Below are 57,671 nucleotides of genomic sequence, written 5' to 3' on the forward strand. Positions count from 1 at the left end.
CGGATTCCAAATCCGTCTTCCATCCGGTGGATTTAGGAGAGTTTATTAAGTTGTCCCAAGAAAAATTCTTTAACGAAGAGAGGTTGGAAATAATTCCTTCCAAGCCGGCATGAGCGATTTTTGCAACCTTGAAACAAACGGAAATAACGGCAAGTTTTTCAGCAACCTGACCATTATTCATTTATTTTATGCATGTTTTATCAATTTTTAAAACTATCTCATTTTAGTTATACACTTATTATTCACATTCTATTGACATTATTTTTTCTCTTCTACCCGAACCAACACTTATTTCCCCCTATGGCAAACCATGAATGAAAATAGAACAAGCATCCGGAAACGGTACAGAAAGGATACACTTTCACCACCTTAAATGGGGAGACTTTCAACTTGCCGGGAAAAACGATGGAACGTGGAATAGGAACCTTGTTTTTCCGGCGCCATCCGCTCTTTTCCGTCCTGGAACACCCTTTCAAAGGACTGGGAACTCTTGGAAGAGCTTGCTTCCTGAACCACTCCCCATGACGACCCGCTATCGCCATGCGTGCTACCAGCCAGTAGCCAGAAGCTCCCGGCCAAGGAAAGACAGCCTCCCTCAGCACCCTTGTTTCCGGGCTTGGCAAGCTTCCTCACCACGGAGTTTCCCCGGGCTTTCCCCGTTTTCCGGGCAATTCAAACAATTCCGCTAACGGATATGGAGAGGAAAGAGTTTCTCCCATCACTCGGGAATAGTCCAAGAGAACCGGGTTTACGCACCGTAACGGAGCATTCCCGGAGTACCCTTGAACAGGTGTTTCCGTGTGTTCTGTGACGAGGAAAGGAAAGGCAACACCCTCGTGCCGTTCCTTTTCCGTATCTCCACAGCCACCTCTCCAGTATACGCCTCTCCTTCTCCTTGAACATGGATTTTCCATTCCTTTCTGAAGAACAGGATGAGAGTAACCAGAGAGATTTCAAAAATGCATGCCTGTGAATGGCTGTTGCCGGAGGGAGCGTGACGCCAATTGTCCTTGTTCCAAACACGAACGAACGGTAGATTTTCCGCGCCGTATGACCAGAGCATCCAGAATCGAACGCCTTGATTATCTGAAAGACCAGTTACGCAAACGGATTGTCATCCTGGATGGCGCCATGGGCACCAATATCCAGAAGTTCAGGCTGGGAGAGGAGGATTACCGCGGCGAACGTTTTGCGGATGCTACACGCTATCCCAACGACCTGAAGAATAACAACGATGCACTGGTCCTGACCAGGCCGGACATCATTCTGAACATTCACCGCCGCTTTCTGGATGAGGGGCATGCGGATATTCTGGAAACCTGCACGTTCGGAGCCACCAGCATCGGCCAGCATGATTATTTCTGGCACCGTCCCGAAGAAGGACGGCACAAGGACCAGGGTTATTTTCAGGAGGTAGTGGACGCCCCGGAGCTGAAGGCCCTGGTCCGGGAATTGAATCTGGCCGCCTCCGCGCTCACCCGCCAGGCGTGTGACGAAGCGGAGGCCGCAGACGGAAAGCCGCGTTTGGTGGCCGGGTCCATCGGCCCCATGCCCGTCACCTGCTCCCTGTCTCCGGACGTAAACGATCCCGGATTCAGGGCCGTGAATTTCCGCCAGCTGAGGCAAGCCTACCGCGACCAGGTGCTGGCCCTGCTGGAAGGCGGCGTAGATATGCTGCTGGTGGAGACGATTTTCGATACATTGAACGCCAAGGCGGCCCTGTTCGCCATTGAAGAGATTTTTGAAGAACAGCCGGATGCCGCCGTTCCGGTCATGGTCTCCGTCACGCTGACGGACAAGGCGGGGCGCACGCTGTCCGGCCAGACGATTGAAGCGTTCTGGAATTCCATCCGCCACGTCCGCCCCTTTTCCGTGGGCATCAATTGCGCCCTGGGGCCGGACCTGATGCGCTCTTTTGCGGAGGAGCTTTCCGGCCTAGCGGACTGCTATGTCTCCATTTACGCCAACGCCGGATTGCCCAATCCGCTCAGCCCCACCGGCTACGACCTCCTTCCGGAGGACATGGCACGGTTCATGAAGGAATACGCATCCCTGGGCCTGCTGAACATCGTAGGCGGCTGCTGCGGCACCACGCCGGAACATATCGGCGCAATTGCGGCGGCCATGGAAGGGCAGCCTCCCCGCGTTCCGGTTTCCCAGAAGCCCGCTCTGCGGCTGTCCGGTTATGAAGCGTACAACCATACGCGGGAGAAGAATACCCTTTTTGTCGGGGAACGCTGCAACGTGGCGGGATCCCCCAAATTCGCGCGCCTGATCCGTGAAGGGAATTATGAGGAGGCCGTCTCCATTGCCCGCCAGCAGGTGGAAAACGGCGCCGTGGTGCTGGATTTCTGCTTTGACGACGGTCTGATTGACGGCCCGGAAGCCATGGTCCGTTTCCTGAATCTCGTTTCAGCGGAGCCGGATATCGCCCGCGTTCCCTTTATGGTGGATTCCTCCAAATGGGACGTGCTGGAGGCGGGCCTTCAATGTATGCAGGGCAAGGGAATCGTGAATTCCATTTCCCTGAAGGAGGGTAAAGAGGAGTTCTTGAAAAAGGCGGCCCTGATTAAAAAGTACGGCGCGGCGGCCGTGGTGATGGCTTTTGATGAAAACGGGCAGGCCTCCAATTACGATGACCGCGTCCGGATCGCCAAACGGGCTTACGACCTGCTGGTGGACCGGGTGCAGTTTCCGCCGGAGGATATTATTTTTGACCCGAACGTGCTGACCGTCGGCACCGGCATTGCGGAACACGCCAATTACGCCCTGGATTTTTTCAAGGCCGCCGGCTGGATTTCCAGCCATCTTCCCCTCACCCACATTTCCGGCGGCATTTCCAATGTCTCCTTTGCCTTCCGCGGCAACAATCCGGTGCGGGAGGCCATGCATTCCGCCTTCCTGTACCACGCCACGCAGCAGGGGCTGGACATGTGCATCGTGAACGCCGGCATGCTGGAAGTGTACGACAATATTCCCAAGGACAGGCTGGAATTGATTGAAGACGTTCTGCTGAACCGGAATCCGGACGCTACGGAACGCCTGACGGAGTATGCGGAAAAGCTGGCGGCGGAAAAGACGCAGGCCGGAACGGAGAAGAAGCCCGTGCAGGCGTGGCGGGAGCAGGACGTCGCCAAACGCCTGGAGTATTCCCTCATCAAGGGCATTACCGAGTTTGTGGATGCGGATACGGAAGAGGCGTTCCAGAAGCTGGGTTCCCCGCTGAATGTGATTGAAGGCCCGCTGATGGACGGCATGAAAGTCGTCGGGCAGCTGTTTGGAGACGGCAAGATGTTCCTGCCCCAGGTGGTGAAGAGCGCCCGGGTAATGAAGCAGGCCGTGGCATGGCTCACCCCGTACATTGAAGCGGACAGCAAGGGCTCCTCCAAGACGGGGAAGGCCGTGATCGCCACCGTGAAGGGGGACGTGCACGACATCGGCAAGAACATCGTGGGCGTGGTGCTGGGCTGCAACGGCTTTGAGATAATTGACCTGGGCGTGATGGTTCATTGCGATACCATTCTGGACCGGGCGGAAGCGGAACAGGCGGACCTGGTGATGCTTTCCGGCCTGATCACCCCTTCCCTGGAGGAAATGTCCCACGTGGCCGCAGAGATGGAGCGCCGGGGGATGACCATTCCCCTCATGGTGGGCGGCGCCACGACGTCCGCCCTGCATACGGCTCTGAAAATCGCTCCCCATTACAAAGGCCCCGTGGTGCATACGGTGGACGCCTCCCAGGTGGTGCCTGCCGCCGCCTCCCTGGTGAGCGAGAAGAAGGATTCCTATATTGCCGCCGTAAAGGCCCGGCAGGAAGAATTGCGCAACAGGCATGAAAACAAGCCCGTCCATGACCTCCTGTCCCTGGAGGAAGCCAGGGAACTGCGCTGGAAAGGGGCGGAGGAAGGTTATCTCCCCCCCGTGCCTGTCCGGCTGGGACCGGTCTCCATCGGCAGCCTGCACAGCTCCGTGAGCTGCGGCTGCTGCAGTGACGGCCCGCGCTATTACGTCACCGTTCAGGAGCTGATTGAACGCATTGACTGGACTCCCTTTTTCCATGCCTGGGAATTGCACGGTTCCTGGAACTGCGCCAGCCAGGAGTTCCGCACGAAGGATCCTTCCAAGGCGGAAGCAGCCGCAGCCCTGTACCAGGACGCCCGCGACCTGCTGGAGCAGGCCATTAAGGAGAACCGCTACCAAGCACGCGGCGTCATCGGTATTTTCCCGGCCAATTCCACGGCCAGCCATGACGACATTACCGTCTGGACGGATGAATCCCGAAGCGTTCCACAGGCCACCCTGCTGACCCAGCGCCAGCAGCTGAACAAGCAGGGGAAGACCCGGCTGGCTCTGGCGGATTTCATCGCTCCTGAAGGGGTGAAGGATTACATAGGGGCCATGGCAGTCAGCATTCACGGTGCCCGGCGCTGGGCGCAGGAGTGGGAGGACAGGAATGATTCCTACCGCGCCCTGCTGGTCAGTTCCCTGGCGGACCGCCTGGTGGAAGCCTTCGCCTCCATCGCCCATGAGAAGCTGCGCATCCTGTGGAATATTCCGGAAGGTTCCGGCGTACGCCCCGCCTGCGGCTATCCCAGCCAGCCGGACCACCAGGAAAAGGAAACGGTGTTCAGCCTGCTCCATGCACAGGAGGAAGCGGGCATGAGCCTGACGGAAACCTGGATGATGCAGCCTGTTTCTTCCGTTTGCGCCCTTGTGTTCTCCCACCCGGAAAGCACCTATTTTTCCGTGGGCGTCACCGGAGAAGACCAGCAGAAGGATTACGCCGCCAGAAGGCGGAATTCCCAACCCTGACAACCTCTCCCTTATTCCGCTTTTCCCTCTATGCAGCACACCGATCAAATACAGGCCCTGTCAGAGTTCCTGCTGGAATACGCCACCACGCTCATGGGGGCGGGAGTGCATACCAACCGCGCCGTGCGCAACATTTCCCGCATCGCCGCCGCATACGGGTACAGCGCGGATATGACCATCTTCCAGCGCAACATCACCATGAGCCTGATCTGCAAGGATGACGAGACGCTGCGCCGCACCTCCGTCCGGAAGCTGAAACCGCTGGCGTTCAACCTGAACCTGATCCAGCAGCTCAGCGAATTGAGCTGGCTTCCGGTGGATAACAACGTCAGCATCACTGAGATGGAACAGGCGTTCCATTCCATCGTGCGCACCAAGAGGTTTTCCCGCTGGACGGACCTGATTCTGGTCAGCATAGGCAACGCCGCCTTCTGCCGCCTGTTCAACGGGGACCTGTGGGCCATGCTCACCGTGTTCGCCGCCACCATGCTGGGCTTTCTGGTCAAACAACAGCTCTCCCGGATGAAATACAATCCGCTGGGCGTGATTATTATTTCCGCCTTCACCGCTTCCATGGCGGCCGCGTGCGCCGTCATTTTCCAGCTCGGCTCCACGCCGCAGATCGCCCTGGCCACCAGCGTGCTGTTCCTGGTTCCCGGCGTCCAGATGATCAACTCCATCATGGACCTGATGCACGGCCACATCCTGATGGGCATTTCCCGCGGCGTCCATTCCATCATGATGATTTCCTGCATCACCATCGGACTTTCCGCAACCATGCTTATCGTAGGAGTAAACAGCTTATGAGTCCGGATTTCCTTTCCTCCATCCTCCTGGACGGCCTGATGGCCGCCATCGCCGCCACGGGGTTTGCCGTCATTTCCAATCCGCCCAAGCGCGCCATTGCCGTCTCCGCCCTGCTGGCGGCCATCGGCCACGCCTTCCGCTTTTACATGCTCCATTCCTGGTCCATTGACATTTCCAGCGCTACGTTCATCGCCGCCTTCACCATAGGCATGCTGGGCGTCATGACGGCTAAACTCGTAAAATGCCCGGCGGAAATTTTCGCCTTCCCCTCCCTGCTGCCGATGATTCCGGGCGTATATGCCTACAAGACCATCCTGGCCCTGATGCAGTTCATGCAGGAGAACCAGGACACGGCCACCATGAACCGGCTGATCATAGACATCTGCAAGAACGGCATCACCGCCTTCTTCATCATCTTCTCCCTGGTGATCGGAGTTGCCATTCCCATGCTGATGTTCAAACGGTTGAGCTATACCCGCATCATCAAGCCGGAACATTGCCCCCCAAACCCCTGAATCAGGGCATTTTTCTCTTGCCAGACCACGCCCCGTGTGGTTTACTACGCCCCGCAACGGCAGCAATGCCAGTGCAGACAGCCCCATAGTGTAATTGGTAACACACCTGATTTTGGTTCAGTATTTCTAGGTTCGAGTCCTGGTGGGGCTGCCAATCCTCCTTCTTTTCAAGGAGGTTTTTTAATGGCCTTTTGTCCCCGGAACCGGGCCGTTCCCTATTTGCTTGAGTTCAGGAGGCATACCGCGGTAATTTGTTTGCATGTATATCAGTACCCTTGAAACCACTCCGGGCCATTCCATTGAACGGGTCCTGGGCTATGCCACCGGAAACGCCGTAAAGGCGCGCCATGTAGGTTCCGATGTAATGGCAAGCTTAAAGAGCATTGTAGGAGGAGAGATCAAACAATACTCCGACCTTATGAATGATACGCGTTCCCTGGCCGTCGAACGGCTGAAGGAAAACGCCCTGAAGATGGGAGCCAACGCCGTCATTGGCCTCCGCTTTGCCAGCAGCGAGATTTCCCCCGGACTCAGTGAACTGCTGGCTTACGGTACGGCAGTTGTTCTGGCGAACCCTTCATGAATCTGCGGGGACTGAATTTCCCGGGTTCCTGACTATCCAATCGCAAGGAGAGCCGCACCGCCGGGAATAAGGGGTTCCCGCCCCTTATAAAACCACGGCCAGCCCATAAAAAAGAGAAACTTCCCTTCCCCTGCGCTTCGGAAAGGGTTTCTGCCTGAAGGCCGGTAAACCGGACAAGCCCGGTTGGATGGCAAGCGTAGCGTGAAACCCGCAGGGTGAGTGAATCCACAGGATGAACGAATCAAACCTTCGTTCCCAGGTGACGGCGGTCAGGTCATCTCCGGGCATCAATGCTTCTCCCTTGTTTCCACATCCTCCGGACGGCGGCCATGCAACATTCCGGGACGGTAAAAGCTCTTGCGTTACAGGGATTTTTTTGCATAATCGCCCCGCAGGAATGACGGAAAAACCTATACAACTTGGGCTTGCAGGACTGGGAACGGTCGGTTCCGGCGTGTATGAAACGCTGTGCCGCAATCATGCCCTTCTGGAAGCCCGGAGCAAGATTCCTTTCAGGATCAAGCGCATTGCCGTCCGCAACGTGGAAAAACCCAGGGAGACCGCCGTTCCACGGGAATTGCTGACGGACGACTGGCATGACCTGGTGAATGATCCGGAAATAGACATCGTCATTGAACTGATCGGCGGCACGCGCCAGGCTTACGACCTGGTGACGCTGGCCCTCCACGCCGGGAAACCCGTCGTCACGGGAAACAAGGCGCTTCTGGCCGAATATGGGGCGGAGATTTTCAAGCTTTCCGCGGAAATGGGGACGCCCATTTATTTTGAAGCCTCCGCCGGAGGCGGCATCCCCATCATCCAGAGCTTGCAGAATTCCCTCATCTGCAACCATATCAACTCTATTGTAGGCATCATCAACGGAACGTCCAATTACATCCTTTCCGCCATGGGGGAACACGGAGCCGATTATGAGGACGCCCTGGTCCAGGCCCAGAAGCTGGGCTTTGCGGAAGAAGACCCTTCCCTGGACGTCAACGGCTGGGACGCCGCCCACAAGGCCCTCATCCTGGCAATGCTGGCGTATGGAACCACCATTTCCCCGGACAAGATCTACGTCAGCGGCATTGAAAACATCACCAGCAGGGATTTCGAGTTCGCCAAGAAGCTGGGATACACCATCAAGCTTCTCGTCGTCATCCGCTACCACGAAGGGCAGGAAGACGCCCTGGAACTGCGCGTCCAGCCCTGCTTTGTCCATGACTGGCACATCCTGGCCTCCGTCAATGGCGTGTTCAACGCCATCTCCGTCAATGGAGACATTGTAGGGGAAACGCTGTTCTACGGACGCGGGGCGGGCAAGAATCCAACGGCCTCCGCCGTCATCAGCGACGTCATCACCGCCATGCGCGAAAGCCGCTACCCGGAATACCACACGGGGTTCAATCCGTACGCCAAGTCCTGCGGAGTCATGCACATCAATGATACGGTCACTCCGTATTACGTCCGCTTCCAGGTGGCGGACCGGCCCGGCGTCATTGCGGAAATAGCCCGCATCCTCGCCACCTTCGGGATCGGCATTTCCGCTACTTCTTCCGCTCCCAGCCACATTGCTGAAGACGGAGCCCCCTGGAACGACCTCGTTTTCATCCTCCATTCCTGCCCGTGGGGCCAGCTCCAGAAGGCCCTGGAGGAAATTGCCCGGATTTCCTGCGTGGCGGCGGATCCCCGCGTACTCCGCATTGAACACCTTCTTCCTCAATCCTAACCCACATCATCCTGTTACATGGCTCTTATCGTCCAAAAATTCGGGGGCAGCTCCGTCGGCACCATTGACCGCATCCGCAATGTGGCACGCCGCATCCATGATACTGCCAGGGACGGCAACCAGGTGGTAGCCGTCGTTTCCGCCATGAGCGGCGTGACGGACAAGCTGATCGGCCTGGCCAAAGAACTGTCCGAAACCCCTTGCGAACGTGAACTGGACGTGCTGATGGCCACCGGCGAACAGCAGTCCATCGCCCTGCTCTGCATGGCCCTTCACGAGCTGGGGGAAAAAGCCATGTCCTTCACGGGGGCACAGGCGGGCATTACCACCTTCGGCTCCCATACGCGCGGCCGCATCCACAGCATTGCCCCCACGCTGATGAACAAGTACCTGATGGAAGGCAACATCCTCATCTGCGCCGGGTTCCAGGGGGCCACGGAAGAAGGAATGGTCCAGACGCTGGGCCGGGGGGGATCCGACCTTTCCGCCATCGCCATCGCGGCCGCGCTGAAAGCGGACGTGTGCCAGATTTTTACAGATGTGGACGGCGTATACACCTGCGATCCCCGCGTGGTGAAAGACGCCAAAAAAATACAAACCCTTTCATATGACGAGATGCTTGAAATGGCATCCAACGGTTCCAAGGTGATGCAGTCGCGCTCCGTGGAATTCGCCAAAAAATTCGGCGTCGTCTTTGAAGTTCGCAACTCCATGAACAACAACCCCGGTACAATCGTGCAAGAAGAAACTCCCTCCATGGAAGCCGTCGTCATCCGCGGCATTTCCATTGACCGCAACCAGGCCCGCGTCACCATCACCGGCATTCCGGACCAGATCGGCTACACGGCCCAGGTCCTGGGCGCCCTGGCTGAAGCGGAAATCAATCTGGACATGATTCTGGCCAATACGGCGCATGACGGCTACGTTCGCCAGTCCTTCACCATGCCCTCCAATGAACTGGGCCGCGCCCAGGCCGCCCTCAAGCCGGTCATGGCCGCCCTCGGCTCCACCGTGAAGGTGGAAACGGAAGCGGGCCTTGCCAAGCTTTCCCTGGTGGGCATCGGCATGCGTTCCCACTCCGGCGTAGGAGCTACCGCATTCAAGGCCCTGGCGGATGCCAACATCAAGACGGGCATGATTTCCACTTCGGAAATCAAGATTGCCGTGATGGTGGACGAGTCAGACATTGAGGAAGCGGCCCGGGTGGTGCATAAGGCATTTAACCTGGGGGCATAATTCCACCGCCCTACCTCCAGCCCTTTTTCAAAACCGGTTCACGTTTTCGTGGACCGTTTTTTTTAACGTGTTTTCCTGCGTCCGAACCAAACCGGGAAAAAGACGGAACAAAAGAAACCGGGGAATATCATCTCCCGCCATGCCCGTTCTTTTACAAGGGGCGGGCCCCCTTATTCCCTGCGTATGGATTCAAGCCGGATACGGAATCACCATTTTACCGCTGTCATAAGAATCAGGAGTGAGGGGGAACCGGATTAGGCACCTTGATGGGGGAGGAAGTGTACATGCCATGTCCCGGTGTTCCAACAGCGCCGGAGGTGGAAAACGTAGCCTTCACAAATACATGGGAATCACGGGAATAAATACGCCAGTCCGGACAGGAATACTTGATAAGAGCCGCCGTGCTTTCCCCCGGTTCCAGCGTCTCCTCAGGGAGGAAATCATCCCCGGCAGCAGACAAGTCCCAGGCAGAGGCAAAAGGTTCAAGGTGCACTTCACACAAGTTGTTGCATGTGAAACGGCCGTCACTGGAGAACCGGAGAATGACATTGCCCCATCCCTGTTCCAGCCTCACCGGTTTGCCGCTTGCGTTTTTCAGTGTTAAAATAAACTCCATATCTCCCGGAGCGGGACTTCCAAGGCTTTCCAGAGTAACGGATACGGCAGCCGTGGAATCTTCCCACGGTTCCGGATAAAGAAGAACGGCATTGTCTCCGCGGCTGAGCCATGCTTTTCCCTCCACGATGATGATGTCTTCCCCAAAACGCGTCCAGATCTGCCGGACCGTTTCACCTCCCAAAGAATTCACCACCTCAAAAGATGAGCACAATCTCATGGATTCTTTTTTCCCCACCTTGCCCGAATCTACCTGAACAAGATTTTCAAAGGAGCAGGCAGAGTCATAGCCCATGGGAACAGAAGAACTTTTTCCCGTCATAGGATCAAGTATCATCCAAACTCTTTTCCGTTCATCATCCCTGGTTACTCCCCGGAATTCCAGCAAGCCCTGATGATCCGGGAAAGGAGTCACTGACTCCAGCTTGTACCTGTCTTCCCCGTCCCAGGAAATGCGCTTCGCCTTTTCCTTCTTGTCCGGAAAGAAATAAATGCGTCCTTCCGCCTGCACCATTCCCAGAATTCTGTCAAACCGTCCCCAATAGGGAGTATAGGAGTCATTTCTAAGGGGAAGATACCGTTCCGAATCATTGGCCAGCATTCCATTTTTCATTCCATGCCCGGAAGGAAATGTCTTCATGACATCAAGAATTTTCTGCGGAGGCAGAAGGCGCACCAGGGAAAACGGATGCACGGGGTCTTTTTCCCGCTTGTACGCAAAAAAACCTTTTATAAACTGTTCACAGTAAGTGTCGTTATCATCTTGGCTGTGCAGGATGGAGTAAGCCACGTAATCGGGAGATTCCGGCGTCCATGCCCTGCTTTTCAGCAAAGCTCCGGTTTCTTCATCCACGGAATAAACGGCAATTTCCTTCCACGGGGGGGATTCCCGGACATCCGGGCACGGAAACGCATCACTGGCGGCCATAAAAGACGCCACGGCAAAAGGCAGAAAAAACAGGGCTTTCATACAGGGAGAGGGTTGTCTCTCCTATATCATGCCAAGGCGCTCCCGGACAATCCTTTTATTGCACCCGTATTGTCTGCTCAATCAGTTCGTTGAGGCGGGGAGCGGCAACGCCGCCAACCATTTCCTTCAACTTCATGCCTTCCAGGTACAGGACCGTTAGAGGAACGGCTTCCAGATGGTACTTGCGCGCTACATCCGGATAGGAGTCTGCATCAATCAACACGGCAAACGCCTTGCCGTCCTGCTTCTCGGCATAGGATTTAACCGCCTCAACGTAATCCATGGCCGGCCGGCTCCAGGGAGCGTAAAAGACAATCAGCACGTTGCGGCCGGAAAGCTCCGTCAGCTGCCGCATGTCCTCCCCCTTGTAATCCATCCACGCAGGAGCTTTCTTTTTAGGTTCTGCCGAAGGAAGGATTTTTTTTGGCGGATCAAACGTCCTTTCCAAAGGCCGCGGAGCGGGCTTCTTCTCCGCATAGCGGGCGCGGCGTTCGCCGGAATCGTCGCATCCGGTCAAACCGGCCATCAGCAAACCGCTGACCAAGATGAACAAGCCCTGTTTCATTCCACGGGCAAGTATGCCCGGAGAAGGCGAATTTGCAAGACTGAAACCCGTCCCTGCTTTTCACGTTGCCCCATCCCCACTTTCTCTGTTATGATGACCTTTAACATGAATGGCGTCCCTCCACTGGAATTTGCAGGGGTTTCCCACTGGGCGGCTTTGGCCGTTCTCCTGGCGGCGGGAATGTGCATCGTGGAACTGGGCCAGTCCTACAAGAAAACCGTCAGGAACCGCACTACGTTCTGGCTCGGCATCGCCTGCCTGTTCACCCTGGTTCCGGACCTGGCCGCCATGATGGCGGATGAACCGGAGAAGAGCTGGACATGGATGCTTCCCCTGCATTTCTGCTCCGTCATGCAGGTGCTCTGCGCCCTGAGCCTGTGGATTCCATCCCGCCTGCTGCGGTCCGTGGTATATTACTGCGTGCTGTGCGCCACCCTCCAGGGGCTGATAACCCCTTCCGTAGCCCATGACTTCCCGTCCTGGACGTATTTTGCCTTTTTCCTGTCCCACGGCGTGACCGTCATCACGGCCCTTTACCTGCCGCTGGCGCTGGAATGGAAGCCGGCGCGCTGGGATTTCCTGTGGGCTCTTCTGCTGGCCAACGTGTATCTGGCCGTCATTTACCCCGTCAACAAGCTCCTGGAAACCAATTACGGGTTTACCATGTCCACGCCCGAGGGCGGTTCCGTACTGGACCTGCTCGGGCCATGGCCATGGTACCTGCTGTGGATGCAAATTCCGGCGCTCGTGCTGATGTACCTGCTCACGCTTCCTTTCCGCCATTATCCCAGGGGCCGCGCAGGCAGCTCCCTGTTCCGTCATTGAGAAACCGTGCTTTCCGCAGCGGGCCGTTCCACCGGAACGGCAGTGGAAAACGAAAGGCGCAAACCTTCCCGTTCCGGTAAGGAAAACAGCCAGGCGTAACCTCCTATTTAACAACCGGCTTGAGAATGCCCAGGTAGGTGTCCGCCGTTCCGGTTCCGGGATAAATGGAATCTATCCTGATCTTGATGGTGCGGACAGGCTGCCTGTAGTACGGAGGCACGACGATCTGGGGCGTCCAGTCATCCCGCAGCGTGGCGTCAAAGGTATAATCCCCGTTCAACGTCACCTGGATGCCTTTGGGACGGCCGAACATGGAATAGGCAATGTTCGGGTGGCGCCGCGCTTCCGTATCCCTTTCCGGGTTGGTCACCGGAGAAATGCCGGTTTCCAGCATGATGCCCAGCAGCCGTCCCGGATTTTTAAGATTGATCTCCAGCGTTTCCCCCTGGCCGTCTCCGGAAACGCCTTCCGCCCAATATCCGGCCCCGTTCTTCAGGTTGTCCGGGGAACATGGGGCGCCATAAGGATCCTTGTCCAGGGTGGAACTGGCCTTGATATCGTATTGGTCCGTCAAGGTTCCCTTTTCACCGCGGATGGTCACCCGGCCGTCCTTGTCCAGCACCCAGCCGGGTCCGGGCGTCAGCACCACGGAAGGAGCATAGGGTCTGCCGTCCGCCCCCAGCAGGGACCAAGTATAAACGCCCTTGGGAGTAGTCACAATGGATTTGGCATCCGCAGAAGGGTCCAGCTTGACGGACTGGTTGGTCATTTCAGAGCTGTACACGTTCACCATGGCCTTGGGTGTGCCTCCCGTCCAGGTCATCACCGGAGACGTGAGAAGCGTCAGACGGGGTTCCCCCATCCTGACTTTCGGTTCGGGGGTGATGACCACGTCCTGTGTATAAGGAACGGCAAACTGGAAGGAAAGCACGTGGGTTCCCGCCTTGTTCGGCACCTGGGCTACCAGCCAGTGGGTGATTCCGGCAACGGAGGCCATGGTGGGGGCATCCGCCTGAAGGTGCCGCCCTTCCACCAGGGAAAAATCACACTTCAAATCGTCCACGGACGTCACCACGTCCTGCACCGCCTTCGTGAAGGGAAGGTTGCGAATGGGTTCCGTCCTGGCGGCATTGGCCTGTTCATCCGGAGGATCATACTGGAACGGCACGCCCACGGAGATCGTCTTGCCCTTCACGCCCTTGGGTATGTCCAGAGCGCAGGTGTAAATCAGAAAGGCCTGGTGCTGCTTCAGGGAAACGGTAACGTCCAGGGCGTCCAGACGGATTCCATCCGCCTGCGTTAAATCCATGGGCACCGGCAAGCCGGGCACCGGGGCAATGCATTGAAGAGAGACGTCGCGCGGCTGGGTCTGCTGCGCCTTTTCCGTCGTGGTCTGTTTATTATTCCCGGGGTCCACGGCCATGCCCGGCATGCAGCACACGGCTCCGGTCAGCCAGATCAGGGTAGCCAATCTCATGGCCGTTAAAATAACGCTTCGCCTTCCGTTCATCAAGGCTCATTTGAAGCACCGGGAAAAGGCCTCCCCTCCCTTCCGCCTCCCTGCTTGGAAAATAAAAAAGAGCCGCCTGATCCCACCGTCATAATCAGAAATTTCCCGGTCTTCCCTCCAGGAACGGCCGTTCATCCCTGGCAGGAAATTCATTTCTCCATTAGAACCTTTGCCGCATTTTTTGGAAAGTCCCCGTTCAATGCATGGCCCGGTAGCGCGATTTCAGCTTCCCTTCCGCAAAAAAGGAAACAGGCACCTGGAAGCCTTCCACGAATACGACAGGCTTTTCCGGCCGTAATTCCGTGCCGATCACCTCTTCCATGGTATAAAACCTTGTTTCTTCCCTCATTTCTTTCCGTACCGGGGCCTGTTCGCTATCACTGCAATCGGGAGAGAAGAGCACATACCTGATGAACAGGAATCCTATGTTTCTCCCGACTTCATCAAGGGAATGGAACGTTTTTCCACGGTAGTGGAAATTGTACATGGGCACTGATCCCTCCGGACAAACCGTTTTTACCATGACAAGCGTGTCTCCCAGGGCTTCCTCCAATCCGGAACGATCCACCGGGACCTTTCCCCGTCCGGAAAAGCAGGAAAAACCGCCATCAAGCATGCAGGGCACGCGCATCAAGCGTCCGGCTTCATACTTCCATTGATACAGGCTGTTTTCCTGAAACGGAGGCTGAAGCCACAGCTCATTACCCTGAACCTTCTCTTTTCCTTCCAGACAGATGCGGGGCATGGAAAAATCGTTCCAGATTCCGGGGAGACGGGTTCTGACCTCATCAGGATAAATTGGTTGAAGGTCCGGGTTGCCAGAAACATGGCGGCAGTCTGCCGCTTCATGCCGGGGAGAGCCGGAAAGGCCGGGGCCAACCAGGCAGAAAATCAGAAAGGGCAGTAGAGGGAGTTTCATGGCAGCTATCAATGTAGATCATTCATTTACAGAAATCAATAGGCATTTCCCATTACCGGAAGTATTCCCTGAAATATCCGCCATGTTCCGTTCTTCGGTCCCGTCAACTCCCTTTTGTTACCGGGAGTTTTCCACGAAAGAAATACTTCCAGGAGGGCCGCTGAACGTCCTGCAGGCAGAGGTGCGTCAAGTAAAAAAAAGGGGCCTCAAAACAGACAAAAAAAATTCACGCAAGACAGGAGCAAAATTTCTCGGAAACAAGCCCAAAACACAACATGTGGTATACATAAAAAAAGACTGTACAATATTTCCTTTTCATCTCGATTATTTTTCAGTAGATAATGCAAACGCTATGCGCCGCTCACCACTGCGGCGAAGCACCACTTCACGGGAGGCATCCCCAACGATTTCTATTTCGCAAGCCATGACTACTGACAACTCGCAAACTACTCTCAAACTACGCACCGGACAGGAAATCATCCTCCCCCAGAGGAAAGACCTGCTGGGCGGTTTGAAATTCACCAGAAGATTTTCCCACAATGAAGTCCATCCCTATGATGAAGTGGACTGGACGCGCCGCGACGTCCGCATCATGGATTGGAAAACCGGCAAGACCATTTATGAGCGCCTGGGTCTGGAAGCTCCCGCCCACTGGGATGACAACGCCGTCAAAATCACGGCGGACAAGTACCTCTTCGGCAGTGAACCGGGTTCCCTGGAATATGAAGACAGCTTCCGCAACATTTACGACCGCATTTCCAACACCTACACCGTATGGGGATGGGAGGAAGGCTACTTCGCCACGCTGGAGGACGCGGAGATTTTCAACGAGGAAATCAAGGCCATGCTCGTGCAGCAGATCTGGGCGCCGAATTCCCCCGTCTGGTTCAACATCGGCCACTGGGAACAGTGGCGCTGGGGCCGCCCGGACCTGCGGGAAAATTATACCGGCCACGGCAACAAGGCCTACCACACCAAGGGGACCAAGAACAACCTGAAAACCTTCACGGTCCAGTCCACTTATGAATATCCCCAGTGCTCCGCCTGTTTCCTGACGGAAGTGGGGGACAGCATGGAAGACATCCTGGACCACCTCACCACGGAAGGCCGCATCTTCGCGTCCGGTTCCGGCGTGGGCATCAACCTGTCCACCCTCCGGTCATCCCGGGAGCCCATCAGCGGCAAGGGCCGCTCCTCCGGCCCCATTTCCTTTGACCGCGGCTGGGACCGCATGGCCGGGGCCATCAAGTCCGGCGGCAAGACGCGCCGCGCCGCGCGCATGGTGCTGATGTTCAGCGACCACCCGGACATTTTTGAATTCATCAGCACGAAGAACCGCCAGGAAGACATCGCCAAGGTGATCCTGCGCGAACACAACGTGCATGTGGAACTCAAGCAGATTGCGGAAACCAAACTGGTGGCCGGAACCCCGGCGGAAAAAGCCGCCGCGCGCCTCATTCTTTCCCTGCCCCTGGCTACCCGGAACAGCTTTGACCCCCACATGGACGCCCTCCTGTACGGGGAAACGCTCTCCCACCAGAACGCGAACCATTCCGTCTCCCTGAAGGGGGATTTCTGGCAGGCGCTCGCCAACAACGGCAATACCTACACGCGCTGGGTCACGAACCCCGCCCACATTGAACAGACCTTCCGCGCCCAGGAACTGCTGGAAGCCATGGCAAAGTCCATCTGGGACAACGGGGAACCCGGCGTGCACAACAATGACGTGATCAACCTGTGGAACCCCGTCAAGTCCATCGGTTCCATCACCACGTCCAACCCCTGCTCCGAATACGTCTTTCTGAACAACACGAGCTGCAACCTTTCCTCCTTCAACGCCTACCGCTTCCTGACGGAGGGCGAAGACGGCAAGCCCGTCTTCGATGCGGACGCCCTGACCCACGCCGCCCGCCTGGCGATGGTCTGCGCAGACCTGAACGTGGAACGCGGCGGCTTCCCGATTGAAGAGATTGCGGAAGGCACCTACAAGTACCGCACCACCGGCATCGGCTTCGCCAACGTAGGCGGTTCCCTGATGGCCCTGGGCGTTCCGTACGATTCCGACGAAGGCCGCTGGATTGCCTCCCAGCTTTGCAGCGCCCTGACGGCGGCCTGCTGGACGGCTTCCGCGGAAATGGGAGCGGAACTGGGTTCCTACGTGGAATACCCCGCCAGCAAGAAAGACCTGCTGGCCGTGCTGCGCCTGCACCATGCAGCCCAGAAACTGGCTACCGCGCTGCCTGTCCAGAAAGACGCCAAAAGCCTGGACGACCTGATTGAAAATATCATTGCCAACGCCGGAGGAATACTGCCGGAAGCGCAGGGGCTGACCGCCTCCTACGCCCTGCACGCCTACCTGAAGAGCTTCAAAGCCCCCACCATGATGAACAAGGAGCGCATCGCCCCCGCCGCCAAGCTGGCGGAAGCCGCTTCCGGCATGTGGGCCAAGGTAGCCAAGGCCACCGCCCACCGCAACGCCTTTGTTTCCGTGATGGCCCCCACAGGCACCATTTCCGCCCCCCTGGGCTGCTACGATGAAGGCACCACCTCCATTGAACCGGACTATACGCTGGTGAAATGGAAGCAGCTTGCGGGCGGCGGCTCCCTGAAAATGTTCAACCGCCTGGCTCTGGAAGGACTCCGTTCCCTGGGCTATCCGGAAGACTTCGTCAATGAAGCAGCTCTGGAAGTGGCAGGCCTGGACGGCCTGATTTCCGCCTTCCAGGGGAACATGGATTCCGTGGTGAACCAGCTCATCGTGGATCCCTGCAATGACCAGGCCGGCCCCGTGCGCCTCGCGTGGCGCCGCCTGCTCTCCGGCACGGAGTCCCGCAGTGAAATTCAGGAAAAGGTGGCCTACATCAGCAATCCGGCCAACATGTCCGTGCTGACGGCGGACGAACTCACCGTCATCAACGGCGCCGCTCACATTGAATCCATTCCGTGGCTGGACAAGAAAGACCTGCCGGTCTTTGACTGCGCCGCCACCAACGGCAACGGCATCCGGGCCATCTCTCCCGCCGGCCACGTGCTGATGCTGGGCGCTCTGCAGCCCTTCATTTCCGGCGCGTGCTCCAAGACGGTGAACATGCCCGTCTCCGCCAGCGTGCAGGAAATCTACGACTCCCTGATCATGTCCCACGACCTGGGCGTGAAGTGCATCGCCATCTTCCGCGCCGGTTCCAAGGCGAACGCCGTTTACGTGGTGGACACGCCGGAAACCCGCATGTTCAAGGCCAACCACGTGTGGGAACAGCTGGTGAACGCCGGGTCGGACGCCATTGACGAGATCATTGCGGAAGCGTCCAAGCCGCGCCAGCGCAAGCTGCCCGGCCGCCGCCTGGGCCAGACCGTGAAATTCTCCGTGGGAGGCCAGCTGACGGGTTACCTGACGGTGGGCGTCTATGCGGACGGCACTTGCGGGGAAGTCTTCGGACGCCTGGGCCAGGTGGGTTCCTTCGCCTCCGGCATGTTTGAGGCGTACTGCAAGCTGCTTTCCACGGCCCTTCAGTTCGGCGTGCCGCTCAAGGAAGTGGTCAAGGGCTTCCGTAATTACTCCTTTGAACCCTCCGGCTTCTGCCGCGTGGGGGACGATACGGAGGCGGATACCTGCACGGAAATCCGCTCCTGCGCCTCCGTGGTGGACCTGATCGCCAAGATTCTGGCGTGGCTCTTCCCGGAAAGCAACGGCTACCGCCTGCGGGACGTGTTCTCCATTCCGAGCGTCAGCCTGCCCGGACAGGCGCCGGACACTACGGTGAGCGTGCTGCCGCCCCGCATCATCACTACTCCGGTCCAAGTGGAAACTCCCGCTCTGCCGGAAGTTCCCGCCGGGAAGGTTCCGGAAGGGACTATGCTTAACGGAGCCTCCCTCTGCCCCCAGTGCCATTCCCTGGCCTACGTCCAGGACGGCAAGTGCAAATCCTGCCGCTCCTGCGGCTATAAGGACGGCGGCTGCGGGGAATAAACGCTAAACGGATATTCCCGTACCCACTCTTTCCAGGCGGCACCCGGCCAGCTCCCGGGTGCCGCCTTGTTGATTAACGGAGAACCGCATTTCCCCGGTTACGGGAAAGTCTGGGGTAGCACTGCATGGCCGCTTTCCCGGCAGGCACCAGTCATTTTCCGCCCGCGGCGGCACCTCCAACTCATCAGAAACAATCAAATGGCAATGTGGAACCCATGGCGCGGATGCCACCGGTACAGCGACGGATGCAAATTCTGTTATATTCACCAAGCCGACAGACGGCGGGGAATGGATACGGACGAGATCGTGAAAACGGACACGTTCTACGCCCCCATTTTAAAGAATAAAAAGGGAGACTACAGAATGAAATCCGGCCAGACCGTGTATCTGGGATTCTCCACGGATTTCCTCATCCGGGAGGCGGACCCGTGGCGCGGCGAATGCTGGGGCATGATCAGAGAACGCCCGGACCTGAACTTTATTTTCCTGACCAAAAGAATCGAACGGTTCATGGAATGCATCCCCGGCGATTGGGAGGACGGCTACGACAACGTCATCGTAGGCTGTACGGTGGAAAACCAGGACAGGGCGGATTTCAGGCTGCCCATCTTCAACAGGCTTCCCATCAAGCATAAAAATATCATTTGCCAGCCGCTTCTTGAGCAGGTGGACCTGACTCCGTATCTGCAGCAGGTCGAACTGGTCGTCGCAGGAGGAGAATCCAACAGATATGCCAGGCCCCTGAATTACGAATGGGTCTTATCCATCCGGGAGCAATGCATCCGGAGCAGGGTCCGTTTCCAATTCAGGCAATGCGGAACAAACTTCATCAAAGACGGAAAAATGTACCGTCTTCACGTCAGGCAGCTATGCAGCCAGGCGAAGAAGGCCGGCATCGACTGCTAATCCCCCTTCCGGAGTGCGGCAAAAAAACAGCACAGCCCTCCCGCATTCCGGACCACGGGGCAAAAAACGCCCGCAAGAAGGAATGATAGGTGTTTGCCTTGAAATCCGGCGGAATTTCATTCATAGTACACCGTGAACGCCTGAGACTGTTCCTCTATCTTTCCATGAAACCCTACTATACCCTGGCCGATCTTCTGGATGAAGAACATCCGTTTGATGCCGGGGAGTCCGTTCCCGCCAGACTGGCCGTGATCGGCTTCCCCATCGCCCATTCCAAATCCCCCGCCATGCAGCAGGCTGCGCTGGACGCTGCGGGCATCCGTGCGCGCTACATCCGCATCCAGGCTTCTCCGGAAGAGTTCGCAGACGTGGTGCGCGTCATCCGCGAAAAGGGATTCCTGGGCGCCAACGTTACCGTTCCCCACAAGCAGGCGGCCTGTTCCCTGTGCAACGATACGGACGCCCTTTCCCGCGCTACCGGGTCCGTCAATACGCTCGTCTTTCAGCAAGACGGCTCCATTTCCGGCTTCAATACGGACGGCCCGGGCTTTACACGCGCCATCCGGGAGGAATTTTCCGTGGATCTGCGCGATTTGAAAGTGATGCTTCTGGGCGCCTGCGGAGGAGCCGGGCTGGCCCTGGCCTACACCTGCGCCATGCAACACTGCGAACGGCTGACGCTGGCCGGAAGATCGGAAGAAAAGCTTCAGGACCTCAAGAGCAGACTCAGTTCCTTTTTCATTGACGAACACAGGCTGGAAGGTTCTTCCGACCGCCTGGGGGCGCATCTGAACAACACGCCGCGCTTTAATGAAGCTCTGGCGGAGGCAGACCTGATTGTCAATGCCACTTCTCTGGGACTGAAGCCCACGGACCCTTCCCCCGTGCCGTCCGTCCTGCTTTCCGCCCACCACCTGGTGTACGATTTACAGACGCATGACGACGCTTTCCAGATGGAAGCCCGCTTCCAGGGCGCCCGGGTCGCCAACGGCCTCTCCATGCTGCTTCACCAGGGGGCTCTTTCCTTTGAACGCTGGTTCGGCATGAAACCGGACATTTCCGCCATGCGCCAAGCCCTTGAACAAAAGCATGCCTGACACCGCACCCGATTTTGACATCCAGGCGTTCCGGACCGCGCTGGTGGAGTGGTTCAGGCGCGAGGGAAAGGATTACCCCTGGCGCCGGACAACAAACCCGTGGCATATCCTGGTTTCCGAGCTGATGCTGCAGCAGACCACCATTCCCACCGTTCTGGGTAGGTATGAACGGTGGATGCGCCAGTTTCCCACTCCGGGACATCTGGCTTCCGCGGACGAGCAGACGGCCCTGCGCTCCTGGGAAGGGCTGGGTTATTACCGCCGCGTACGCTCCCTTCAGGCTATCGCCAGGGAAATCGTCCATGAATTCGGCGGACAGTTCCCGGACAATCCGGAAGGACTGAAACGCCTGCCGGGCATCGGCCCCTATACGTCGGGCGCACTCCTCTCCTTTGCCTTCAACAAGGCGGCCCCCATTGTGGACGCCAACGTGGCCCGCGTGCTGGCCCGCATTGACAATTATTCCGTGCCCGTGGATTCCACGGAAGGCCTGAAATACCTGTGGACCCGCGCGGAAAACCTGGTAGACCCGGACCATGCCCGCGAATTCAATTCCGCCATCATGGAGCTGGGACAAACCTATTGCAGGATCAGCGCACCGGACTGCCTTCTCTGCCCGGTCCGCCCCTTCTGTTCCGCGGAGCAGCCGGAAAGGCTTCCTGTCAAAAATCCAAAACCGGAGATCACCCGGGTGGAGCACCACGACATTCTCTACATCCGCAGCAAATCCATCCTGCTGGCCAAGTGCTCGGAAGGGAAACGCCATGCCGGCATGTACCGCTTCCCCCAGCGGGAGGATGACCACACCCTTTCCTTGCCCCATGTCCTGAAACAGACCTACAGCGTCACCCGCTACAAGGTAACCCGTTACATCCACCATGTGACGGAGCCTCCGGTCTTCCGGGAGGGAGAGGAACTGGTGCCGCTGGACAAGGTTCACGAGCTGCCCATGGCTTCCCCGGACCGCAAGGCCCTGAACTCCCCCGTTCTCGGCAAACTGCTGGACCAGATCAGATGAATCCCGGACTGGCACCTGAACTGGTTCTTTCCGCCTACTGCCAGGGGTGTTTCCCCATGGCGGACCCGGAAACGGGGGAAATCTCCTTTTATGAACCGGACCCCCGCGCCCTGATTCCGCTGGACAACCGCTTTCACATTCCTCACGGCCTCAAGCGGGTTCTGAATAAAAAACCTTTTGAAATCCGGATGGACACCGCTTTTCCGGAAGTAGTTCATGCCTGCGCCCGGACAGACCAGCCGGAGGAACAATGGATAGACGTCCAGATTGAGGCGGTCTACGGCAGGCTTCACGACATGGGGTTCGCCCATAGCGTGGAGTGCTGGGACGAAGAAGGATTGCAGGGTGGCCTGTACGGGGTTTCCCTGGGAAAGGCCTTCTTCGGGGAAAGCATGTTCCACCGGAAAACGGACGCCAGCAAGATTGCGCTGGTGGCTCTGGTACAGTACCTGAGGGCGCACCAGTTCCTTTTTCTGGATACCCAGTGGACTACGCCGCATTTGTTGAAATTTGGCACGTATGAGGTGCCGGCCCGGGAATACCGGAGGCTGTTGAAAAGAGCGCTGGAGGGGTGAGAATGGGTTCAGGTTTTTGTTTTTTAATGGACAAAATAGGGATAAATAGACAAAATAAACTTCATGGACAGAATGGACCATGGATTTATTCCCAGGTACGGAGGTTACAGAAATCTGGTAGTGTACCGGATTGCGGAGATTATTTATGATTTTACCTTCCGGTTCTGCAACAAGTATGTGAAGAAACAGGGAAGAACGCATGACCAGATGGTCCAGGCGGCCCGCTCCGGCATGCAGAATATCGCGGAAGGGAGCGTGGATTCAGACGTCAGCAAGGCGTCTGAATTGAAACTGACGGGAATCGCCAAGGGAAGCCTTCAGGAATTAAAGGAGGACTACCTTTCCTACCTGCGCCAGCGGGGATTGGAACAGTGGGAAAACAACAGCCCGTATGCACAGGAGCTGATTGAAGCCAGGTTTCCTTCCGCACAGGAGGTCATCCGGTGGGTAGGAAGGTACAAGGATTTCCAGCCGGACCATTTTGGCGCCAATGCGGCGATTATCCTCATTAACGTGGCTCTTGGACTTCTCACGAGGCTGATCCAAGCTCAGGAACGGGATTTCATGCAAAACGGCGGCATCCGTGAACGCATGACCCGAGCACGCCTGGAAAGGCGAAAATACCGGGACAAATAATCCTGTTGTTTAAAAATTTCGTCCATCCAGTCCGCTCTGTCCATTTAGTCCATTTTCCTCCCTCCTCTCTACAAAAAAAGCCCGTGGCTCCGAAGAACCACGGGCTGTCTATTAACCCTTAACAAAGAGGTTACGCCTGTTCCAGAGCTGCCTGCGCGGCGGCCAGACGGGCCGTCGGAACGCGGTAGGGGGAGCAGCTCACGTAGGTCAGACCCAGCGTGTTGCAGAACTTGACGGAGGCGGGATCGCCGCCGTGTTCGCCGCAGATGCCAAGTTTGATGTCCGGGCGGGTGGAGCGGCCCAGTTCCACGGCAATCTTCATCAGCTTGCCGACGCCATCCTGGTCAATGGAGGCGAAGACGTTCTTCTTGATGATTTCCAGTTCCTGGTACTGCGGCAGGAAGGAGCCGGAGTCGTCGCGGCTCATGCCCAGGCCCGTCTGGGTCAGGTCATTGGTGCCGAAGGAGAAGAACTGGGCGGTTTCCGCGATTTCGTCAGCCGTAACGGCGGCGCGCGGGATTTCAATCATGGTGCCTACCAGGTAGTCCACCTTGGCGCCCTTTTCTTCAAATACCTGCTGGGCCACCTTGTCGATGATGGCTTTCTGGATGTCCAGTTCCTTCTTGAAGGCCACCAGGGGAACCATGATTTCAGGCACTACGGCGAAGCCTTCTTCCTGGGAGACTTCCACAGCGGCTTCAAAGATGGCGCGGGCCTGCATTTCCGTGATTTCCGGATAGGCGATGCCGAGACGGCAGCCGCGGTGGCCGAGCATCGGGTTGAACTCGTGGAGTTCAGCCACGCGGCGCATGATGACTTCCACGGGCATGCCGATCTTCTGGGCCAGGTCAAGCTGCTGTTCCTTCGTCTGGGGCAGGAATTCGTGCAGGGGCGGGTCCAGCAGGCGGATGGTGCCCGGCAGTCCCTTGAGCGCCTTGAAGATGCCCTTGAAGTCGCCCTTCTGGTAGGGAAGGAGCTTGGAAACGGCCGCCACGCGGTCGCTCTTCTTGGTGGAGAGGATCATTTCACGAACGAAGTCGATGCGGTCCCCTTCAAAGAACATGTGCTCCGTGCGGCAGAGGCCGATGCCGGTAGCGCCGAAGGCGATGGCGGTTTCCGTCTGCTTGGGAGAGTCCGCGTTGGTGCGCACTTTCATCTTCGTGCAGTCGTCGCACCACTGCATCAGCCTGGCGAAGTTCTGGTAGGTGCGGCTGTCTTCCGGCTTCATGGTCTTGGAGATCAGAACCTGGATGATTTCAGAAGGAGAGGTTTCCACCTTGCCGGCGTACACCAGGCCGCTCGTTCCGTCGATGGACATGTAGTCGCCTTCATTGAAGGTCATGCCGCCAACGGTGACGGTGCGGTTGTTGTAGTCCACGATGACTTCATCAGCGCCGCAGACGCAGACCTTGCCCATCTGGCGGGCAACGAGGGCCGCGTGGGAGGAAACGCCGCCGCGGGCGGTCAGGATGCCTTCAGCGGCAATCATGCCGCGCAGGTCTTCCGGAGAGGTTTCCAGACGGACCAGAAGCACTTTTTCACCGTTGTCCGCAGCTTCCACGCAGCGTTCGGCGTTCAGGTAAATGCGGCCGGTAGCGGCGCCGGGGCCGGCGGGGAGGCCGCGGGTCAGCATCGTGGCTTTCTTGATGGCTTCACGGTCAAAGATGGGGGTCAGCAGCTGGTCCACCTGGTCCGCGGGAATGCGGCGCACGGCGGTCTTCCAGTCGATCAGGCCCTGCTCCACCATTTCACAGGCGATGCGGAAGGCGGCCACGCCGGTGCGTTTGCCGTTGCGGGTCTGGAGCATGTACACGGTGCGGTCCTGAATGGTGAATTCAAAGTCCTGCATGTCGTGGAAGTGGCTTTCCAGCACTTCGCGGATCCGCATCAGTTCATTGAAGGCGGCGGGCATCACGTCGTGAAGGGCTGCCACGGGAGCGGGCGTACGCACGCCGGCCACCACGTCTTCACCCTGCGCGTTCATCAGGAATTCACCGTAAAATTCATTTTCGCCGGAAGCGGGGTTGCGGGTGAACGCCACGCCGGAACCGGATTCTTCACCCGTGTTGCCGAACACCATGGCCTGCACGTTGACGGCGGTGCCCCATTCGGACGGGATGCCGTATTTCTGGCGGTACACGATGGCGCGGTCATTGTTCCAGGAACCGAATACGGCGCCGATAGCACCCTGAAGCTGTTCCCACGGGCATTCCGGGAATTCATGGCCGGTGCGTTCCAGCACCAGGGCCTTGAAGCGGGAGACCAGTTCCTTCAGGTCATCCGCGGAGAGCTTGGTGTCTTCCACGTCTGCGCTGCCGTAGCGTTCTTCCTTGATGGCGGCGATGGCGGCTTCAAAGGGTTCGTGGTCTTCGTCCGGGTTCTTCTGCACGCCCAGCACCACGTCGCCGTACATCTGGACGAAGCGGCGGTAGCAGTCCCATGCAAAGCGGGGATTGCCGGTGGCCTTCACCATGGCTTCCACGGATTTTTCATTCAGGCCAAGGTTCAGAATCGTGTCCATCATGCCGGGCATGGATTCGCGGGCGCCGGAGCGCACGGCCACCAGCATGGGCATGGCTTCCGTATCGCCGAACTTGCGGCCCAAGATTTGTTCCATCCTGGCAATACCTTCCTTGATTTGCGCGTCAAGCTGGGCGGGATAGGTGCAACCGTGATCGTAGTAGTAAGTGCAAACCTCCGTGGTGATCGTGAATCCGGGAGGGACAGGAAGGCCGATGCGGGCCATTTCCGCAAGGTTGGCGCCCTTGCCGCCCAGAAGATTTTTCATGCTGCCATTGCCGTCGGCGGACCCTCCGCCGAAGGAATAGACGAATTTGTCAGTAGATGCGCTGCATGCGCAGGAATTGGTGGACATATCGATTATTGTAGTCGAATTAATGATTCTGCCCAAACATCAACCACAGGAGCCAACAAAAGACCCGATAGCGAGTTAGGGTCGAGTAAAGATGCCTTTGGCCTACTGCTTTGTCAACTCGAAATTGTACGGAAAACGAAAATGTTTTTCAATGTTTTTGGGAAAAAGAACGTATTCCAAAAACCTCTTTTCAAGGCCTGAATTATTCCCCGTTCCGATCATCCCGCTTTCCGTTGTCCCACATGGTCGGGAACTCCCTCCGGCAAAAGCCATCCGCTTCATGATGGAGAAGATTCACCGGGTACACACAGCCGGCGCCTTCTGGCCGGCAAAGCCGCAGAACCGGGATACCGGGAAGTTCATCCAGCCCCTCCTTGCCATGGAAATGGTGTTCCCTCTACTGACCGGCTTTTCATCTTTCAACAAGAAAAAGTCTATCAAAAGGAGAGCGGACGCCTATCAGTCAGATAAGCGTCCGCCGGAAATAATAGGGCTTTACTCTTTTACGCCTTGCAGAAGGTGTCTTCATCCGCACAACAGGCCTGAACCCACTTGACGGAAGAATCACTGGAGGCGATGTGGACCAGGCAGTGGTACACGGCTTCCTGGTCCGCATCCAGCCGGGCAGCCACCTGGGCGGCGGTTTCCGGAGAGGTACCCAGAGCGGCCCTCACCTTGCCCAGCAGGGCCAGGAAGGTGCCCGCCGCCTTTTTGCCGGCTTCCACGCCGGGCTGGTGGTAGGCGTTGATGTTCACCAGGGACGCATAGAAGGAGACGGCGCGCTCAAACAAGGCGATCAGCATGCCGAGCGTTTTGGCGTTCACTTCCGGAATGGAAATGGTAATGGAGGAACGGCCGGATTCCGCCAGCGCCTGACGGGTGCCGCGCAGGAAGCCCTGGAGGAAGTCTCCGCAGGTGGCACCCGCTTCCACTTCCACCGCATCCGCGGAGCATTCGCGCACTTCAATGAAAGTGGCAAAGAAGTTGTTCACCCCGTCACGGAGCTGCTGCACATAGGCGTGCTGGTCCGTGGAACCCTTGTTGCCGTACACGGAAATGCCCTGGCAGACTTCATTGCCGTCCAGGTCCAGCCTCTTGCCGAGGGACTCCATGATGAGCTGCTGAAGGTATTTGGAGAAGAGCACCAGGGCGTCCTTGTAAGGAAGAACCACCATGTCCTTTTCCCCCTTGCCGTTGGTGGCCTTGTACCAGGCCAGCGCCAGCTTCATGGAGGCATTGCACTTCACGCAATCCCGGCGGGTCTTTTCATCCATCAGCCGGGCGCCTTCCAGCAGTTCGTCCACGTCCACTCCCTGAAGCACGGCGGGAACGAGGCCCACCACGGACATGACGGACGTGCGACCGCCCACCCAGTCTTCCATCGGGAAGCGTTTGAGCCAGCCTTCCGCTTCAGCCGTTTTGTCCAGTTTGGAGCCCACGCCCGTGACGGCCACCGCCTGGGGAGCGAATTCCAGCCCGTTCTTTTTAAAGAAGTCCTGCGCCACCATCATGCCATTGCGGGTTTCCGGCGTACCACCGGATTTGGAGATGACGACGACGAGCGTTTCTTCCAGAGGAAGGGATTCCAGCACCCTGTACATGCCGTCCGGGTCCGTGTTGTCCAGGAAGAACATGTCCAGCCCTGCCGCCGGGATGGCGTCCGCCACCAGTTCCGGACCAAGGGCGGACCCGCCGATGCCGATGACGAGGGCGGCGGAATACTGTTCCGCGCGGGGAGGCGTGATTTTACCTTCCAGAACGTTCTGGCCAAAGGCCTTGACGTCCGCCAGAGGCCCGTCAATGGCGGCTTTCAGCTCCAGCGTGGGAGCCAGGGAGGAGTTGCGCAGCCAGTAGTGGCCCACCATGCGGTTTTCATCCGGATTGGCGATGGCGCCGGATTCCAGCGCCTTCATGTCGGCAAACGCCTTGTCTACCCGGCCTTGCATGGAAGACAGGAAAGCGTCGTCCAGCGGGAGTTTGGAAAAGTCAAGGGAGATGCCCAGTTCAGGGTAGCGAACGAGTTGTTGTGCGTATAGGCTCATGATAGTAATGAATTGGAAAAAGAGTTACTGGAGTTTTTTCAGGATGCTTTTGGCCTGCACGTCATCCTGGTCCGCCGCTTTCTGGAACCACTCCCGGGCCTTGGCAAGATCCTTGGGAACGCCAAACCCCGTCTGGTACATCACGCCCAGGTTGTATTGTTCCGAGGCATAGCCTTCCGCCGCCGCCCGCTGGCGCATGCGGAATTGTTCCCGGGCTTCCGCGGCAGACAAACCCAGGGCCTGCGCCGCTTCCGGCCATGTGGCGCCGAATTTGGAGGCGGAGGGGGCATATCCGGCCGAGCCAGCCTTGCGGTGCATTTCCTCCGCTTTTTTCTTGTCCCGCTTTACTCCATACTTGCCCAGATCGTACAGGAATGCCATGCCCCAGTAGCCGCGTGGACTGCCCAATTCCGCCGCCTGCTGGAAGCATTCAAAGGCGTCCTCATATTTTTTGGAGCCCATGGAGCGCACGGCATCGGAAATGTGAAGCTCAGCTTCCTTCAATCCCGGAAATTCCGGAATGGCCGCCCATTCCCTTTTCAGTTCCTCCCTGTCCCTTTTGGATGCGGGAGGCATGCCGGACGGTCCGGAAAAGCGGAAGAGGGGGAAGTATCCTTCCATGGCCCCCATGTTGCCCAGGCCGGACATCAGGAAGACGCCGGGGGCTACCTTCCACATGTGCATGTACAGGATGCGTCCTTCCTGAAGGGATTCCTTGGCCACCCATTCCGGCATGTTCGCCGGTTCCCCGAATTTTTCCGTCAGGCCCACCAGAAGCGCCTTGTAGGCGGATTTCAGTTTGGTTTCATACTCGGAACTGCGGCATTTGTTCCGGGAGTAGAAGACCACGGCCCGCAGGCCGCCGGAACGGTCATAGTCAAAGTTCAGGGAAAAGGTCTGGCCGCCTATGGGCCGCCGGGTTTTAAAAACGCCATTGAGTCCGGTACGTGAAAGAAGGGCATCCGTGGGCGGTCCTTCCAGCTGCTTGCTCTGCCTCAGGGTTTTCAGAACCTGGTCCTTATCCATTCCCACCTCCAGGTTTTCATAGAGAGCGGCGAGCAAAGGGGTGCACGTAAGTGCAAAGAACCCCGCAACATAAGCTAGTTTTTTCATGAAAAAGTAATTGGGCGGTTTCCTATCAGACGGAGAAGGTTTTCAAAAGGATAAAATGCGTCAGCGACGGTGAGGAAATTTTTTCATAAAATATTCATTTCCAATCTATCCACAATCTTTTCAAATAATCCTCTCCGGTGAAATCCGGAGGCATGGGATCATGGGTCAGCCGGAAGCCGGGAACGGCCTCCGCCACCATCCTGCGAAAGTCCTCATGGCTCAGCTTGCGGCAGTTGCTGGTGCACAGCATCCAGCCGCCCGGTTCCAGGCATTCGCGCGCCTGGGCCACCAGTTCCCCGTAATGGGATTCCACACGGAACACCCGCCCCCGGTCATCCCGGGAAAACGTGGGAGGATCCAAGATAATGCCGTGGAAGGTCCGGCCCTGCCGGGCGAAACGTTCCAGCCAGTGCCGCACGTCGCCCTTGCAGAAATACTGGGTGGAAGGATCGATTCCGTTCAGATTGAGATTTTCCCTGGCCCAGTCCAGGCACGGCTGCGCCAGGTCCAGCGTAGTCGTCTGAGCCCCTCCCAGCGCGGCATAAACGGAAAAAGCCCCCGTATAGGCAAAGGTGTTCAGCACCCTCATGCCGGAACCGCTCCGTTCCCTGACCTGGCGGCGGTGGTCGCGCTGGTCCAGAAAGATTCCCTGAGAATAACCGGTGGACATGTCTATTTTGAAACGCACGCCCTGCTCCGTTACCGTAAATTGCAGGGGGAGTTCCGGTCCGGAGATTTGTACGGGAGCCTCTTTCTGGTTCTGTTCCAGCCTTTTGTGGAAGACGGGCACATCCATTTCCCGAAGTTCACGCTCCAAGTCCGCAGGGATGGGGCAATCGCGCGTGGAGACCAGAATGCGGTCTCCCATCTGGTCTGCAAATACGTCCGGGCGGCCATCCCCTGCCCCGTCAATTACCCGGAAGATATCCGTATCAGGGGGAATCAATCCCTTCTTGAAATCCAGGCAATGACGGTAGGTGCGGCTCACGGCGGGACGAGACTACGGAATTTGACCGCCAGGGGCAAGCAAAAGCAATAAAAGCGGAGCCGGGATAAAGCCGGAAGGATCCCCGCAGTCCGCTGCGGCAACCCGTCCCATTAATCCCTCTTCCGTGTTTTTCTTCATGGCCGCTCTACTGGGAACAAGGGGCTCCCGCCCCTTGTAAACGCTGAATGGAAAACAGGAAGAGAAATATTTCCCCTTCGTTACATTTGGGAACAGATTTATCTATGAAGGTCAGGGAAACCGGAAATACCCGGTTGAACGGAAAAGAAAGCTTGAAATCCGAAGTCTTGAAGAATGGGAAAACAGAGAAAATCAAACCTCTGCTTCCAGTCACAAGCAATGGAGCTGCGTCACCACATCGCGGATGACTGATTTCCGGGGAATTAGTTCCCATGACCAAGGGAGTGCCGCAGGCCACTGCAGCAGCTGAATGACCGGATGGCCCACAAGACATTTTTTCTCTTTAAAGCGTGTTTTCTAGGGTTTGCCTTGTTCCTGTTTTATTAGGAGATTACAAAGGGCGGGAGCCCCTTGTTCCCAGTAGAACGACCGTGAAAAAAACACGGAAGAAGGATAACGGGAGTGCTATATTCAAATACTCTGTTGACGACTGATGGCATGGGGCAACACCGCAAGCCCGGACGGCAACCAGAAACAACTTGAGCGGCAATCAAAATACTTTAAAAAAGAGGATGTTCCGGAAACATTGGCGGTTCAGTTGCCTCAACATTGGAGAGGCCTCAACAAGTCTGCCTGAAAAAGAGATTTTCTCTTGCAACACCGACGGAGTCATGAGATGAAGAAAGGTAACCCATTCTTATCCTGATATGAAAACATTATTATTGGCCGCTGCCCTGCTGGCCCCCTGCTCGTTCCCTTTTTCCCTGGCCGCAGAAGGTGATTTTACTGAACAGGGAGTGACCGTTTCCGAGAACCGGGAGACAAAAGCCTGGAAAGTGTCAGACGGAACCCGGTCATATGAATTCCAGATGCCGGTCAAGGGAAAGGTCTGCGCCGCGGTGGACGTTCCGGAATGGAATACCATCTTCATCGGCGTGCAGACAAGCCCTACCCGCTTCGATATTCTGGCCGTCTCCAAAAAGGACGGGAAAGTTTCCCTGGTAGAATTGGACCAGCATTATTATGCGGACGGCCACGCTTTTCCACTTTCCCCCGGAGATACCATTACACTGAAATCCCTGAAGATGGAAACAACACCAAACGGCAGGGCTCTTTTTACATACCCTGTCATCAAGTACAAGGGAGAGTATGAATCAGAAACAGGCCTGAGCATTAAACCTCTGGAAGATGGAACCTTTCAGGGCTGGGTCAACCGGTAAAGGACAAGAGTCCATTCCACAGTTGAGCCGGAATTAGGGCCTCCGGCCTCTGCGGTATCCCGTGCCATTGATCCTTTTTACGCGTTTTTTCATAGATGGCTTTTTATGAACGCGCTGCTGGGAGTAAGGGCCGCCCGGCCCTTATCAACTCCACACGGAAAACAGGAACAAAGCAAGCGCTGAAGACCACGTTTGAAAAAGAAAGGATGTCCTGCGACATCCGGTGATCCAGTCACCGCCAGGGCTTGCGGTGCTCCATAGGGAAAAGAACATCCGTTCAGAGAGCCCGGCTGAAACGGAGTTTACTAAAAAGGAGCCGGATCACATGATCCGGCTCCTTGACGATCGAGGATATTTTCCCAACGAAGGCCTTAGTCGGCGTACTGTTCGTTGAGGGCTTCCATGATTTCCTTGGAGGCTTCCGGAATGTTGGTGCCGGGGCCGAAGATGGCTACCGCGCCGTGTTCCTTCAGGAAGTCATAGTCCTGGGCGGGAATGACGCCGCCGCAGAAGACCAGGATGTCAGGACGGCCCTGCTTCTTGAGTTCTTCCACAAGGGTGGGCAGAAGCACCTTGTGGCCTGCGGCCAGGGAGCTCATGCCGATCATGTGCACGTCGTTTTCAATCGCCATCTTGGCGGTTTCCTCCGGCGTCTGGAAGAGCGGGCCTACGTCCACGTCAAAGCCGAGGTCGGCATAGGCGGAGGAGACCACCTTGGCGCCGCGGTCGTGGCCGTCCTGGCCCATCTTGGCGACGAGGATGCGGGGACGACGTCCCGTGCGTTCGGCGAAGTCGTCCGTCATCTTGCGGACTTCCTCCACCAGCGGATCTTGACCATAGGATTGAGCGTACACGCCGGTAATGAGTTTGATTGGTGCTTTATGGCGCCCGAAGTGTTTTTCCAGGGCGGAGGAAATTTCACCCAGGGAGGCGCGGGCCTTGGCCGCCTTGATGGCGAGGTCAAGGAGGTTGCCTTCACCCGTGCGGGCGCATTCGGACAGGGCTTCCAGAGCAGCTTCGCACGCGGCGGAGTCACGTTCCGCACGCAGCTTTTGCAGGCGGGCGATCTGGGCGTCCCGGACGGTGGTGTTGTCCACTTCCAGAATGTCGATCTTGGCTTCCTGTTCCAAACGGTACTTGTTGACGCCGATGATCGGCTCCTTGCCGGAGTCAATGGCAGCCTGGCGGCGTGCCGCGGCTTCTTCAATGCGCATCTTGGGCAGTCCTGTTTCAATGGCCTTTGCCATGCCGCCCAGTTTTTCCACTTCCTGAAGGTGGGCCCAGCCCTTGCGGATGAGCTCGTTGGTCAGGTATTCCACGTAGTAGGAACCGCCCCACGGGTCGATCACTTTACAAATGGTGGTTTCATCCTGCAGATGGAGCTGGGTGTTGCGGGCGATGCGGGCGGAGAAGTCCGTCGGCAGCGCGATCGCTTCGTCCAGGGAGTTCGTGTGTAGGGACTGCGTGTGGCCGCAGGCGGCGGCCAGGGCTTCAATGCAGGTGCGGGTCACGTTGTTGAACGGGTCCTGCTCCGTGAGGGACCAGCCGGAAGTCTGGGAGTGCGTGCGCAGGGCCAGGGACTTCGGGTTCTTGGGGTTGAACTGCTTGATGAGCTTGGCCCACAGCACGCGTGCGGCGCGCATCTTGGCCACTTCCATGAAGTAGTTCTTGCCCTGGGCCCAGAAGAAGGAAAGGCGCGGAGCGAAGGCGTCAATGTCAATGCCGGCCTTGATCCCGGTGCGCACATATTCCAGGCCGTCCGCAAGCGTGTACGCCATTTCCAGGTCCGCCGTGGCGCCGGCTTCCTGCATGTGGTAGCCGGAGATGGAAATGGAGTTGAACTTGGGCATGTACTTGGAGGTGAACTCAAAGATGTCCGCAATGATCTTCATGGAAGGATCCGGCGGATAAATGTAGGTGTTGCGCACCATGTATTCCTTGAGGATGTCATTCTGGATCGTGCCGGAGAGCTGGTCCAGCGTGCAGCCCTGTTCCTGGGCCGCCACGATGTAGAAGGCCAGCACGGGAAGCACGGCGCCGTTCATGGTCATGGAGACGGACATCTTGTCCAGCGGAATACCCTTGAAGAGGATTTCCATGTCCAGGATGGAGTCTACGGCCACGCCGGCCTTGCCCACGTCACCCACCACGCGGGGGTGGTCGGAGTCATAGCCGCGGTGCGTCGCCAGGTCAAAGGCGATGGAAAGCCCCTTCTGCCCGGCCGCCAGGTTGCGGCGGTAGAAGGCGTTGGATTCTTCCGCCGTGGAGAAGCCCGCGTACTGGCGCACCGTCCAGGGACGTGCGACGTACATGGTGGCGTACGGTCCGCGGAGGTTGGGGGCCACACCGGCCGTAAAGTCCAGGTGCAGGCAGTCGTCGTACACGTTTTCCGAGTAGGTGGGCGGTACGGGAATCTGTTCATTGGTCATCCAGGTTTCCGTTTCGGAAGCCGTGGTCTGGGCACCAGCCTTGATTTCAGGATAGGAGGCGGATGCAAAATCAGGAATATTGCTCATTGAATGAAATAGGTTGGTGGTTTTTAGAGGCCGATCTTGTTCTGGATAGCTTCAACGGTGTTGTAGCAGTTGGCCTTGACATGGATGAAGATATCCACGCCGGCTTCCTTGAACGCTTCCACATGGTCGGCCGGATAACCGGCGAGGGCCACCATCATGTCCGGTTTGATTTCGTTGAGCGCCTTGCAGAAGGCGGGAACGATTTCCGGATAGGTGTCGTCCGTGGAGCAGATTACGCACACGGCGCAGCCGCTTTCCGCGGCGCCTCTGGCCGCATCTTCCGGAGTCTGGAAGCCGGACGGGTAAACCACGTCCAGACCGCCGGCCCGCAGGAAGTCGCGGGAGAAGTCCGCACGGGCCTTGTGCTGGCGCAGCGGTCCCATGTTCGCAAAGAACACCATCGGGCGGGAGCCTTTTTCCTGCACCCAGGCGTCAGCCTTGGCAAGCAGGGATTCAAAGCGTTCCGCCAGGCGGCGCTTCGGCAGGGCTTCGATTTCCAGCGGCGCACCGCACTTGCAGTCGGCGCCGGCCACCAGGGCCTTGTTAATCAGACAGGTGGAGAAGCCTTCCCCGGCAGCCTTGCAGGCGGAATCCACGCTCATTTCCACGTTCGGAAGCTGTACGTCCGCATTCTTGCAGCAACCGTGCCCCTTGGAGGCGGAGCATCCGGCGCCTTCCGGCGTTTCCAGCTTTTTCTCCGTCAGGTTGACGTACTGGTTGACGCCCACGATGGACTGGCGGCGCTGGTCGGCCAGTTCATACCGCTTGGCGGCGGTGGCGTTCACGCTCTTCTGAATGGTACCGGCCTGGAGGGCCTTGATAACGCCGCCTTCCTTTTCAATACCCTGGAAGACGTTCCAGATGTTGCGGGAGGCTTCGTCCGTCAGGTTTTCCAGGTACCAGGAACCGCCGGCGGGGTCCACCACCTTGTCCAGGTTGCATTCGCCCAGCAGTATCAGCGGGCAGTTGCGGGCGATGCGGCGGGAGAATTCGTCCGGCATGCGCACGGCCGCGTCAAAGGGCAGCACGTCAATGCTGTCCACGCCGCCCATGATGGCGGAGAAGGCCTGGGCGGAACCGCGCAGAAGGTTGACCCAGGGATCCACCTTGGAAAGGGTCCAGAAGGAGGTGCGGGCATGAAGCTTGATTTTCGCGGCTTCTTCACTGCCGCCGCATTCCTTCACGATGATGGCCCAGAGTTCGCGCAGAGCGCGGATCTTGGCGATTTCCAGGAACAGGTTGGCGCCGACGGAAACCGTAAAGCGCATGTGCGCGGCGGTTTCATCCACGGAGATGCCGCGTTCCTCCATGGCGCGAAGGTAGGCCACGGCGGTCGCCAGCATGGCGCCCACTTCTTCAAAGGCGGAAGCGCCGGAGTCTGCGTAGGGCAGCCCGCTGACGCCGATGGTCTGGAAGGAGGGGGCATTGGCGATGGCCCACTTGGTCATCACGGCCATCTGGTCATAGTAGGCGCAGATGCCCTTCCCTCCGCAGAGGGAACCCTTCATCACGGCTTTCCCCACCGGGTCGTACAGAACGCCGCCCTTGAGGTCCGCCGTATTGAAGCCGGCGGCCTTGTACGTGTTCAGGAACATGGAGAGCGTACCCAAACCGCAGGAGCCGGGCGTGATATACACGGGCTGCTTGTCCAGCTGGACGCCCTTGAGGGCGGTATCCCAGTCAGCCTGCTTGCGCAGCTTCAGGCCGCACTTGCAGTTGAGCTGGACGTTCACGGCGGTCAGGCCGCGGTCCAGGTCATGCAGGAGCTTGCTGTTGAAATCTTCCGGAGTGGAGGCGGGAATGCTCTGGGCAATTTCGCAGGGCTTTTCCACATAGCCCAGGGCGCGCGTTCCGCGGCGGTACGGGAACTGCCCGGCAGGCATTACCGGAGCGTGTTCATCCCACTTGTTATAGATGGGATGCAGAGTGATTCCTTCCACAAGCTTGGTAAAAAGCTTCTTGTCAAAATCAGCCCCTTTCAAGGCAGCGACGGCTGCCTCACGCCATTCGGCGTAGGTGGCTGGTGCGAATTCTCCGAAGTCAACCTCCGGAGCCGTTGTTTTGTTTCCCTGTTGCATGGCGAAGTCAATGGGTAAGGCCTATATGTTGGTTTTTAGTCATGCGCAAATCAGGCCAGATTTTAAAGCGCGGCGTTATTTTAGGAAATCAAACTATAAAGTCCAGCGATAAAAACACTTCAGACCCAATGCAGGAGAATTTGCCCCATCACGCGCGGCAAGCTTGCAAAAACGATGTAAATGGCGTAGATACCGGGATTAAGCATGCCCCCGTCAACTACCGTCAAACTCCCTGTCCAGCTGGTCAGGCAGCTTCACTCCTTCCGCCGCCGCCTCAGAACGGTCAAGATGCTGGAAGCCGCATGTCTTGCAGGCATTGCCGTGATTCTTTCCTACGTCCTCCTGTTCCTCTCCGACAGATTGTGGGAAACGCCTTCCGCCGTGGGCTGGATTCTTTTCTTCACCGCCGTGGCCGGCGTGGCGTTTTTCATCCCGTGGTGGAGTTTCCGGTGGGTGTGGCAACGGCGCACGGAAGCCCAGCTGGCGCGCCTGATTTCCCGGACGGATGCGGCCCTGGGAGACCGTCTCCTGGGCGTCATTGAACTGGATTCTGAAAAACACGCATCCCATTACAGTTCTGAAAAGTTGAAGGTGGCCGCCATGGAACAGGTGGCCCGAGAGGTTTCCGCACGCGACCTGACGGTCAACATCCCCCGGCCCAGCCACAAGAAGTTGTTCATCCTGCTGGCCATCCTGGCTTTCTGCACCGCCGGCGTATGCCTGGTCACCCCGGAAGCGGCCGGGAACGCTCTGAAGCGCTGGCTCCGCCCGTTCAATCCTCCGGAACGCTATACGTTCACCCAGCTGGACCCCACGCCGGATTCCCTGGTCATCCCCCTGGGGGAAAGCTATCTGTATGAACTCAAACTGGCGGAGGCTACCAAGTCCCGCCCGGAAACCGGGGAATACTTCTTCCATAACAGGGTGCGCCAGCAGGCCCCCCTGACGGACGGCGCCTATAAAATCCATATTCCTCCCATGCAGCAGGCGGACAAGCTGGAGTTTTCTGCGGGAGACGTCGTGCGCCGCCTGAAAATCATTCCGAAGGCCCGCCCCTCCTTGCTGGGAGCTACGGCCACCGTGGCCTATCCCTCCTATATGGCACGTCCCGAAGGCCACGAAGCCATGCGCGCCGGCGTCATTTCATCCCCGGAAGGGTCCACGCTCACGCTGAAAGTAACCGCTTCCCAGCATTTGGCATCCGCATCCACCACGAAGGGCAAGCCGCTGCAAGTGGAAGGGAGCAGCGTCATCATTCCGGACATCCACCTGGAAAAGGACCCGGAGGAGATAGAGCTGACCTGGACGGACCGTGACGGGCTGGCGGCATCCCAGCCCGTCCGGATCCGCCTGGAACCCATTGAGGACAAGCAGCCGTCCATTTACCTGAGAGGCGGGGAGAATGACCGCCACGTCCTGGAAGACACCAGCATTGAACTGGAAGTGGAGGCGGCGGACGATTTCGGACTCCGGGAAATGGGGGTGGAATGGCAGGGGGAAAAATCCTTTTACGATGACGAACAGGACGGAGGAACGGCTCCGGACCCGGTCAAGGCGGAAAAACCCGTTCCCGGCCTGCGCGGGGAAAAGGTTCTGGCAAACGGCCATCCCACGCAGACCAGCTTGAAAGGGACGTACCTGTTCCAGGCCAGGGCGCTGAAACTCTCCCCCCAGCGCGTGGTCGTGCGCGGCTTCACGCAGGATTACAAGCCCGGAGGTAAGCGCGTTTATTCGGAACCCATGATCATTTTCGTCCTCTCCAAATCAGAGCACGCCCAGATGATCCGCAATGAACTGGAACGCATCACCAGCGAGCTGGAAGGCATGATCCGCCGCATGGACGCCATGGCGGACGAGGCGAAGCGCCTGAAAGGGATGGAAAACAACGAACTGAAAAATTCGCAGGTTCAGGAACGCCTGCACGCCCTGGCTGACGAAGAGCAGACCAACAGGCGAGAATTGAGCGAATTGCTCAACCGCTCGGAAAACCTGTTCAAGGAGGCCTCCCGCAATTCCCAGATCGACCCGGCCGGCATGAAGGAATTCATGAAGGGCATCTCCATGCTGAAACCCATCCCCAACGGTCCCATGAAGAAGGCGCAGACGCAGTTCCGGAATTCCGCCTCTGAAAACCGCTCTGCACAGGAAAGCCGGAAAGACCTGGATGACGGGGAGAATTCCCACTCCAACGCCACCCAGGCCCTGAAAGACGCCATGAACCAGCTTGCCAAATCCGCGCAGGACATGGAAGCCAGCACCTTTGTGGCGCGCCTCAAGCAGGCCGCGGCCAAGGAGGATTCCATCGCGAACGCCTTGGCTGGACAGATCAATATCATTGTGGGCATGACCATGGATGAACTGGACCCCTCCACCAAGCGGGAGATGGAAACCATCGCCACCCTTCAAAACGCCTCCACGCAGGACATCGGCTGGATTCTGGAAGATCTCAGTTATTACAAGTCCCGTACGGGAGAACGCATTTACAGCGACCTGTACAACCAGATGAACGCCTTTTCCCTCCGGGAGAAACTGGACCTGGTGCACGGCAACATCCTGAACGCGATCACGGCCCGCTCCATTGACGAATCCCGCCTGTATGCCTCCACCCTCCTCCACTGGGCCAAGCTGATAGACGACTACAAGAAGAGCCGTAATGACGGTGGCGGAGGTGATGGCGGCGGCGACCAAGGCTCCATTTCCGACGCCGAGTTCGAATTCATGCTGAAGATCATCCGCATGATCCAGCAGGAACAGGACATCCGCATGCGCACCCGCGCCGCCGAACAGGAACACCGCAAAACCCTTACTCCACCCGCCCCATGAACGCCGTTACCCTGCCAGCCGTCATCCTGGCGCTTTCCCTGCCTTGCTCCGCCGCTCCGGGATCCGCTCCGGAATATTCCGCCAAACACAAGGAGACGGCCTCCAAGCTGGCCGGACAGCAGGATGAACTCCAGGCGGACACCTCCGACCTCATCATGGGAGAAACCAACGAGGAAGTGGTGGAACTGTTGAAAAAATGCCGCCATGCCATGAATGACGCCGTAGACCTGCTGGAAGTTTACAACACCGGAGGCCAGACGCTGGCGGCCCAGACGGACGTGATTGAACTGATCTACCAGGCCGCCAAGGCCAAAATGACGGGAGCGGGAGGCGAACCCAAGCCGGGAGGCCAGGCCCTGATGGACATGCTACGCCAGCTTCTGGGCATGGACGGCGATTCCCAGGCCATGGAACAGCAGGAAGGGGATGGGAATGGAGAAGGACAGAGCGGTTCCCAGAAAGGCCAGGGAAGCAATCCCGGACACGGCCCTAACGGAAAATCCAACATGGCTTCCATCCAGGAAAAGGGCGTTTCCAATCCGGACATGGCTACGGAAACACGCTCCGTCCCCAAATCCACCGGCATGTCTACGGACGACATGCCGTCCGAATTCCGCAAGGCGTTGGACGCCTATAATAAAACCCTTCAGAAATAACATACGTCCCTCGCCGGACGGCTTCTATCCATGAATGAACACTAACCCCGCTTCACCCATGAAAAAGATCATCAGCCTGCTTACCTTTCTGCTCGCCTTCTGCACGGCCGCCGCTCCTCAGAACGCCGCAGCCCAATCCTCCTCCCCCAGGAACTCCTCTCCCGTGCCTCCCCAAGTGGAGCTGATGTACGTGAAAGGGCTCAGGTACCTCCAGAACGCCCAGAAAGCGGACGGCACTTATGAAGGAACCTACGGGCAGGAGCCCGGCATCATCGGCTTCTGCCTCATGTCCGTTCTAGCCCACGGGGACGACCCAAACACGGGTCCGTACGCCACCATGGTCCGCCGCTGCGTGAATTACATCCTGTCCAAGCAAAACAGGGGCTCCGGCTACATCGGTGATTCCATGTACACGCACGGATTCGCCACCCTGGCGCTGGCGGAGGCCTACGGCATGGTGCGGGACGACCGCATAGGCCCGGCCCTCCGGAAAGCCGTAACCCTGACGCTGACCGCCCAGAAGAGGAACAAGACGGGAGGCTGGCGTTATTCCCCGGAGTCCACGGACGCGGACAGCACGGTAACCGGCTGCCAGATCGTCTCCCTGTTCGCGGCGCGCAACGCGGGCATTCCCGTTCCGGACGAGGCCTTTGAACGCGGCCTCAAGTACATGGCCTCCTGCCGTGACAAGAAAGGCGCCTACGGTTATACCGGGCCGTCCGGCCCCCGCGTCACCCTCACGGCCATCGGCTCCCTGACCCTGTCCCTGGCGCGCCTCAAGACGGACCCGTCCTTCAAGGATTCCCTGGCCTTTCTGAAAAAGAACCTGAATTACCGGGATTCCTCCTATCCGTTCTATTTCGAATATTACATGTCCCAGGCCCTGTTCCATGCGGACCAGGAGGTCTGGAAGGAATGGAATTACAAAAACATGCGCTACCTGGGGGCTTCCCAGGCCCCCAACGGTTCCTGGCTCTCTGAAAACTCCGCCGCATATTCCACCTCCGCGGCCCTGCTCTCCCTGGCTCTCAACTACAGATTTTTACCCATCTATGAACAATAGAATACGCCTTTCCCTCCTGCTGGCTCCGGCCTGCCTGCTGACCGCCTGGGCCAATTCCGTGGTAGACGTGGTCACGGACGACAACTACCGCCTCCGCGGAGAGATCGTCTCCTACGGCAAGCAGGGCATCGTCATCAAGCATCCATCCATGCGCCAGAATGCGGTCATCCTCCCGTCGGAAATCCGTGCGCTTTATTTTACCGGAACTTCCACACCGGACCTGCACGCCAGGGACAAGATTTTCATGGCTACCGGGCACCGGGACATCATCCCCTGCAATATCATCTCCATCACGCCGGACAAGGTGCAGTACCGGGACATGCTGGGCAATGAACGCTCCATTCCCCGCAGCCAGGTAGCCGGTTTCCGCCTGAATACGCTTCAGGAAAAGGGTTTCTGGCAGGAACCGCTGGTTTTTGACAACAGCTGGGTGTATTCCGGCAGCAAGGGGGAGAACGATTACCGCTCCAAATCCGGGAAAAAACTGATCATTGCCCTGAAGCCTAAAATCCAGGGTGACAAGTACCAGTACAGGCTGGGCAACAGCGACTATCCCACCTGGACGCCCCTGTACAAGAATATCGGGCTGGATCCCACCTCCTTCACGTTCCGCACCACCATGACGATGGACGGCAATAATGACCGCACCGGCATTGTCTTCTGCTTCGGAGGGAACGAGAATACCGCCTTCCGGTCCAATTCCGGCAGCAGCCTCAACAGGCTCATGCTGAGCATCTCCCCAAGCAAATGCACTCTTCTCAGGGAACAGAAGTCCGGCATCATCGTCCTGGGGGAAGTGGATATCCCCGCCCCCACCCTGACGGAAGGAGTGGACATCAGGCTGACAGCCTCCCGGCAGGGAGAGCATGAACAGGTTTACGAGTTGCTGGTGGGCGACCTGCCTCCCAGGCTGATGACGGACCCCAGCCCCCCGGAACAGCCCCTGGAAGGGGATGCCTTCGGCCTTCAGATGGAAGGGCACGTCTCCCTTACCATCAGCAAGCTTGCGCTTTCTTCCATCACACTGAGCGCTAAATCCGTAACTAAAAACGGAAGCGTTGATACGGATCTCGTCCTGACCAAGGAGGAGGACGCCATTCCCGGCTCCGTCAGCGGCTACAACAGCAAAAACAAGACGCTGACCCTCTCCACAGACAAGGAGTATCCGGGCATTCCCCGTGAGCTTTCCATCCCCGCCAAGTATCTGGACACGGTCTTTTTTGCAGAACAGAACAAGAAAGGGGACTCTCCCGCTTCCGCCTGCCACAGCATCCTGATGAAAGACGGCTCCCGCCTGCATGGTGATATCCTGAGCATGGATTCCGTCAAAATTGTCCTGCGGCATCCGCAGCTTGGGCAGCTTTCCCTGCCCCTGAAAAATATCACCCGCGTGGAATTCCAGAATTCCGCTCAGCCCTCCCGCTCCACTCCCTGATGCCTCCTGCCATGAAACAAGTAAAAACGCTTTTCCTGGGTTCCTGCGTTCTCCTGGCCGCCGTTCATCTTCCCGGCGCACAGGCGGATGGAGTCATTACGCTTAAATCCGGGGAAAAAATGCCGGGCAGCCTGGACACGATGGAAAGCCCGTACCTGAAAATCCGGTCCAGCATTCTTTCCAAGCCCGTGGACATCAAGATCGAGGAACTTGACGAGCTGGTCTCCTCCCGCCCGCTGGACATTCCGGAGCAGTTTTCCGTCATTAAGCTTGCCAATGGCGATGAACTTTACGGCACACTGAAAGCGCTGGATACGGAAAGCCTTCAACTTCAAACCGCCTGGGGCGGCCTTCTTTCCGTCAATAGAAAGTATGTGCGGCACATCGGCTTTGATTCACAGAAGGCCTACCTGCGCAACGCGACGGAATCCCTCCAGGGCTGGAAGTCCTCCGCCAACAGGATGCTGCCGGAATGCCGCAACGGATACTGGATCATGCGCGGCTCCAATAATACGGACCTGCAAACCTCCTTTCCCATGCCGCCCAGGCTCCATGTGCAATTCTCCCTTTATCATACCAATACGTTCCGCATCAATCTTTCCCTCTGGCAGGATTCCAACTCCGGAAACAGCATTGACCTGAACATCTCCATGGACAAGGCGGAACTCGCCAAGTCCAGTTCCTCCCAGTACCGGATGCTCGGCAGAGTCAAGAGGAAAACAGACCAGAACTGGTATTCCGACAAGAGCATCAAGCGCTCCGACGTTCATTTTTACGCCGACCCGGAAAAAGGCAATTACTATCTGTATATCAACGGCAAACAGATCGCCCGGTGGGAAAACGTCAAGGAAATGGACGACGTCTTCGAGAACGAAAACGAAGAGGACGAAGAAGAACCGGCTCCTCCTGAAAAGCATGAATTCAAACCGGGCAATACTCTTGCCGTGAGCGGTTATGACGGCTTGAACATGGCTATGTTCAACCTGAACGTGTTTGACTGGAACGGGGCCATCCCTCGTCTGGAGGAAGAACAGGACATCATTTCCAGATACGACCCGGACAGCCCTGCGGACAAAGCCCTGCTGGTCAACGGAGACGTGCTCAGAGGCGCCATTTCCCTTCAGGAAAACGGCTCCATCCGCATCAAGTCGAACCATTATGACGTCACCATTCCCACCGCCAAGGTGCGCTCCCTGGACCAGAAAAGTCCGGAGGAAAGGAAACTGCCGGAGGACGGTTCAGACACCCGCGTTTTCCTGACGGACCAGAGCGTCCTTTCCCTGACGCTGGAAGCCCTCCGGAACGGCTTCATGGAAGGGCATTCCGCGGCGGCCGGGAAAGTCAGAATTCCTTTGAAATCCATCAGGAAAGTCCAGTTCAACCTCCAAAATCGGGAACTCCTGAAGCAGAGGAAAACGCCGTTCCTGGGCAAATAAAGGCAGGTTCCACGTTCCTTTTTTCCGGCACGGAGTACCGCCGGGAATGTTTGGGGCATAGGAGGCTAATGCTCCTCCATCTTTTCCGCACGGCGCACGGCGCTTTTCACGGCCTGGATCCATGCGTTGCGGAATCCGCATTCATCCAGCGTATTCAGGGCGGCGATCGTCGTCCCGCCCGGGGAGGTTACCTCATCACGCAAGGCCATGGGATGCTTCCCGGTCTGCTCCATCATGAGGGCGGCCCCCCGCATGGTCCCCACGGCCAGCTCCAGAGCGGTTTTCCTGGGTAGTCCCATGGCTACCCCCGCATCTGAAAGCGCGTCCAGCGCCGTAAACATGTAAGCCGGACCGCAACCGGAAATGGCGGAGACGGCATTCATTTTGGATTCCTCCACCTTGTAAACGGAACCGCAGCCGGAGAGCAGCCGGCGGGCAGCCTCCTCATCTTCATCCGTCACGGAGGAACCCGTGCTGTAGGCGATGACACCGGCCAGCACCATGCACGGGGTATTGGGCATCGCGCGCACAATGCGTGTTCCATCGCTGGCGCAGTCTTCCATGTCTTCCAGGGAAACGGCGGCGGCCACGGAAATTAAAAGTGGAAGATCGGCTCCCTGCTCGGAAAGCGAGGAAATGAGCGGCAGAATGCCGTGCGGCTTCACGGCCAGGATCAGGACCTCCACAGCGTCCGCCGCGGCAGCCTCCGCAGGCGCCTCATGCACGCCGGGGTATTCCTCCTGAAGGGCCTGTACGTTTTCATGGTGATGGTCGTACACCCAGACTTCATCCGGAGCCACCGCTCCGGCCTTCAGCATGCCCCGCAGCAGGGCGCCTCCCATTTTTCCCAGTCCAATGATACCCGTTTTCATGGTTGATGATCTTTTCGCGGTTAAAATTCCTTTTTCCTGAACAGCCATGCGGCCAATGTCATGTGAAAGATAAAATACCCCAGCGTTATCAACGCCAGGCTGCCGAACAGGGAAAGGGGAATCAACTGCCCGTTCAGGGCGGAATCCGTCACGGAATAAATCTGGAAATTCGGAAAGAGCAGGGAGAAGAGCCTGCTGCCCGCCACCTCCCACCAGGAAAGGCCGCCCGTGCCGGAACCCACCCACAGGGAAAGGGCCTGCGTCTGGAACAGCCCCGCCAGGTAAACCATGAACGTCAGCAAGGCGCTGATGATGGTTCCGTTCGTGATGCAGGACATCAGCAGGGTGAGGGAGGAAAGAACCACGAATTCGCACATCATCACTCCCAGCCCCGTCTGCACGTTCCAGGTAGCGCCCTGAAGGCGGATCCGGTCCAGGTACGGCTGCATTTCCTCCACCGTATAACGGCCTTTCAGGGAGGCGATCTGCTCCGCCACCACCGTATCCGTCCGCAGCCACAGCACCAGCGTCATCACGGCGTCCATCAGCAGTACGGCGATCAGGGTGAGGGCCAGCACCCCCAGCACCTTCCCCATCAGGTAGTCAATGCGCGGCACCGGCTTGCACAGGATGGTGTACAGAATGCGGTCCTCCGCATCCTTGGGAATAATCAGGGCCGTAGCCGCCACGCAGAAAAACAGGCCAAACACCCGCATGGCGCCGTAAGCGGAGTTTTTCAGCAGCACCAGTTCATTGATCCCCCCCGTCTCCGGCCCCAGTACCGCGCTCAGGCGGAAGGAGCTCAAGGCCAGCAGAGCCACGGCAAAAAGGCCCAGAAAGAGAAACACCTTCATGCGCACCAGCTGCGTGAAGGTGGTACCGGCGATTACGGCCATGCGCCTGGGCGAAGGTATATAACCGGAGGTAATCCATGCCATGCGGACCATCTTGCCGTATTCCGGAACAAATAAAAGAGCTTTTTATTTCATGTGCTGAACTCCTTCCGCCTTGAAGAACCTTCCGTCCCGTGGTCTCATGGGAGGCATATGAGCTTACGATCCCAGCTGGAAGAACTGCTTCCGGAACTTCTGCCTTCCGACCCGTCCCAGGCCATCAAGGGGACCGAACTCATCCGCCTGGTGCGCCTCAGGCTGGGAGAGGAGTATTCCGACGCCTCCCTGCGCTACCATTTTTCCTTCATGGCCTCTGAACCGGATTCGGAAATTGCCAAGGTGGAGCGAGGCCAGGGTTACTACAAACGCGTGCGGGACCGGGACGGCAAACCGGCAGCCAGGGGCCTGCTGCCCCTGTTCCTGGGGGAAAACGAACCGGACGCCCTGAACTGCCGCGCCAAGGCCCTGGCCCTGGCGGTGCGCCAGTACGATACCACGGGGAGGGGAGTCTTTGTGTTCAGCACCAGTGAAACGGGAACCTCCTGGGTGAAGCCGGACCTGGCCGTCGTGGAATGGCCGGAGGGGGAATGGGAAGGCAATGCGCTGGTGTTCGACAAAAGCGCACTGCAACGCCGCCGCATGATCGGAGCGCCCATGATGGGCATCCGCGGCGTCTGCGTGGCCCGCATGCCCGGAGGGGAAGACGGCAGGAGGGAATTTTTCAGGACCCTGGCCACCTCCCGCTGGGCGCAGTGCGGAGAACTCGTCATCGTAGGGGAACTCCCGGATGATTCCGAATGCGCGGCTCTGCGCGGTCTGGCCGCCGAATTCGGCATCGGGGTCATTTGCCTGGAAATTGCGGAGGAGCGGCTGTGCGAACTGCCGGGAGCGGAGGAGATTTTCAAGGCCGGGGACGAGGAATGCGCCGCCCTGCTGGCGGAACTCACGCCCGTGCGCCTGGCCTCCGGCCGCCTGAAAACGCTGGAGGCGGATACAGGGGAAACCCTGGGCGGGGAATTCGGCGCCCTGTTTGACTGGCTGGCCGCCTGCCTGGAACGCGGGAGCGTGGAGGAATACGAATTCCGTGTTTCCTGCTATTGATCCCGGTTGAGAGATTCTTGACAGAACTTGCGTATTGAATTAAAGATTTCCCCGCCCCCAACCCATCTCCTACCCTGACATGGAACAAGAAACCCTGGTTTATCCGCTTGCAAACAATACTGTTCTGCAAGACAAGTATACGATATTGAATGTCCTGAACGCCGGAGGCTTCGGCATCACCTACCTGGCGCTGGACAATCCCAATTCCCGGTACGTCGTCATCAAGGAATGCATGCCTGACGCCTACGCCTACCGGGACCTGGAAACGGGCTTCGTCCACCCGCGGGACGAACAAACGGCCATCAACTTCGCCCAGAGCATTTCCAACTCCCGGCAGGAGGCCTCCGTCCTGTCCCAGCTCAGCCATCCCGGCATCGTGCAGGTGTTCGACATGTTTGACGCCAACGGCACCTGTTATTACGTCATGGAAAACATTCAGGGCCAAACCCTGTTTGACCTGATGACCACCATGCAGGCCACCGGACAGATCATGGAGCCGGCCCGTGCCACGGACCTTCTGTTCCGCCTGCTGGACATCCTGCATTACCTTCATGCGATGGGGGTGTACCATTGCGACATCAAGCCGGGCAACATCTTCATCCAGCCGGACGGCACGCCCAAGCTGATCGACTTCGGCGCCGTACGCACCAAGACCCTCCAGCACCAGGGGCTCGTCCAGATCACACCCGGCTATACCCCGCCGGAATTCTATCCCGGCCGCCGCAGTGAAATAGGCCCCTGGTGCGACATGTACGAACTGGGAGCCACCTTCTACGAACTGCTCACGGGACAGGTGCCACACCCCGCCGACCAGCGCTCCGTGGTGGACCGCAACCCCAAGGTGACCAACTATGCGGCTCTGCGGAAAACCTATCCCATGAACTTCCTTTCCGGAATTGACAAGGCCCTGTCTCCGGATGAACGCAACCGCTTCCATTCCGCCAAGGCGTGGAACGACTACATCAACGCCATGGCGGCCGCAGGCACCCTGCAGGCAGGCGGCGTGACACGGAAGGCCCTCCCCCAGGCCAGAAAAAAATCTTCCGCAGGCACCGCCTTCTTCATCATCCTGCTCATCGCGGCGGCAGCCGTCTGGATATGCTGGAAGCAGGGCCTGATCAATTTCTGATCCCCGCCTTCCATCCATGACCGACCTGGCGGAAGAACTGAAGTCCATCGCCGCGGAGGGAATGCAGCTTCCCCGCCTGTGCACGGATCCCGCGGCCATCCTGGCCGTGATGATCAATGAAGTGGTTCCGGAACGTCCGGAGGATGATTTTTACGGCAGCGCGCCCGAGCCGATGTATCTGACCACCGCCCTGCCCCTGTTCCGCCGGGCGGGACTTCCGGTTTCTTCCATCCGGGACGTGACGGACACCGGCATTTACATCACCAACGCCGTCAAGATCCCCAAAAAGCAAACTACGGTTCCGCAGGAGATGATTGAAGAAAGCCTTCCCGTTCTGGAACGGGAGCTGGTCCTTTTTCCCAATCTCCGCGCCGTGATGCTGATGGGGGACATAGCCAAAAAGGCATTCAACATGATCACCCGCAGAAAAACGGGGAAAAACGCCATTCCCTCCGGCTCCACTTACAAGCTCCGCAGCACGCCCTTTCACGCCATGGGCCTCCGCATCTTCCCCTCCTACATCATGACGGGCCGCAACATCCTGATTGAAAAATCAAAAACGGCCATGGCCTCGGAGGACATCCGGGCCATGCTTGAGTTCATCCGCAGCTAGGGCCGCAGAGACACGCGACGCTTCCTGGGAAGTCCTGCCAGCCAGGGAATTGGCAGAAGGCATGCCGGGGTGTCCTTCCTACGTTATTTCTAACGGTAACGCCACTGGGAATAAGGGGCTCCCGCCCCTTATAAACTCCCAACAGAACACGTGAAGGGCGAAAATTACCCTCACTGCATTAAAAAAGAGTCCCCTTCCATTCCTTACAGTCTGGCTGCCGCATAAACATACGGCGCTCCATCACGCTTCATCACGACAAGAGCTGAACCAAAATGGCTCAGCCCTTGTCCATGGAGTTCGGAAAGAAAACCGCGCTTAAAGGCTTTCGCCGAAGTCCTGGCGGTACTTCGCGGCCAGTTTTTCAGGCCAGTCGCTCTTGGCGCGGAGCTTGCCCATGAAGAAGCGCAGGACGGGAGGTTCCTCCACAAATTCCAGACCGCCGATCAAGTCACGGTTGTCGTAGAGCCACTTCATGCGGTCCGCCACGTACTTAACCTGGGACAGCGTGAAAACCCGGCGGGGGAAGGCCAGGCGGAGCAGTTCCACATCCGCCAGAATGTCCTTGCCGTTTTCATCGCGAACGCTGGACAGGGTGCCGCGTTCCATGCCCCGGACGCCGGAGGCGATGAAGAAGGCCGCCGCCAGAGCGCCCGCGGGATAGTCTTCCTGCGGAATATGGGGAAGGAAACGGCCGGCGTCAATGTGGGCGCCCAGGCCGCCGGCAGGCGTGACGCAGGGGATGCCCATGTCCACCATCTGGCCGATGAAGTATTCAATGAAGGAAGGGCTCTGGGAAATCACGGTCAGATCCGTGGTTTCATACAGACCCACGGCCATGGCCTCAATCTCACGCACGGAAATGCCGCCGTAAGTGAGGAAACCCTCAAAGAGGGGGACGAGGTGCTCCATCTTCTTGGCGATGGAACGGTCATTCGTGCAGATGCCTCCGCCGCGGGAGGAAGAGACCTTGCGGGCGGAGAAGTACACCAGGTCCGCCAGGCCGCACATGGTTTTCAGAATTTCCGCGCAGGTGGAGTCCTTGAACTCGTCTTCCCGCATCTTGATGAAATAGGCGTTTTCCCCGATCAGGGAAGCGTCCAGCACCATCATGATGCCGTGTTCGTCACAGATGCTGCGGATTTCCCGCATGTTGGCAATGGAGAAGGGCTGGCCGCCGATCAGGTTGGTGGAGGCCTCCATGCGGACGAAGGGAATCTTGTCCGCTCCATGCCGGGCGATGCAGTCGCGGAGCTTGGCCGGGTCCAGATTTCCCTTGAACGGGTTGGAACTGACCGGGTTGACGGCTTCATCCGCCACCAGTTCCTCAATCTTGCCGCCATTCAGGTCAATGTGGGCGTGGGTGGTCGTGAAATGGTAATTCATGGGCACCACGTCGCCGGGCTTCACAAAGGTGCGGGCGATGATATTTTCACAGGCGCGGCCCTGGTGGGCCGGAAGCAGGTATTCCTTGCCGAAGACGTCCCACACGGCCTGTTTCAGGCGGTCAAAGCTCTGGGAACCGGCATAGGCGTCGTCCGCGCGGAACATGGCGGCAATCTGGTTATCGCTCATGGCGTTGACGCCGGAATCCGTCAGCATGTCCAGATAAACGTCATTCGTGCTCAGCTGGAAGGTATTGAATCCGGCTTCCTGCGCGGCTTCCAGGCGGCGTTCCACGGGAACAAGGTGCAGCTTCTGCACCACGCGGACTTTGTGCAGCTCCAGGGGAATCTGCTCCCCATTGTAAAATTTGACAACGTTGGATGGTTCTGAATTCATAAAATAAAAGATGGATAAAAGTGTAGCAGAATGAATCTTTTCCGCAACATAAAAGGACAAATCTCTTCTTTTTGCCCTCATTCGGAAAGGCAGGTATGCCTCTGGAAGGAAAATGGTGGAACTTTCAGGCAAAAGCTTTTAGCGTGGCCTCCTATGAAAGAATACTGGAAACTGATACAGCAACATCTGGGACTGAATGCAGACGGCATCCCCGGCCCCCAGACGGCGCAAGCCCTGATGGAAAAGCTGGACATCCGGAAACCGGAACATTCCTGGCCCAGCCAGGGGGAAGTGCGCTCCGGAACGTCCATCTTCGGGCGCGCGGGGGATGAAAGCAACCTGACCAGCATCAGGCTGCCCTACGTCATGAGGCTCGCGTGGGAGAAAAACACTACCGTCTCCACCATGCGCTGCCACAAGCTGGTAGCGGAACCGCTCACCCGCATTTTCCAGGCCACCCTGGACCATTACGGCATGGAAAAGATCAGGGAACTGGGACTGGACCTGTACGGCGGCTGCTTCAACAACCGCTCCATCATCGGAGGAAAAGCCACATCCATGCATGCCTGGGGCATTGCCGTGGACATGGACCCGGACAGAAACGGCCTGAACATTCCCGCACCTAAAGCAGTACTGTCCGGGCCGGAGTACACCCCCTTCTGGCAGTTCGTGGAGGCGGAGGGCGCCGTATCCCTGGGACGTGCACGGGATTACGACTGGATGCATTTCCAGTTCGCTACCCTTTAACCGGAACGGCCTGTTCCGTGCGCCAGCTCTCCGCCCAGCGGCGGCGGAGGGCTGCCCAGTCCTCTCCTTCCCCTCCATGCCCCAGGAAGGAGCGTTTTTTCAGTTCCGGGAAGGTTTCTCCGGGAAGGTGGAGAAGTTCCCCGCGGTCATACGCGTCCTGGTCGCACATGCCGTTGAACAGGGGCATCCACTGCCAGCGGCGCACGCCCAGGTAGTTCTTGAACGTATCCACCAGTTCCGTCGTGCAATTGGCGGTGACGGTATTGTAATAACGCGGCCGCTCATGAAGGCTGTTGATTTTTTCGGCAAAGCCCAGGAAGGCCTTTTTCAGGTTTTCCCGGTCAATGTTGATGCGGTACAGGTACATGTCCTCCTTCCGGTAATTGGTGCGCAGCGCAAACAAATCCTCCTCGTCCGCCAGAATGTAAATCACGTTGAATTGCTTGTACAGGCCCGGGATGGTCCCCTGCTCCACCCCCGCCGGCAGGCGCGTTTCCACGGAGAGGGCGAGCTGCCTTCCATCCTCAAAGCCGAAGGAGAGCATGGTGTGGGCCACAAATTCCATTCCGTCCCAGTGGCTCACGGCAAAATCCAGCGTGGCCAGCTTGTCCAGGTCAAAACGGCGTGTGACGTAACGCACGTCAAAGTCCTGTTCCGTCTGGTAGATGAAGCTGCGCACGTCCTTCACCACGACTTCATTCCCGTTGATTTCCACAGTGGGAAGGCGGCTCCAGGAAGACTGCCATGCCTTGTCGTTCGTCGCGGGAATGCACCAATAATAAATCAAAAGCAGGGCGAGAAGCCCCCAGGAGGCGCGCCAGAATACGGGACGCTTCTTCCGGAAGACAAAGGCGCAAGCCATGGCCGCCAGATAAAGCCACACCAGCACGGCTCCGCCCCATACATCGTAAAACACCACCCCCTCCGCCCAGACGGACAAAGCGAACCATGCCGCAAACATCAGAACGCGGGCGGCAGTCAGGCCCGCATGGCGCAGGGAAGGCAGATGCATGGAGAATGAAAAGAGGCCGCGCGCTCCGGTTCATGAAACGCGCGGCCCGTTGACGGGGATTACCTGAAGGAAAGGCCTTTTACCTTGTCCGTCAGTGCTTTCAGCACGCGCTGGTGTGCGGCGTCCACTTCCGCGGCAGTGAGGGTCTTGCCCGGGTCCCTGTACAGGAACGTGTAGGCAATGGATTTGCGGTCCGCCGGGAGCTTTTCACCGGAGGGATCCGTGAACACGTCAAAGCAGGAGTAGCTGACGAGCAGTTTTTCCCGGGCGGATTCAATGGCCTTTACAATATCCGCATTGGGCGTGGAAAGGGGCAGTTCCATGGCAGCGTCACGGGAAGAGCCGGGGAACTGGGGCAGTTCCGCGGCCTTCACGGGCGCGGTGAGGATTTCCTGCATTTTGCGCAGGTCCAGTTCCGCCACGTACACAGGCTGGTCCAGGCCCAGCTCACGGCAGCGCGCCAGGGACAGGCGGGCAAAGTAGCCGCAGGCCTTCCCGTCCAGCTGCACGTCCGCCCCCAGGGCGGCCTGTTCGCGGGGCTTGGCGGGCGTCAGCGTAAAGCGGTGCCCCGGGGCCAGCGCTTCCATGACCGCCAGCAGGTCTTCAAAGGAAGCCTGTTCCGGGCGTGGGTCCGCCCAGGAACGCGCCGTCCTGTCACCCGCCATCAGGATGCCCAGAGTGTCCGTTTCAATATCCCTGCCCTTGCCGCCGCCCGTATTGCGGAAAACGCGGCCAAGTTCAAAGAAGCGCAGGCCGGAAACACCCTGGTTGCTGTTGCGCACGGCAGCGGCAATCAGGCCGGGCGTATGCGCGGGGCGCAGTACGGAATGATCCTCGCTGAGAGGAAGGGCCACGCGGATAAGGTCGCCGTCCTGCAGGGGGCGCAGGGGCATGGCATCTTTCACCTGGGCGATCGTGCCGTCCGCGGATTCGGAAGCGATGAGCTTGATGGTCTGAGTCTCATAGAATCCCAGGGCCGCCAGCTTGCGCCGCAGGCCCATCTGGAAGTTGTAGGCGATGTCCACCGGGGATTCCGTGACGAAGGGACCGGAGAAGCGGGACGGAATGCCGTCCAGCCCGAAGACGCGGACGATTTCCTCCTGCAAATCACAGGCGCGGGTCAGGTCCAGGCGGTGCGGCGGAATGAGCCAGCATTCCGGAGCGTCCGGAACTTGACTCAGCCCCAGGGCCGTCAGGATGCGGGCGCCTTCCTCATGAGAGATGGAACCTCCGGAAATCTGGTCCAGGGCCTTCCAGGGAAGCTTCACGAATCCCAGTTCATTGGTTACCGTGGCGCCCTTCCCCTGCTTCAGAGAGGCAAACACGGAAACGGCGCCGTCCGGCTCTCCGCAGTAAGGCAGAACGTCATGAGCCGGATTGGGAACGGGAGCCCCGGCCACATACGTTTGGGAGGCCGTTCCGCCCGCCAGCTGGAGAATCAGCTCCACGGCGCGCACGGAACCGCGCAGCACGTTCCATGCAGAAGTGCCGCGTTCAAAACGGTAGGAAGAGTCGGAAGACAGGGCCAGCCTGCGGGACGTGGCACGTACGGAAGAGGGACGGAACCAGGCGGACTCCAGAATGATGTCCGTGGTGGCGTCCGTCACGCCGCTTTCCTCCCCGCCCATCACGCCGCCGATGGCGAGCGCCTTTCCGGACTGGTCCGCCACGACCAGGTCCGTGCAGTTGAGCGTGTATTCCTGGCCATCCAGGGCGTGGAAGGTTTCCCCTTCATAGGCGGTCCGGGTAACGAGGCCGCCGTGCACCTTCGCCGCGTCAAAGGCATGGAGGGGGGTGCCCAGTTCATGCAGGACGTAGTTCGTAACGTCCACGATGTTGTTGATGGGGCGCAGGCCGATGGCGACGAGGCGTTCCTTCAACCATTCCGGGCTTTCCTGCACCTTCACTCCGCTGATTTTCACGGCGGTGTAGTACGGGTTCAGCTCCGGCTGGTCCAGGCGCACAAAATCCCCTGCGGGCTCCAGCTCCACGTTCACGTCGTCCACCGGGACGGGCTTATAGGCGCGGCCGGAAATAGCGGCCAGTTCATACGCCAGGCCATTGTGGGAAAGCAGATCCGGACGGTTGGGCGTCACTTCCACCTCTACGATGGTATCCGCCTTCACGACCTGGGCGATCGGCGTGCCGATTTCCAGCTCCTGCGGGAGAATCCAGAGGCCGTGTTCCTTGTCCGGCAACCCCAGCTCGGAAGCGGAACAGAGCATGCCGCGGGACTCCACGCCGCGCAGCTTGCCCACCTTGATTTCAAAATTGCCGGGAAGCACCGCTCCCGGCAGGGCGCAGGGGACCTTGTCCCCCACCTTGTAATTCTGGGCGCCGCACACGATCTGGTGCAGCGTGCCGTCGCCCACGTCCACCTGGCAGATCTTCAGACGGTCCGCCTGGGGATGCTGTTCCGCGGCAGCCACGCGGGCCACCACCACATACGGGGAATCCACGCCCTGCTGCCGGATGTCTTCCACTTCAATGCCGGCAAAGGTCAGCATGTCAGACATTTCGCCCACGCCCAGACCGGCCAGGTCAATGTACTGGGAAAGCCAATTAAGGGAAATTTTCATGTCAGAATAAGGTAAAAATTATTGGAATTGGGCAAGGAAGCGCACGTCATTCTCAATCAGGGCGCGGATGTCGCGGATGCCCCAGCGGATCATCGCCAGGCGGTCCAGGCCGATGCCGAAGGCAAACCCGGTCAGTCCCGCATAACGGGCCTGCACGCCGGGTTCCAGCCCCAGCTCACGGTCCACCGCTTCAAAGACGTTGGGGTCCACCATGCCGCAGCCGGCGATCTCCACCCAGCGGGGTTCCTGCCCGGCCGCCTTCAGCTTCACGTCAATTTCAAAGCTGGGTTCCGTAAACGGGAAGAAGTGGGGGCGGAAGCGCACTTCCGTATCGGCCCCGAAGAGGGCGCGCAGGAAGTATTCCAGCGTCCCCTTGAGGTCGCCCACGGAAACGTCCGTATCCACGTACAGGCCTTCCAGCTGGTTGAAGGCGGAAAGGTGGGTGGCGTCAATTTCATCCCGGCGGTAGGCGGAACCTGGGGAAATCACGCGCACAGGGGGCGTCTGTTTTTCCATGGAGCGGATCTGCACGGTGGAGGTGTGCGTCCGCAGCAGTTTGCCGGAATCAAAGTAAAACGTATCCTTCTCATTGCGGGCCGGGTGGTCCTGCGGCGTATTCAGCGCGTCAAAGCAATGGAACTCATCCTCAATCTCCGGACCGTCCGCCAGGGAAAAGCCCATGTGGCGCAGAATGCCGATGGCCTCATCCCGCACAATCGTGAGGGGGTGCAGGCCGCCCAGCGGCAGGGAGCGGGCCGGAAGCGTCAGGTCTACGCCGGCCACGGCGGCTTTGTCCGCCAGGGCCTGCACTTCCTCCAGCTTGGCGTCCAGGGCTTCCGTAATAGCCTTGCGGGCTTCGTTGAGCAGCTGGCCGACGGCAGGCTTTTCCTCTTTGGGAACGTCCTTCATGCCCGTCTGGGCCATGGTCAGCTCCCCTTTTTTGCCGAGGATGGCGACGCGCGCGTCTTCCACGCCGCGCCTGTCAGACACCTGGGCGATGCGCGCCAGGGCGTCCCGTTGGATACGTACAATCTCTTCCTTCATAAAATTTAACGGGCAGGAGCTTACCCGCCCCCTCCGCCAGCGTCAAGCCCTTCGGGTTGGGGAGAAGATGGAAGAATAAGGAGCTTCTGCCTGAAAATCAGAGTTAATAGTTAACAGTTAATAGTTAAAATCACCACTCACTATATCATACGTACCCAGGCTGGGCGGACAGGCGGCCGGAAATGATGCCGAGCACGCAGAAAAACGTATAAACCAGGCAGAACGGCAGGAAGGAACCGCTCTGATGGAGGAAGGAAGTGAACAGCAAACTCAGCACCGCTCCCATGGTGAAGCCGATGCCCTGGGACATGCCGGAAAGCCGGATCGCCTCGGACGGGGTTCTGGCCCGTTCCACCATCAGCGCCATCCCGCGGCTGAAAACCGTGCCCGTCGCCAGGCCGAACAGAATGGCCATCCAGACTGCCCAGTCCAGGGGAAGATACAGGATGCCCCAGCAGGAGAGGGCCGCCAAAGCCATGGCCATCACGATGAGGAGGCCCCGGCCTCCCGTGGCTTTTTCCAGGGCGTGCGCGGAGAGCGTGGCGGGAAGCTGGGCAAACATGGCTACGGAGAGGATGAAGCCGGCGTCTACATAGCTCATTCCCCGCTCTCTCAGGAAAATCGGAATCCAGGTGTAAAAGAAGTAGGCGGCCCCCACCCGGCTCAAATAAAAGATAGTGACCTGCCATGCCTTGCTGCTGCGCAGCAGGTTGCGCCCTGAGGCAGACGGATCGCCCTGGAGCACCCCGACCGGATGCTTCAGGAAGTAGGCGCCCCACACCAGCATGCCCAGCAGGATGGGAATGATCCAAATCCCCAGGCCAAAGCGCCAGCCGCCCAGCATGTTGGAGATGGGAACGGACAAGCCGGAGGCCACGGCGCTCCCCACCCCGATCATGGCGCTGTAAATGCCCATCATGGCGGAGGCATGGTCTGGAAACTGGTGCTTGATCAGTCCGGGAATGGCCGCTCCGGCAATCCCCATGCCCAGCCCCATCAGAATCATGCCCCCGTACAAGCCTGTCACCCCGTCCCAGCTGCGCCAGAAAATGCCGGCCACGGCCAGGAGCTGGAACCAGAAAATGATTTTCCACGGTGTCATCCAGCGCGCCACACGCGGGGAAATGGGCGCGGCCACGCCCAGCACAAACACAGGCAACAGAGCGAACAGTCCTGAATTTTCAAGGGAAAGGCCCATGTCCTTCTCAATGGTCCCCAACAGCGGATCCGGAGAGTCAAACCCGGTGCGCAAGTTGAAACAAATGATCAAAAAGGCCACAAACAGCAGCATTTTTCCCTTCATGCTTCCGGAATTTCCCGCCTTATCCATCTCATGTTATACAGCCAAGTCGCCGGGCCCGTTCAAAAGTAAACGACTTTTCCAGCTCCCTGCGGCACGGTTGGACGGAATGAGAAGCATGGACCCCGCAGAGTAAGGGAAGTTGAAAGATGAACAAGTCACCTCTCTAGTCCCGGACTTCAGGAAAGGCAGAGGAAGACATGTTCCCGCAACTTGAACGAAACAAGGCGCCTGGGAATGAAGGCCTCCCGGCCTTCAGGAATCATCCGGGAGCGCCGCAAGCCAAGATCTGGAAACGCAGCCATTCACATCTCTCCTTTTCCGTTTTTTGCACTCACATCTAAAAAACACCATTAGATTAAAAAAGAACGTCTTACGGCTTGCCTGATTTCTATATTCCTATAGGAATAAATGGAATTAAACCAAATTCCCTTGACGCTGAATCATTTCAATATTACAAGCGGATATGTTTACTGCATGCTCATCCCCAGAAAAATGCCTTCGGTACGCTGATCAAGTCCAACGATTCGGCATTAATTTTTTGAGAGTAGCCATCTTCATCGTCTTCGCGTGGATTGGCGGCCTGAAGGCCTTCCAGTATGAAGCGGACGGCATCGTTCCCTTCGTGGCCAACAGCCCCATGATGAGTTTTTTTTACAATAAGAAGGCTCCGGAATACAAATTGCACATGAACAAGGAAGGAGACGTGGTGCCAGCCAACATTGCCTGGCATCGGGAAAATAACACCTACGGCTTTTCCTACGGACTGGGGACCATGATTGTCTCCATCGGGACGCTCGTGCTGCTGGGCCTCTTTTTTCCGAAGGTGGGCATCATCGGAGACGGTCTGCTCATCATCATGACTGTGGGCACCCTTTCCTTCCTGATTACCACTCCGGAAACATGGGTGCCGAATCTGGGCGGCCCCAACCACGGC

General features: G+C 58.1%; 44 protein-coding genes and 1 tRNA gene (1 of these 45 running past the window's edge). 27 read left to right on the top strand and 18 right to left on the bottom strand.

All coding sequences use genetic code 11. The annotated features are described in order from the left end of the window. Nucleotides 1–181 (bottom strand): hypothetical protein (locus LIO64_RS01860; RefSeq protein WP_290547752.1); only part of this gene is annotated, 181 nt, incomplete at its 3' end. 869 nt (nt 182–1,050) lie between these two features. On the opposite strand from LIO64_RS01860, the gene metH reads away from it, so the two are divergent. From metH to LIO64_RS01895, 7 genes are all read left to right on the top strand, one after another. Further along, the gene (gene metH, locus LIO64_RS01865; RefSeq protein WP_290547753.1) at nt 1,051–4,812 is read left to right on the top strand and encodes a methionine synthase; all 3,762 of its coding nucleotides are present in this window, start codon (nt 1,051–1,053) and stop codon (nt 4,810–4,812) included. A gap of 30 nt (nt 4,813–4,842) precedes the next feature. Next, on the top strand, nt 4,843–5,619 hold the full coding sequence (locus LIO64_RS01870) for a threonine/serine exporter family protein (RefSeq protein WP_290547754.1): 777 nt from the start codon (nt 4,843–4,845) through the stop codon (nt 5,617–5,619). Further along, nucleotides 5,616–6,134: a threonine/serine exporter family protein gene (locus tag LIO64_RS01875; RefSeq protein WP_290547755.1), complete on the top strand. Its 519-nt coding sequence runs from the start codon at nt 5,616–5,618 to the stop codon at nt 6,132–6,134. The genes LIO64_RS01870 and LIO64_RS01875 overlap by 4 nt, the downstream gene beginning before the upstream one ends. A 79-nt stretch (nt 6,135–6,213) precedes the next feature. Beyond that, nucleotides 6,214–6,288: transfer RNA gene (locus tag LIO64_RS01880), tRNA-Gln, on the top strand. A gap of 105 nt (nt 6,289–6,393) precedes the next feature. Beyond that, complete coding sequence (locus LIO64_RS01885) at nt 6,394–6,717, top strand: YbjQ family protein (protein ID WP_290547756.1); 324 nt, start codon at nt 6,394–6,396, stop codon at nt 6,715–6,717. 397 nt (nt 6,718–7,114) lie between these two features. Then, on the top strand, nt 7,115–8,443 hold the full coding sequence (locus LIO64_RS01890) for a homoserine dehydrogenase (RefSeq protein WP_290547757.1): 1,329 nt from the start codon (nt 7,115–7,117) through the stop codon (nt 8,441–8,443). 18 nt (nt 8,444–8,461) lie between these two features. Further along, nucleotides 8,462–9,679: an aspartate kinase gene (locus LIO64_RS01895; RefSeq protein ID WP_290547758.1), complete on the top strand. Its 1,218-nt coding sequence runs from the start codon at nt 8,462–8,464 to the stop codon at nt 9,677–9,679. 232 nt (nt 9,680–9,911) lie between these two features. Here the strand turns inward: LIO64_RS01895 and LIO64_RS01900 are convergent, their stop codons facing one another. Next, the gene (locus LIO64_RS01900) at nt 9,912–11,264 is read right to left on the bottom strand and encodes a hypothetical protein (RefSeq protein ID WP_290547759.1); all 1,353 of its coding nucleotides are present in this window, start codon (nt 11,262–11,264) and stop codon (nt 9,912–9,914) included. A gap of 55 nt (nt 11,265–11,319) precedes the next feature. Next, nucleotides 11,320–11,829 (bottom strand): thioredoxin family protein, encoded by a 510-nt coding sequence (locus tag LIO64_RS01905; protein ID WP_290547760.1) that lies wholly within the window; start codon nt 11,827–11,829, stop codon nt 11,320–11,322. A gap of 90 nt (nt 11,830–11,919) precedes the next feature. Here LIO64_RS01905 and LIO64_RS01910 point away from each other — a divergent pair, with 90 nt between their 5' ends. Then, a complete protein-coding gene (locus LIO64_RS01910) occupies nt 11,920–12,654 on the top strand; it encodes a TIGR02206 family membrane protein (RefSeq protein WP_290547761.1) in 735 nt (244 codons plus the stop codon). Between the two features lie 103 nt (nt 12,655–12,757). Here the strand turns inward: LIO64_RS01910 and LIO64_RS01915 are convergent, their stop codons facing one another. Together LIO64_RS01915 and LIO64_RS01920 are read right to left on the bottom strand one after the other, a co-directional pair. Next, nucleotides 12,758–14,131: a hypothetical protein gene (locus LIO64_RS01915; RefSeq protein WP_290547762.1), complete on the bottom strand. Its 1,374-nt coding sequence runs from the start codon at nt 14,129–14,131 to the stop codon at nt 12,758–12,760. A 229-nt stretch (nt 14,132–14,360) separates the two neighbouring features. Beyond that, complete coding sequence (locus LIO64_RS01920; protein WP_290547763.1) at nt 14,361–15,083, bottom strand: hypothetical protein; 723 nt, start codon at nt 15,081–15,083, stop codon at nt 14,361–14,363. A gap of 424 nt (nt 15,084–15,507) precedes the next feature. Between LIO64_RS01920 and LIO64_RS01925 the strand changes: the two genes are divergently transcribed. From LIO64_RS01925 to LIO64_RS01950, 6 genes are all read left to right on the top strand, one after another. Then, complete coding sequence (locus LIO64_RS01925) at nt 15,508–19,050, top strand: adenosylcobalamin-dependent ribonucleoside-diphosphate reductase (protein WP_290547764.1); 3,543 nt, start codon at nt 15,508–15,510, stop codon at nt 19,048–19,050. Between the two features lie 198 nt (nt 19,051–19,248). Further along, on the top strand, nt 19,249–19,956 hold the full coding sequence (locus LIO64_RS01930) for a DUF5131 family protein (RefSeq protein ID WP_343230534.1): 708 nt from the start codon (nt 19,249–19,251) through the stop codon (nt 19,954–19,956). 164 nt (nt 19,957–20,120) lie between these two features. Then, nucleotides 20,121–21,053, top strand: coding sequence for a shikimate dehydrogenase (locus LIO64_RS01935; protein ID WP_290547765.1), 933 nt, complete (start codon nt 20,121–20,123; stop codon nt 21,051–21,053). Then, nucleotides 21,046–22,071, top strand: a complete 1,026-nt coding sequence (locus tag LIO64_RS01940) for an A/G-specific adenine glycosylase (RefSeq protein WP_290547766.1) — start codon at nt 21,046–21,048, stop codon at nt 22,069–22,071. Before LIO64_RS01935 ends, LIO64_RS01940 begins: the two co-directional genes overlap by 8 nt. Then, nucleotides 22,068–22,646 carry a leucyl/phenylalanyl-tRNA--protein transferase gene (gene aat, locus LIO64_RS01945; protein WP_290547767.1) on the top strand — a complete coding sequence of 193 codons (579 nt, stop codon included), beginning with the start codon at nt 22,068–22,070 and terminating at the stop codon, nt 22,644–22,646. The genes LIO64_RS01940 and aat overlap by 4 nt, the downstream gene beginning before the upstream one ends. 63 nt (nt 22,647–22,709) lie before the next feature. Next, complete coding sequence (locus tag LIO64_RS01950) at nt 22,710–23,282, top strand: four helix bundle suffix domain-containing protein (RefSeq protein ID WP_290547768.1); 573 nt, start codon at nt 22,710–22,712, stop codon at nt 23,280–23,282. 130 nt (nt 23,283–23,412) lie between these two features. Here LIO64_RS01950 and ppdK read toward each other — a convergent pair whose 3' ends face one another. Further along, nucleotides 23,413–26,157, bottom strand: coding sequence for a pyruvate, phosphate dikinase (gene ppdK / locus LIO64_RS01955; RefSeq protein ID WP_290547769.1), 2,745 nt, complete (start codon nt 26,155–26,157; stop codon nt 23,413–23,415). Nucleotides 26,158–26,248: 91 nt separating this feature from the next. Between ppdK and LIO64_RS01960 the strand changes: the two genes are divergently transcribed. Beyond that, on the top strand, nt 26,249–26,713 hold the full coding sequence (locus tag LIO64_RS01960; RefSeq protein WP_290547770.1) for a hypothetical protein: 465 nt from the start codon (nt 26,249–26,251) through the stop codon (nt 26,711–26,713). On the opposite strand, the gene LIO64_RS01965 is transcribed toward LIO64_RS01960, so the two are convergent. From LIO64_RS01965 to LIO64_RS01975, 3 genes are all read right to left on the bottom strand, one after another. Then, complete coding sequence (locus LIO64_RS01965) at nt 26,661–28,199, bottom strand: glucose-6-phosphate isomerase (protein WP_290547771.1); 1,539 nt, start codon at nt 28,197–28,199, stop codon at nt 26,661–26,663. The two genes, LIO64_RS01960 and LIO64_RS01965, sit on opposite strands and share 53 nt — an antisense overlap. A 24-nt stretch (nt 28,200–28,223) precedes the next feature. Continuing rightward, on the bottom strand, nt 28,224–29,312 hold the full coding sequence (locus LIO64_RS01970; protein ID WP_290547772.1) for a tetratricopeptide repeat protein: 1,089 nt from the start codon (nt 29,310–29,312) through the stop codon (nt 28,224–28,226). 94 nt (nt 29,313–29,406) lie between these two features. Further along, nucleotides 29,407–30,300 (bottom strand): class I SAM-dependent methyltransferase, encoded by an 894-nt coding sequence (locus LIO64_RS01975; protein WP_290547773.1) that lies wholly within the window; start codon nt 30,298–30,300, stop codon nt 29,407–29,409. Nucleotides 30,301–30,931: 631 nt separating this feature from the next. Between LIO64_RS01975 and LIO64_RS01980 the strand changes: the two genes are divergently transcribed. Then, nucleotides 30,932–31,075, top strand: coding sequence for a hypothetical protein (locus LIO64_RS01980; protein WP_290547774.1), 144 nt, complete (start codon nt 30,932–30,934; stop codon nt 31,073–31,075). A 70-nt stretch (nt 31,076–31,145) separates the two neighbouring features. After that, on the top strand, nt 31,146–31,658 hold the full coding sequence (locus LIO64_RS01985) for a hypothetical protein (RefSeq protein WP_290547775.1): 513 nt from the start codon (nt 31,146–31,148) through the stop codon (nt 31,656–31,658). A gap of 371 nt (nt 31,659–32,029) precedes the next feature. Here the strand turns inward: LIO64_RS01985 and scpA are convergent, their stop codons facing one another. Next, entirely contained in the window at nt 32,030–34,174 is a 2,145-nt protein-coding gene (gene scpA / locus LIO64_RS01990; protein ID WP_290547776.1) for a methylmalonyl-CoA mutase, read from the bottom strand. 23 nt (nt 34,175–34,197) lie between these two features. After that, nucleotides 34,198–36,252, bottom strand: coding sequence for a methylmalonyl-CoA mutase family protein (locus LIO64_RS01995; protein ID WP_290547777.1), 2,055 nt, complete (start codon nt 36,250–36,252; stop codon nt 34,198–34,200). A gap of 204 nt (nt 36,253–36,456) precedes the next feature. Between LIO64_RS01995 and LIO64_RS02000 the strand changes: the two genes are divergently transcribed. From LIO64_RS02000 to LIO64_RS02020, 5 genes are read left to right on the top strand one after another with little or no spacing between them, the layout of a single operon-like run. Beyond that, entirely contained in the window at nt 36,457–39,075 is a 2,619-nt protein-coding gene (locus LIO64_RS02000) for a hypothetical protein (RefSeq protein WP_290547778.1), read from the top strand. Then, nucleotides 39,072–39,731, top strand: coding sequence for a hypothetical protein (locus LIO64_RS02005; protein WP_290547779.1), 660 nt, complete (start codon nt 39,072–39,074; stop codon nt 39,729–39,731). Before LIO64_RS02000 ends, LIO64_RS02005 begins: the two co-directional genes overlap by 4 nt. A 58-nt stretch (nt 39,732–39,789) precedes the next feature. After that, entirely contained in the window at nt 39,790–40,794 is a 1,005-nt protein-coding gene (locus LIO64_RS02010) for a prenyltransferase/squalene oxidase repeat-containing protein (protein WP_290547780.1), read from the top strand. Beyond that, complete coding sequence (locus LIO64_RS02015; RefSeq protein WP_290547781.1) at nt 40,784–42,229, top strand: hypothetical protein; 1,446 nt, start codon at nt 40,784–40,786, stop codon at nt 42,227–42,229. The genes LIO64_RS02010 and LIO64_RS02015 overlap by 11 nt, the downstream gene beginning before the upstream one ends. A gap of 11 nt (nt 42,230–42,240) precedes the next feature. Then, on the top strand, nt 42,241–43,665 hold the full coding sequence (locus LIO64_RS02020) for a hypothetical protein (protein ID WP_290547782.1): 1,425 nt from the start codon (nt 42,241–42,243) through the stop codon (nt 43,663–43,665). A 65-nt stretch (nt 43,666–43,730) separates the two neighbouring features. Here the strand turns inward: LIO64_RS02020 and proC are convergent, their stop codons facing one another. After that, the gene (gene proC, locus LIO64_RS02025; RefSeq protein WP_290547783.1) at nt 43,731–44,537 is read right to left on the bottom strand and encodes a pyrroline-5-carboxylate reductase; all 807 of its coding nucleotides are present in this window, start codon (nt 44,535–44,537) and stop codon (nt 43,731–43,733) included. A 20-nt stretch (nt 44,538–44,557) separates the two neighbouring features. Then, the gene (locus LIO64_RS02030) at nt 44,558–45,475 is read right to left on the bottom strand and encodes a hypothetical protein (RefSeq protein ID WP_290547784.1); all 918 of its coding nucleotides are present in this window, start codon (nt 45,473–45,475) and stop codon (nt 44,558–44,560) included. Between the two features lie 108 nt (nt 45,476–45,583). Here LIO64_RS02030 and LIO64_RS02035 point away from each other — a divergent pair, with 108 nt between their 5' ends. The 3 genes from LIO64_RS02035 to LIO64_RS02045 all read left to right on the top strand — a co-directional run bounded on the left by LIO64_RS02035 (nt 45,584) and on the right by LIO64_RS02045 (nt 48,273). Then, nucleotides 45,584–46,531 carry a hypothetical protein gene (locus LIO64_RS02035; protein WP_290547785.1) on the top strand — a complete coding sequence of 316 codons (948 nt, stop codon included), beginning with the start codon at nt 45,584–45,586 and terminating at the stop codon, nt 46,529–46,531. A gap of 79 nt (nt 46,532–46,610) precedes the next feature. Further along, complete coding sequence (locus tag LIO64_RS02040; RefSeq protein WP_290547786.1) at nt 46,611–47,660, top strand: serine/threonine-protein kinase; 1,050 nt, start codon at nt 46,611–46,613, stop codon at nt 47,658–47,660. Between the two features lie 61 nt (nt 47,661–47,721). After that, nucleotides 47,722–48,273 carry a uracil-DNA glycosylase family protein gene (locus LIO64_RS02045; protein ID WP_345779560.1) on the top strand — a complete coding sequence of 184 codons (552 nt, stop codon included), beginning with the start codon at nt 47,722–47,724 and terminating at the stop codon, nt 48,271–48,273. A gap of 315 nt (nt 48,274–48,588) precedes the next feature. Here the strand turns inward: LIO64_RS02045 and LIO64_RS02050 are convergent, their stop codons facing one another. Then, on the bottom strand, nt 48,589–50,052 hold the full coding sequence (locus LIO64_RS02050; protein ID WP_290547788.1) for a tryptophanase: 1,464 nt from the start codon (nt 50,050–50,052) through the stop codon (nt 48,589–48,591). A gap of 153 nt (nt 50,053–50,205) precedes the next feature. Between LIO64_RS02050 and LIO64_RS02055 the strand changes: the two genes are divergently transcribed. Next, nucleotides 50,206–50,799, top strand: coding sequence for a peptidoglycan-binding domain-containing protein (locus tag LIO64_RS02055; RefSeq protein ID WP_290547789.1), 594 nt, complete (start codon nt 50,206–50,208; stop codon nt 50,797–50,799). On the opposite strand, the gene LIO64_RS02060 is transcribed toward LIO64_RS02055, so the two are convergent. From LIO64_RS02060 to LIO64_RS02075, 4 genes are all read right to left on the bottom strand, one after another. Beyond that, nucleotides 50,789–51,811 (bottom strand): DUF4105 domain-containing protein, encoded by a 1,023-nt coding sequence (locus tag LIO64_RS02060; RefSeq protein ID WP_290547790.1) that lies wholly within the window; start codon nt 51,809–51,811, stop codon nt 50,789–50,791. The two genes, LIO64_RS02055 and LIO64_RS02060, sit on opposite strands and share 11 nt — an antisense overlap. A gap of 59 nt (nt 51,812–51,870) precedes the next feature. Beyond that, on the bottom strand, nt 51,871–54,390 hold the full coding sequence (gene pheT / locus LIO64_RS02065; protein ID WP_290547791.1) for a phenylalanine--tRNA ligase subunit beta: 2,520 nt from the start codon (nt 54,388–54,390) through the stop codon (nt 51,871–51,873). Between the two features lie 18 nt (nt 54,391–54,408). Beyond that, on the bottom strand, nt 54,409–55,434 hold the full coding sequence (gene pheS, locus LIO64_RS02070; RefSeq protein ID WP_290547792.1) for a phenylalanine--tRNA ligase subunit alpha: 1,026 nt from the start codon (nt 55,432–55,434) through the stop codon (nt 54,409–54,411). Between the two features lie 145 nt (nt 55,435–55,579). Beyond that, nucleotides 55,580–56,737, bottom strand: coding sequence for an MFS transporter (locus LIO64_RS02075; RefSeq protein WP_290547793.1), 1,158 nt, complete (start codon nt 56,735–56,737; stop codon nt 55,580–55,582). A gap of 463 nt (nt 56,738–57,200) precedes the next feature. Between LIO64_RS02075 and LIO64_RS02080 the strand changes: the two genes are divergently transcribed. Then, nucleotides 57,201–57,671 carry the 5' portion of a DUF417 family protein gene (locus LIO64_RS02080; protein ID WP_290547794.1) on the top strand. 156 nt of this gene lie beyond the right edge of the window, so 471 of the gene's 627 nt are visible here — the first part of the coding sequence; the start codon lies at nt 57,201–57,203; the stop codon falls past the right edge of the window.

The sequence above is a fragment of the Akkermansia sp. genome (genome assembly GCF_020860705.1).
Taxonomy (GTDB): domain Bacteria; phylum Verrucomicrobiota; class Verrucomicrobiia; order Verrucomicrobiales; family Akkermansiaceae; genus Akkermansia.

What these genes read in the sequence shown, in the direction of transcription:
- metH (WP_290547753.1), top strand. Translation starts at nt 1,051, where the DNA reads ATGACCAGAGCATCCAGAATCGAACGCCTTGATTATCTGAAAGACCAG.
- LIO64_RS01870 (WP_290547754.1), top strand. Translation starts at nt 4,843, where the DNA reads ATGCAGCACACCGATCAAATACAGGCCCTGTCAGAGTTCCTGCTGGAA.
- LIO64_RS01875 (WP_290547755.1), top strand. Translation starts at nt 5,616, where the DNA reads ATGAGTCCGGATTTCCTTTCCTCCATCCTCCTGGACGGCCTGATGGCC.
- LIO64_RS01885 (WP_290547756.1), top strand. Translation starts at nt 6,394, where the DNA reads ATGTATATCAGTACCCTTGAAACCACTCCGGGCCATTCCATTGAACGG.
- LIO64_RS01890 (WP_290547757.1), top strand. Translation starts at nt 7,115, where the DNA reads ATGACGGAAAAACCTATACAACTTGGGCTTGCAGGACTGGGAACGGTC.
- LIO64_RS01895 (WP_290547758.1), top strand. Translation starts at nt 8,462, where the DNA reads ATGGCTCTTATCGTCCAAAAATTCGGGGGCAGCTCCGTCGGCACCATT.
- LIO64_RS01900 (WP_290547759.1), bottom strand. Translation starts at nt 11,264, where the DNA reads ATGAAAGCCCTGTTTTTTCTGCCTTTTGCCGTGGCGTCTTTTATGGCC.
- LIO64_RS01905 (WP_290547760.1), bottom strand. Translation starts at nt 11,829, where the DNA reads ATGAAACAGGGCTTGTTCATCTTGGTCAGCGGTTTGCTGATGGCCGGT.
- LIO64_RS01910 (WP_290547761.1), top strand. Translation starts at nt 11,920, where the DNA reads ATGATGACCTTTAACATGAATGGCGTCCCTCCACTGGAATTTGCAGGG.
- LIO64_RS01915 (WP_290547762.1), bottom strand. Translation starts at nt 14,131, where the DNA reads ATGAGATTGGCTACCCTGATCTGGCTGACCGGAGCCGTGTGCTGCATG.
- LIO64_RS01920 (WP_290547763.1), bottom strand. Translation starts at nt 15,083, where the DNA reads ATGAAACTCCCTCTACTGCCCTTTCTGATTTTCTGCCTGGTTGGCCCC.
- LIO64_RS01925 (WP_290547764.1), top strand. Translation starts at nt 15,508, where the DNA reads ATGACTACTGACAACTCGCAAACTACTCTCAAACTACGCACCGGACAG.
- LIO64_RS01930 (WP_343230534.1), top strand. Translation starts at nt 19,249, where the DNA reads ATGGCAATGTGGAACCCATGGCGCGGATGCCACCGGTACAGCGACGGA.
- LIO64_RS01935 (WP_290547765.1), top strand. Translation starts at nt 20,121, where the DNA reads ATGAAACCCTACTATACCCTGGCCGATCTTCTGGATGAAGAACATCCG.
- LIO64_RS01940 (WP_290547766.1), top strand. Translation starts at nt 21,046, where the DNA reads ATGCCTGACACCGCACCCGATTTTGACATCCAGGCGTTCCGGACCGCG.
- aat (WP_290547767.1), top strand. Translation starts at nt 22,068, where the DNA reads ATGAATCCCGGACTGGCACCTGAACTGGTTCTTTCCGCCTACTGCCAG.
- LIO64_RS01950 (WP_290547768.1), top strand. Translation starts at nt 22,710, where the DNA reads ATGGACAGAATGGACCATGGATTTATTCCCAGGTACGGAGGTTACAGA.
- ppdK (WP_290547769.1), bottom strand. Translation starts at nt 26,157, where the DNA reads ATGTCCACCAATTCCTGCGCATGCAGCGCATCTACTGACAAATTCGTC.
- LIO64_RS01960 (WP_290547770.1), top strand. Translation starts at nt 26,249, where the DNA reads ATGCCTTTGGCCTACTGCTTTGTCAACTCGAAATTGTACGGAAAACGA.
- LIO64_RS01965 (WP_290547771.1), bottom strand. Translation starts at nt 28,199, where the DNA reads ATGAGCCTATACGCACAACAACTCGTTCGCTACCCTGAACTGGGCATC.
- LIO64_RS01970 (WP_290547772.1), bottom strand. Translation starts at nt 29,312, where the DNA reads ATGAAAAAACTAGCTTATGTTGCGGGGTTCTTTGCACTTACGTGCACC.
- LIO64_RS01980 (WP_290547774.1), top strand. Translation starts at nt 30,932, where the DNA reads ATGGCATGGGGCAACACCGCAAGCCCGGACGGCAACCAGAAACAACTT.
- LIO64_RS01985 (WP_290547775.1), top strand. Translation starts at nt 31,146, where the DNA reads ATGAAAACATTATTATTGGCCGCTGCCCTGCTGGCCCCCTGCTCGTTC.
- scpA (WP_290547776.1), bottom strand. Translation starts at nt 34,174, where the DNA reads ATGAGCAATATTCCTGATTTTGCATCCGCCTCCTATCCTGAAATCAAG.
- LIO64_RS01995 (WP_290547777.1), bottom strand. Translation starts at nt 36,252, where the DNA reads ATGCAACAGGGAAACAAAACAACGGCTCCGGAGGTTGACTTCGGAGAA.
- LIO64_RS02000 (WP_290547778.1), top strand. Translation starts at nt 36,457, where the DNA reads ATGCCCCCGTCAACTACCGTCAAACTCCCTGTCCAGCTGGTCAGGCAG.
- LIO64_RS02005 (WP_290547779.1), top strand. Translation starts at nt 39,072, where the DNA reads ATGAACGCCGTTACCCTGCCAGCCGTCATCCTGGCGCTTTCCCTGCCT.
- LIO64_RS02010 (WP_290547780.1), top strand. Translation starts at nt 39,790, where the DNA reads ATGAAAAAGATCATCAGCCTGCTTACCTTTCTGCTCGCCTTCTGCACG.
- LIO64_RS02015 (WP_290547781.1), top strand. Translation starts at nt 40,784, where the DNA reads ATGAACAATAGAATACGCCTTTCCCTCCTGCTGGCTCCGGCCTGCCTG.
- LIO64_RS02020 (WP_290547782.1), top strand. Translation starts at nt 42,241, where the DNA reads ATGAAACAAGTAAAAACGCTTTTCCTGGGTTCCTGCGTTCTCCTGGCC.
- proC (WP_290547783.1), bottom strand. Translation starts at nt 44,537, where the DNA reads ATGAAAACGGGTATCATTGGACTGGGAAAAATGGGAGGCGCCCTGCTG.
- LIO64_RS02030 (WP_290547784.1), bottom strand. Translation starts at nt 45,475, where the DNA reads ATGGCATGGATTACCTCCGGTTATATACCTTCGCCCAGGCGCATGGCC.
- LIO64_RS02035 (WP_290547785.1), top strand. Translation starts at nt 45,584, where the DNA reads ATGAGCTTACGATCCCAGCTGGAAGAACTGCTTCCGGAACTTCTGCCT.
- LIO64_RS02040 (WP_290547786.1), top strand. Translation starts at nt 46,611, where the DNA reads ATGGAACAAGAAACCCTGGTTTATCCGCTTGCAAACAATACTGTTCTG.
- LIO64_RS02045 (WP_345779560.1), top strand. Translation starts at nt 47,722, where the DNA reads ATGCAGCTTCCCCGCCTGTGCACGGATCCCGCGGCCATCCTGGCCGTG.
- LIO64_RS02050 (WP_290547788.1), bottom strand. Translation starts at nt 50,052, where the DNA reads ATGAATTCAGAACCATCCAACGTTGTCAAATTTTACAATGGGGAGCAG.
- LIO64_RS02055 (WP_290547789.1), top strand. Translation starts at nt 50,206, where the DNA reads ATGAAAGAATACTGGAAACTGATACAGCAACATCTGGGACTGAATGCA.
- LIO64_RS02060 (WP_290547790.1), bottom strand. Translation starts at nt 51,811, where the DNA reads ATGCATCTGCCTTCCCTGCGCCATGCGGGCCTGACTGCCGCCCGCGTT.
- pheT (WP_290547791.1), bottom strand. Translation starts at nt 54,390, where the DNA reads ATGAAAATTTCCCTTAATTGGCTTTCCCAGTACATTGACCTGGCCGGT.
- pheS (WP_290547792.1), bottom strand. Translation starts at nt 55,434, where the DNA reads ATGAAGGAAGAGATTGTACGTATCCAACGGGACGCCCTGGCGCGCATC.
- LIO64_RS02075 (WP_290547793.1), bottom strand. Translation starts at nt 56,737, where the DNA reads ATGAAGGGAAAAATGCTGCTGTTTGTGGCCTTTTTGATCATTTGTTTC.